This window comes from Paraburkholderia sp. RL17-368-BIF-A, assembly GCF_046054045.1.
Classification (GTDB): domain Bacteria; phylum Pseudomonadota; class Gammaproteobacteria; order Burkholderiales; family Burkholderiaceae; genus Paraburkholderia; species Paraburkholderia graminis.
On record NZ_JARESN010000003.1, the window covers coordinates 57,672 to 115,342 of the forward strand.

A 57,671-nucleotide genomic window follows, 5' to 3' on the forward strand; every position below is an offset into this window, starting at 1 on the left:
TCGGCCGTTTTTTCTACGTGATGTCGCGTGATTTGAATCGTCATGCAGCGTGTTTGAAGGGCGACGTGAAAGCAAACGGAGACGACGGCAACGGATTGACCGGCGGCGGGGTATATACCGCAGGGGCCACCGGAGCCGGCGCTTTCTGCGCTGCAGCGACGTTTTTCTTTTCCGCGCTCAGATGCGTGCGCATGCGTGCTTCCATCATTGCGCACAGTTCTTCGCTGGCGGCGCCGAACAACTGTTCCATGACGCGCTTGAGCACGCCGGACTGATACCACGCCTTGAAGCGGCGATGACAGGTTTGATACGACGGGTACTTGCGCGGCATGGCCGACCAGGTAGCGCCGCTGTACATCACCCACAGCACGCCGTTGAGCACCGACCGGGTGTTGGCCAGCGGGCGGCCGCGCAATTCGGAGCGCGGACGCAGTTCGGGCAGCAACGGCGCGATGCGCTGCCATTCTTCGTCGTTGATGTCGCGATAGGGATTCATGGTTTCTCCTTTGTCAGATACCCGACAAAGATAGCCAGTCACCCGAAGGCAAAACATCGGAGCAATCCGAATCTTGAAAATACGCCGTTAGGCCTAGGCCGCTAGGCGCAGGCGATGTGACCTATCGCAAAAGCACACCCGGCAGCTTGCGAACGCGCTCGCCGCGGCGCGGTGCTTCAAGTCAGCGACGTATCGACGATCCGCCGCGGCGCATCGAGATACTCCTTGCTCTGCATTTCGACGATGCGCGACACCGTGCGTGTGAATTCGTTGGCCATCGGGCCGTCCACGTAAAGCTGCTCGGGCGGCACTGCGGCCGACATCAGCAGCTTCACCTTGTGGTCGTAGAACACGTCGATGAGCCACGTGAAGCGGCGCGCTTCGGACGCCATGCGCGCCGACATCTGCGGGACCGCGGACAGAATCACCGCGTGAAAACGGCTCGCCAGTTCCAGGTAGTCGTTCTGCGAGCGCGGACCGCCGCACAACGTCGCGAAGTCGAACCAGACGACGCCGTCCGCCTTGCGCAGCGCCTTCAACTCGCGCTTTTCGATGTGCAGGATCGGGCTTTCGTCGGGCACCGCGGCGAGGCGCGCGAACGCGTCGCGCAACGACTTGTCGGCGGCCGCGCCGAGCGGCGTGTGATACACCTCGACCTGCGCCAGCGTGCGTTGCCGATAGTCGATGCCCGCGTCGACGTTGATCACGTCGAGCTTCTGCTTGATCAACTCAATCGCCGGCAGCATCCGGTCGCGATGCAGGCCGTCCGGGTACAGCGTGTCGGGATCGTAGTTGGACGTCATCACGAACTGCACGCCGTTCTCGAACAGCTTGTCGAGCAGGCGATAAAGAATCATCGCGTCGGCAATGTCGGACACATGAAACTCGTCGAAACAGATCAGCCGATAACGCTTCGAGACGCGCCGCGCGAGTTCATCGAGCGGGTCGGCCTGCCCTTTCAGTTCTTCGAGCTCGCGATGCACCTCGCGCATGAACTCGTGAAAATGCAGCCGCGTTTTGCGCTGCACCGGCACGATCATGTAGAAGCTGTCCATCAGAAAGCTCTTGCCGCGCCCTACGCCGCCCCACATGTACACGCCGCGCGGCTGCTCCGGATGATTGATCAGCTTCTTGAACGCATTCGAGCGGCGCGACTTGTACTCGACCCACTCTTCGTAGCACCGCTGCAGACGGTCCACCGCCGCGCGTTGCGCCGGATCGGATTGATAACCCCGCGTCTGCAGTTCTTTCTCGTAGTATTCGGTGACGTTCATTGTGTTGCTGCAAAAGTGTTGCTGCAAAAAGAAAGGCGGGAGGGATTGAACCCGCCCGCCTTGTGATGCCAGAAATGCCGAAGTTGCGTTCAGTCAGGCGTGCGCGTTTACATGTTCAGCGCGCGCTTGTCCACGGCGAGCGCCGCTTCACGCATGACTTCCGACAGCGACGGGTGCGGATGGCAAATGCGGCCGATGTCTTCCGATGCCGCCTTGAACTCCATCGCCACCACGGCTTCTGCGATCAGATCCGATGCGTTCGCCGAGATGATGTGCACGCCGAGCAGTTCGTCGGTCTTTGCGTCGGCGATCATCTTGACGAAGCCATCCGCCTTGTTGATGCCGAGCGCGCGGCCGTTCGCCATGAACGGGAACTGGCCGGTCTTGATCTCGCGGCCTTCCGCCTTCAGTTGCTGCTCGGTCTTGCCGACCCACGCGATTTCCGGCTCGGTGTAGATCACCCACGGGATGCAGTTGTAGTCGATATGCGGCTTCTGACCGTCGATGATCTCGGCCACCAGCACGCCTTCGTCCTCAGCCTTGTGCGCGAGCATCGGGCCACGCACCACGTCGCCGATCGCGTACACGTTCGGCACGGCCGTCGCGCAATGATCGTCCACGTCGATAAAGCCGCGCTCGTTCGCCTTCAGACCGATTGCTTCGAGACCGAGGTTGTCCGTATTCGGCACGCGGCCGATCGACACGATCAGGCGGTCCGCTTCGAGCTTCTGCGCGTTGCCGTCCTTGTCCGTGTAGTTGATCGTGACGCTGTTCTCAGTGGTCGTGACTTCGCCGACCTTCACGCCGACGTGAATGTCGAGGCCCTGCTTCTTGAACTGCTTGGCCGCTTCTTTCGCCAAAGCCTGGTCAGCCGCGCCGAGGAATTCCGGCAGCGCTTCGAGCACGGTCACTTCCGCGCCCAGACGACGCCACACCGAGCCGAGTTCCAGGCCGATCACGCCTGCGCCGATCACGGCGAGCTTCTTCGGAGCCGAGTCGAAAGCGAGCGCGCCTTCGTTGTCGGCGACGATCTTGTTGTCGACCGGAATGTTCGGCAGATGGCGCGCCTTCGAACCCGTCGCGATGATCACGTTCTTCGCCGTGACCACTTCGGCTTCGCCTTCGCCGCTCACTTCGATCTGCACGCCGGCGTCCGTCCTGCCGGTGAACTTGCCGTGGCCCTTGAGCCACGTGATCTTGTTCTTGCGGAACAGGAATTCGATGCCCTTCGTCATCTTGTCGACGATGCCGTCTTTGCGGGCCATCATCTTCGAGATGTCGACCTTCACGTTTTCCACGGAAATGCCGTGGTCCGCGAGGTGATGCGATGCGTTTTCAAATTCTTCCGACGACGCGAGCAGCGCCTTCGACGGAATGCAGCCCACGTTCAGGCAGGTGCCGCCGAGCTTCAGCGCGCCGGCCGGGTTCTTCCATTTTTCGATACATGCGACAGTCTTGCCGAGCTGCGCTGCGCGGATCGCGGCGATATAACCGCCAGGGCCGGCGCCGATCACGACGACGTCAAATTCTTTGGACATGACAATCCTTTTGATGACGGAACGGCGCGGCCACGCTTATTGGCCAAGCTTATTGGCCACACTTGGTGGCGCGGCTCGTTCCAGTACTGCGGAATGCGAAAGACGTATTGCTCATCTGGAGCCGGCTTGCGTGTTTTACAAGCCGGCTCCGGTCGGACCGTTGTTTACAGGTCGAGCAGCAGACGCGCCGGATCTTCGAGCGCGTCCTTCATGGCAACCAGCGACAGCACCGCTTCGCGGCCGTCGATGATCCGGTGGTCGTACGACAGCGCCAGATAGTTCATCGGGCGGATCACGATCTGGCCGTTCTCGACCACGGCGCGTTCCTTCGTGGCGTGCACGCCGAGAATCGCGGACTGCGGCGGGTTGATGATCGGCGTCGACAGCATCGAGCCGAACACGCCGCCGTTCGAGATGGAGAACGTACCGCCCGTCATTTCGTCGATGGACAGCTTGCCGTCTTTCGCCTTCTGACCGAACTCGGCGATCTTCTTCTCGATGTCGGCGAGGCTCAGCTGATCTGCATTGCGCAGGATCGGCACCACCAGACCGCGCGGCGAACCGACAGCGATACCGATGTCGAAGTAGCCGTGATAGACGATGTCGTTACCGTCGATGGACGCGTTCACCAGCGGGAACTTCTTCAGCGCGTGAACAGCCGCCTTCACGAAGAACGACATGAAGCCGAGCTTCACGCCATGTTCCTTCTCGAACTTGTCCTTGTACTTGTTGCGCAGATCCATCACCGGCGCCATGTTCACTTCGTTGAACGTGGTCAGGATCGCGTTGGTTTGCTGCGACTCGAGCAGACGCTCGGCGATACGCGCGCGCAGACGCGACATCGGCACGCGTTGTTCCGGGCGGTCCTTCAGCCATTGATCAGCCGATGCCGGCGCCTTCACGTCCGGCAGCGACGGCTTGGCGGCCTTCGGTGCGGCAGCCGGTGCCGGTGCAGCGGCCTTGGCGGCGGGTGCGCCTGCCGTCAGCACGTCGCCCTTGGTGATGCGGCCGTCGCGGCCCGTGCCGGCGACGTCGCCCGAAGACAGGCCCTTCTCCGCCATCAGCTTGCCGGCAGCCGGCGAAGCAGCGGTGTTCGCACCCGTTGCGGATGCGGCTTGCGCGGCCGGTGCGGCAGCAGGAGCCGGAGCCGGCGATGCTTCGGGAGCCGGCTTCACTTCGGCTTCGACGGCAGCGGCGCCAGCCTTGCCTTCGGTGTCGATCTTGGCGATGACCTGATCGGCCGTGACGGTGTCGCCGTCGTTCGCGATGACTTGCGCGAGCACGCCGGCCGAGGGTGCCGGCACTTCGAGCACGACCTTGTCGGTCTCGATTTCGATGAGAATTTCGTCTTGCGCCACAGCCTCGCCGGGCTTCTTCTTCCACTGCAGCATGGTGGCTTCCGAGACCGACTCGGACAGCTGGGGAACCTTGACTTCAACAATAGCCATTATGAATATCCTGAATACGTATCGGGTGACGGCGCGGTGAACGACGACCGCCTGCGAACCCTGCGTGCCGCGCTTCAACCTTGATGGGTTGCAGAACGCGGCACGGGAAAGCGCGCTGCGCTTTCCCGGTTCGTCTGTTCTCTTTATTTAGCGATCGACGCGCTCTTGAGGCGGCCGAAAGCGCCTTCGACCAGCGCCTTCTGCTGCTCGTAGTGCTTCGCGTAGTAGCCCACTGCCGGCGAAGCCGAAGCCGGACGGCCGCTGTATGCCAGCTTCTGTCCTTCCTTCATGCCTTCCTTCAGGTGATGCTCGATGTAGAACCACGGGCCCTGATTCTGCGGCTCGTCCTGGACCCACACCACTTCCGTCGCGTTGTCGTACTTCTTCATTTCCGTTTCGAACTGCTTGTGCGCGAACGGATAGAGCTGTTCGATACGGATGATCGCGACGTCGTTTGCCTTCGCTTCGCGGCGATGCGCGACGAGGTCGTAGTACACGCGGCCCGAGCACGCCAGCACGCGCTTGACCTTCTTCGCGTCGATGGTGTCGTCCACTTCGCCGATAACCGGCTGGAACGAACCCTTCGCGAGTTCCGACAGGTCCGACACCGCTTCCTTGTGACGCAGCAGCGATTTCGGCGTGGCGACGATCAGCGGCTTGCGGAACAGGCGGATCATCTGACGGCGCAGCAGGTGGAAAATCTGCGCCGGCGTGGTCGGCTGAACGACCTGCATGTTGTGGTCTGCGCACAGTTGCAGGAAACGCTCGATACGCGCCGACGAGTGCTCCGGACCCTGGCCTTCGTAGCCGTGCGGCAGCAGCATGGTGAGACCCGACACGCGGCCCCACTTCACTTCGCCCGACGAGATGAACTGGTCGATCACGACTTGCGCGCCGTTCACGAAGTCGCCGAACTGCGCTTCCCACGCGACGAACGTGTTCGGTTCAGCGGTCGAGTAACCGTATTCGAAGCCGAGCACCGCTTCTTCCGACAGCACCGAGTCGATCACCGTGAACTTCGCCTGACCTTCGGCGATGTTCTGCAGCGGCACGTACGTGCCGTCGTTCCAGCGCTCGCGGTTCTGGTCGTGCAGCACCGCGTGACGGTGCGTGAACGTGCCGCGGCCCGAATCCTGACCCGTCAGACGCACGGCATAACCCGATGCGACCAGCGACGCGAACGCGAGATGCTCGCCCATGCCCCAGTCGAGCTTCGCTTCGCCACGGCCCATCGCGCGACGGTCGTTGATGACGCGCTCGACCAGCGGGTGAACCTTGAAGTTTTCCGGAATCGTGGTGATGCGCTCGGCGAGGCGCTTCAGTTCCGCGAGCGGGACTGCCGTGTCGGCTGCGTCGGTCCACTTGCGGTTCAGGAACGGCACCCAGTCGACCGCGTACTTGCTCTTGTAGTTCGAGAGCACCGGATCGACCGTGTGATGGCCTTCGTCCATCGCCTTGCGGTACGCCTTGACGAATTCCTCGCCTTCTTCTGCCGTGATCACGCCTTGCTGCACCAGCTTTTCCGCGTACAGCGCGCGGGTGCCCGGATGCTTGGCGATGGTCTTGTACATCAGCGGCTGCGTGACAGCCGGCGTGTCCTGCTCGTTGTGACCCAGCTTGCGGAAACACACGATGTCGACCACGACATCCTTGTGGAACTGCATGCGGAAGTCGATAGCCAGTTGCGTGGCCAGAACGACCGCTTCCGGATCGTCGCCGTTCACGTGCAGCACCGGCGCCTCGATCATCTTGACGACGTCCGAGCAGTACAACGTGGAGCGCGAATCGCGCGGGTCCGACGTCGTGAAACCGATCTGGTTGTTGATGACGATGTGCAGCGTGCCGTGCGTGCCGTAACCGCGCGTTTGCGCGAGGTTCAGCGTTTCCATCACGACGCCCTGGCCGGCAAAAGCCGCGTCGCCGTGGATCTGCACCGGCAGCACTTGCAGGCCGCTGTCGTCGCCGCGACGGTCCATACGCGCCTTCGCCGAACCTTCGACCACCGGGTTGACGATTTCGAGGTGCGACGGGTTGAACGCGAGCGACAGGTGAACCGGGCCGCCTTCGGTCGAGACGTCCGACGAGAAACCCTTGTGGTACTTGACGTCGCCGGCCGGCAGGTCGTCGACGTGCTTGCCTTCGAATTCGGCGAACAGGTCAGCCGGCATCTTGCCGAGCGTATTGACCAGCACGTTCAGACGGCCACGGTGAGCCATGCCGATGACGATTTCCTGCACGCCGCGAGCACCGCCGTGACGCACGACTTCGTCCATCGACGCGATGAAGCTCTCGCCGCCTTCCAGCGAAAAGCGCTTCTGGCCGACGTATTTGGTGTGCAGGAAGCGCTCGAGGCCTTCAGCGGCCGTCAGGCGATTCAGGATGTGCTTCTTCTTCTCGTTCGAGAAGTTCGGCGTGGAGCGGATCGACTCCAGCTTTTCCTTCCACCAGCGCTTCTGTTCCGGATCGCTGATGTACATGTACTCGGCGCCGATCGTGCCGCAATACGTGTCGCGCAGTGCCTTGACGATCTCACGCAGCGACGCGCGCTCGAATCCGAAATACAGATTCGTGGCGCTGAACTCCTGGTCCATGTCGGCTTCGGTGAAGTCGTAGAACGCGGGTTCGAGTTCGGGGATTGCGGGACGTTCGCGGCGCTTCAGGGGATCGAGATTGGCCCATTGCGAGCCGAGGAAGCGATATGCGCCGATGAGGGACTGCACATAGACTTGCTTTCGCGCGGTAGCGAGGTCTTCGCCGCCGGGTGCGGTGCGCGGGATGAAGGCATTGGCCTTGGCCCGTTGCGCAAACGATTCGACGATCGGGCCGTGGGCCACGTCGTTGGCATTGCTGCCGTCCGATGCAGGAACATTCTGCAACGCGTCGAAATAGCTGCGCCAGTTCTCGGGCACTGACGCCGGATTGTCGAGATATGCTTCGTACATTTCTTCTACGTACGGAGCATTGCCGCCGAACAGATAAGAGTTCGACTGGAATTGCTTCATCATTTTTACGCTCACCTTTCTTCGAGTTTCTCGAGAAATAGCGGGTTACAGAACCTTCCGCGACACGGCCTGACCGTTTAGCGGATTGCGCGAATCAAGTCTTGCTTGGAAGGACCTAAAACTTGCACCCGGGGAGCATATCACAGAACCGATAGTCCAGATAGCAGACGGATTGCCGCCCGGGCCCGCAACGACGGGCCTTCGCGGCGATTTTCGCGGCACGCAACAGTCTTCTGCGATTAACGGAGACAAACGCGCATAAACGAAGTGCGAACCGGCGGTAAGTGCTGATAACGCTATCGGCGCGGCAAAAACAAAAAGCCACCCGAAGAAGGCTTCGGGTGGCTTTTGAACAGCAGCCAGAGCGAAGGCGCCGTAACCGGCGCGCGCTGCTCTTAGTCCACAGCGCCCTTACGGCTTGCGCTGCGGCGCTCGTGTTCCTTCAGGTAGCGCTTGCGCAGACGGATGGATTGCGGCGTGACCTCGACCAGTTCGTCGTCGTCGATAAACTCGACTGCGTATTCCAGCGACATCTGAATCGGCGGCACGAGGCGCACGGCTTCGTCCGTACCCGACGAACGCACGTTGGTGAGCTGCTTGCCCTTGATCGGGTTCACGACCAGGTCGTTGTCACGGCTATGAATGCCGATGATCATGCCTTCATACAGCGGCTCGCCCGGCGACACGAACATACGGCCGCGGTCCTGCAGCTTCCACAGCGCGTAAGCGACTGCGGCACCGTCGTCCTGCGAAATCAGCACGCCGTTGCGGCGCTCGCCGACCGCGCCTTCCTTGACCGGCTGATACGAGTCGAACGTGTGGCTCATCAGGCCCGTACCACGCGTGAGCGTCAGGAATTCCGACTGGAAGCCGATCAGGCCACGCGCCGAAATACGATACTCGAGACGCGTGCGGCCACGGCCGTCCGACGCCATGTCGAGCATTTCGCCCTTGCGGCGGCCCAACTCTTCCATCACGCCGCCCTGGTGCGCGTCTTCCATGTCGACGGTCAGGTTTTCGTACGGCTCGTGCTTCACGCCGTCGATTTCCTGCATCACCACGCGCGGACGCGACACGGCCAGCTCATAGCCTTCGCGACGCATGTTTTCCACGAGAATGGTCAGGTGCAGCTCGCCGCGGCCCGCCACTTCGAACGTGGTTTCGTCGCCGGTTTCTTTCACGCGCAGCGCGACGTTGTGGTTCAGTTCCTTCATCAGGCGGTCGCGAATCTGACGGCTCGTGACGAACTTTCCTTCACGGCCAGCCAGCGGCGACGAATTGACGAGGAAGTTCATGGTCAGCGTCGGTTCGTCGACGGTGATCATGGGCAGCGCTTCCGGCTGTTCCGGCGAGCAGATGGTCACGCCGATGCCGATTTCCTCGATACCGTTGATCAGCACGATGTCGCCCGCTTCCGCCGACTCGACCTGCACGCGCTCGAGACCCTTGAACGACAGCACCTGGTTGATCTTGCGGTTCAGAATCGCGCCGTCCGGACCCGAACGCACGGCGACGGCCATGCCCGGCTTGATGCGGCCACGCGTGATGCGGCCCACGCCGATACGGCCGACGTACGACGAGTAGTCGAGCGACGTGATCTGCAATTGCAGCGGGCCTTCCGGGTCGGCTGCGCGCACCGGCACGTGCTTGAGCACGGCTTCGAACAGCGGGCGCATGTCGCCTTCGCGCACGTCCGGCGTGAGGCCGGCATAGCCGTTCAGGCCCGACGCGTAGACGATCGGGAAATCGAGCTGCTCGTCGGTCGCGCCGAGCTTGTCGAACAGGTCGAACGTCTGGTTGATCACCCAGTCGATACGTGCGCCCGGACGGTCAACCTTGTTGATCACGACGATCGGCTTCAGGCCGAGCGCCAGCGCCTTCTTGGTCACGAAGCGCGTTTGCGGCATCGGGCCTTCGACGGCGTCGACGAGCAGCAGCACGGAGTCGACCATCGACAGCACGCGCTCCACTTCACCGCCGAAGTCGGCGTGTCCCGGCGTGTCGACGATGTTGATGTGCGTGCCTTCGTATTCGACGGCGCAGTTCTTGGAAAGAATCGTGATGCCACGTTCTTTTTCGATGTCGTTCGAGTCCATCACACGCTCGGCAACCTGCTGGTTGTCGCGGAACGTGGCGGTCTGACGGAGGAGCTGGTCGACGAGCGTGGTCTTGCCGTGGTCGACGTGGGCAATGATGGCGATGTTGCGTAGGGCGCGGGTCATAGGAACCTGGAGACAGTTGAGTGCGCCGCTTGCTCATGCCGCTTACCCCTGCCGCTTACCCTTCTATCAGAGCAATACGAGGACAAAATTACGACAAGCCCAAAGCGCACTTTTGGGAACCCAACATTATAGCACGCGATAGTGACGCTTTCTGGTATTCCCCGATAGCGGACGCCGCGGCGTGCCATTTGCAGCCCGCAACACTGACAGACCACCTCATTTGCGCCTACGCAAAAACGCGCCGATTCCTTCTTGAGTGCGGAAAATTCCTTGCCTAAGCTGTAATAACCCTTGCCGCGTCAATCATCCGGCTCCTATAATCGTGCATAGTCAACCATTGCATTCGCACGAGAATCATGACGGAGCCGTCCTCAACACCCGCGCCGGAGATCAGCGAGTATCAGCTTGGCGAAAGCGTCGGCTACCTGCTCGCGCGAGTGAAGTCGACCATGTCGAACATGGTCACCCAGCGCAGCATGGCCGAACTGGGCATCACTAGCCAGCAGGGCAGCATCCTGTTCATGGTGGCGAGCGGCAAATGCGTGCTGGCGGCCGAACTGGCCCGCGAATACGGCATCGACGCAAGCGCCGTCACGCGGCTGATCGACCGGCTGGAAAAGCGCGGCCTGCTGACGCGGGTGCGCAGCAGCGAAGACCGGCGCGCCGTGCGGCTCGCGCTGACGCCCGAAGGCCACGCAATCGCCGCGAAGATGCCGAAGATTTTCACCAGCGTGCTGGATAGTCTGCTCTCCGGTTTCACCCCGGAAGAAGTGGGCTTCTTAAAGAGCATGCTGCGGCGAGCCCTGATCAATTCCGGCGAATGCACGGCATTTGCTCGCGATGCGGCAAGCAGCTCCGGCAACAAGACTTAAAAATTACTTGCAGCGTCCATCATTACATTCCACTCAAAGAGTCGAGCGATGAAATCCCTTTCCCTGTCCGCGCCCGCGTTTCCGCGCCGGGCCGCTGTCGCCGCCGCGGTGGCAGCGCTCGCCCTCGCGGGGTGCGCGAACTACTTCGGTGTCAAAAGCGACAAGCAGATCTCGTCGCCGGAGCAGTACGAGTCCACGCAGAGTCTGACGGGCCAGGGCGGCCAGTGGCCGTCGCTCGAGTGGGCGAACCAGTTTGGCGATCCCCAGTTGCCGAAGCTGATTGACGAAGCGCTGGAAGGCAATCCGTCGATCGCGCAGGCGCAGGCGCGTCTCGCGAAGGCGTCGTCGTATATCGAAAGTTCGCGCTCGGCGCTCTATCCGAAGGTCAACGGCAGCTATTCGTGGACGCGCGAACTCTTCTCCGGCAACGCGCTCTACCCGCCTCCGTACGGCGGCACCTGGTATAGCGAAAACAACGTGCTGGCGAGCGCCTCGTGGGATCTCGACCTGTGGGGCAAGAACCGTCAGCGGCTCGGCCAGGCGGTGTCGCAGGAAAAGGCGGCTCAGGCGGACATGCAGCAGGCGCGCGTGACGCTCGCGGCCTCCGTGGCGAGCACCTATAACCAGCTTGCGCAGCTCTACGCGTTGCGCGACATCGCCGCGCGCGAGATCGAGAATCGCCAGGAAATCGGCCGGATCACGAACGGCCGCGTCGCCGCGGGCCTCGACACGAACGTCGAACGCCAGACCGCGACCGGCAATATCGCGACGAGCCAGTCGAACCTGACCGACCTCGACGGCCAGATCACCGTGGTGCGCTATCAGTTGGGCGCGCTGCTCGGCAAGGGGCCCGACCGCGGCCTGCAGATCGCCCAACCGGTGCTCGGCGCCGGCAATGCGGTCACCCTGCCCGACAATCTGCCGGCCGACCTGGTCGCGCGCCGCGCGGACATCGTCGCCGCACGCTGGCAGGTCGAGGCGGCGATGCACGACGTGAAGGAAGCGAAGGCCGAGTTTTTCCCCGATGTGAATCTCGCCGCCGCTTTCGGCTTCGACGCGTTCGGCTGGGGCCGCTTCCTGAAGGCCGGCAGCCGGCAGATACAGTTCGGCCCGGCGGTTCACCTGCCGATCTTCGACGCCGGCGCGCTGCGCTCGCAATTGAAGGGCCGTTACGCCGACTTTGACCTGGACGTCGCGAATTACAACCAGACGCTGATCAATGCTTTGTCGGATGTGGCCACGCAAGTCTCGTCGATCCGCTCGATCGACCAGCAATCGGGCGACGCACAGCGCGCGCTCGACGCATCCACGAAGGCGTATCAGCTCGCCGTGATCCGCTACAAGGCCGGGTTGTCGCCGCAATTGCAGGTGCTGACCGCGGACCAGAACCGCCTCGCCGCCGAACAGACCGTGACCACGTTGAAGATGCGCCGCCGCGATCTGCAGATCGGTCTCGTCAAGGCGCTCGGCGGCGGTTTCGACGCGACGCAAACCGGGCTCGTGGTGCCTGGCGACGGACCCCAGCAAGCAGCCGCGCCGGCCGCCGCGACAGGCGCCAGCGGCACCGCGGCCACCGCCACGACCACGGCTGCGGCAGCGAAGTAACAGCGCGGACCGCAACGGATCGACAGCAACAGACCACACACGAACATCCGAATAAACGACGACGTTAGAGAGAACCCGGAGCACATCAATGAGCACCCCCCAGCAGCCCGCGGCTAACAACCAGCCGGCACAGCCGAACAAGCCGGCGCAATCCGCGAACAACGGCAAACGCAAGCGCATGATGACGCTGCTCGTCATCGTGATCCTGATCGCCGCCATCGCCTACGGCCTGTACTACTTCCTCGTGGCGCGCTTTCACGAAGACACCGACGACGCCTACGTGAACGGCAACGTCGTGCAGATCACGCCGCAGGTCACCGGCACGGTCGTCGCGGTCAACGCCGACGACACCCAGACGGTCAAGGCCGGCGACCCGCTCGTCGTGCTCGATCCGGCCGACGCCCGCGTCGCGCTCGAACAGGCCGAAGCGAATCTCGCGCAGACGGTGCGCCAGGTGCGCGGCCTCTTCGCCGACGACAACCAGTACCAGGCTCAGGTCGCCCAGCGCCAGTCCGATCTGTCGCGTGCTCAGGACGACCTGAAGCGCCGCATGACCGTCGCGCAAACCGGCGCGGTGTCGCAGGAAGAAATTTCCCACGCACGCGACGCCGTGAAGAGCGCCCAGGCCGCCGTCGAGGCCGCCCAGCAACAACTCGCGTCGAACCGCGCGCTGACCGCCAATACGACGATCGCGAATCACCCGAACGTGCAGGCTTCTGCCGCGAAGGTCCGCGACGCGTATCTGAACAATGCGCGCAACACGCTGCCGGCACCGGTCACCGGCTATGTCGCGAAACGCTCGGTGCAGGTCGGACAGCGCGTCTCGCCGGGCACGCCGCTCATGGCGATCGTGCCGCTCGGCGCCGTCTGGGTCGACGCCAACTTCAAGGAAGTGCAGCTCAAGCACATGCGCATCGGCCAGCCGGTCGAACTGACCGCCGACGTGTACGGTTCGTCGGTCGTCTATCACGGCAAGGTGGTCGGCTTCTCGGCGGGCACGGGTTCGGCGTTTTCGCTGCTGCCCGCGCAGAACGCGACGGGCAACTGGATCAAGGTGGTGCAGCGCCTGCCGGTGCGTATCGCGCTCGATCCGCAGGAGCTTGAAAAGCATCCGCTGCGTATTGGCCTGTCGATGCAAGCCGACGTCAGCATCAAGGACGAGAACGGCGGCCAGCTCGGCAACGCGCAGAACACCGTCTATCAGACGAACGTGTTCGCGAAATACGGCGACGAAGCCGACGCCGAAATCGCCCGCATCATCGCGGAAAATGCAGGTCCGAACGCTGGCGCGCAGAAAGCCGTGCAGTCGGGAACCGGCAAGCCCGCGGCTGCGGCCGCAAAACTGATGTAAGCCGCGCGGCGACTCCTACAAGGCTTTTTGAATGGCTCAGGCTCAGGCGCAAGCCCCTCATCCGCCGCTCGAGGGGGCGCAACTGGTGATCGGCACCATCGCGGTGTCGCTCGCCGTTTTCATGAACGTGCTCGATACGTCGATCGCGAACGTCTCCATCCCGTCCATTTCCGGCGACCTCGGCGTGTCGGCCGATCAGGGCACGTGGGTGATCACGTCGTTCGCGGTCGCCAACGCGATCTCCGTGCCGCTGACCGGCTGGCTCACCGACCGCATCGGCCAGGTGCGGCTTTTCATGGCGTCGATCGTGCTGTTCGTGATCTCGTCATGGATGTGCGGCCTCGCGCCGACGCTGCCCTTCCTGCTCGCCTCGCGCGTGCTGCAAGGCGCGGTGGCCGGCCCGATGATTCCGCTGTCGCAAACGCTGCTGCTCGCGAGCTATCCGCGCGCGAAGGCGCCGATGGCGCTGTCGATGTGGGCAATGACCACGTTGATCGCGCCGGTCGCCGGCCCGATTCTCGGCGGCTGGATCTCGGACAACATTTCGTGGCCGTGGATTTTCTACGTCAACATTCCCGTCGGCGCCGTCGCCGCGGCCGCGACGTGGATGATCTTCCGCAACCGCGATTCCGTCGTGAAAAAGGCGCCGATCGACGGTGTCGGTCTCGGCCTGCTGATCTTGTGGGTCGGCTCGTTGCAGGTCATGCTCGACAAGGGCAAGGACCTCGACTGGTTTTCGTCGACCACCATCGTCGTGCTGGCGCTCGTCGCCGTGATCGCGCTCGCGTTTTTTATCGTGTGGGAATTGACGGCCGAGCATCCGGTGGTCGACCTCTCGCTCTTTAGCAAGCGCAATTTCACGGGCGGCACGGTCGCGCTGTCGATCGGCTACGGCCTTTACTTCGGCAATCTCGTGCTGCTGCCGCTGTGGCTGCAAACCGACATCGGCTACACGGCGACCGACGCCGGTCTCGTGATGGCGCCCGTCGGACTGTTTGCCGTGCTGCTGTCGCCGATCACGGGCAAGGTCTTGCCACGCACCGATCCGCGCTATATCGCGACGTTGTCGTTCCTCGTGTTCGCGCTGTGTTTCTGGATGCGCTCGCGCTACACGACCGGCGTCGATACGTACTCGCTCTTGCTGCCCACGCTGATTCAGGGCATCGGCATGGCCGGGTTCTTCATTCCGCTCGTGTCGATCACGCTGTCGGGCTTGCCGGGCAACCGGATTCCGGCGGCCTCGGGCTTGTCCAACTTCGTGCGGATCATGTGCGGCGGCATCGGCACGTCGATCTTTCAGACGGCGTGGGACCATCGCTCGATCATGCATCATGCGCAGTTGACCGAGCGCGCCAACGCCTACAACCCGGTCTTCGATCAGTCGATCCGGCAAATGGGCGCGGCCGGTTTCAGTCAACCGCAAGCGTATGGGCTCTTCAATTCGATGGCGACGCAACAGGCCGCGCAATTGGGCGTGAACGACCTGTTCTTCGTTTCGGCCGGCATCTTCGTCGCGCTGATTGCGCTGATCTGGATCACGAAGCCGGAAAGAGCCGGTGGCGATGCGGGCGCGGCTGCTGCGGCGGCGCATTGAGACGAGCAGACCAGACTCACAACCTGCTGCACCGGGCTGGCGCCACAGACGGATCAGGGCATGACGGGGGGATGGAAGGTCAGCGTCCCCGCAAGAATCCACAGCATGAAGATCACGAGCGGAAGATGCACGATGAACTGGGTAAACGTGAAGCCCACCACGTCGCGAGCCCGCAATCCCAGCACGCCTAGCAACGGCAGCATCCAGAAAGGGTTGATCAAATTCGGCAACGCCTCCGCCGCGTTGTAGACGGTTACCGCCCAGCCCAGATGAACCTGCAGTTCCCTGGCTGCCGCGATCACGTACGGTGCCTCAATGATCCATTTCCCGCCACCCGACGGCACGAAGAATCCAAGGACGGCAGAGTAGATGCCCATCAGCGCCGGAAACGACGCATGCGACGACACGGCAACGAAGAAATGCGAAAGATGATCGGCCAACGGTAGTCCCGACGGCGCGGAGGCTTTTGTCAGCATGTACGCAATGCCTCCGTAGAGAGGAAACTGGATCAACACGCCAGCCACGGACGGCACCGATTTCGCCACGGCGTTCAGGAAGCGGCGGGGGCGCCAGTTCAACAGCATCCCGGCCAACAGGAACACGAAGTTGTAGGTATTGAGATTCGAGATCGCCAGCACCGGATTTTTCGCGGTGAATTCGTGCCATGCCCAAACAGAGCCGAGTGCGACGATCAGGATTGTGATCAACGGGCTGTACTCGAGCCAGTCGCCGGGGCGTGAAGGCGCTGCTACTTCGAGTTCCGCCTCGTTCAGCGAGATGCCCAGATGCTGCGCAGTTTTGGCGCGTTCGGTGCCCGGCGCAGAGAGATACGCGATCAAAAGCGATACGACGGTCAGAGCGGCGACTATCAGCAACGACTGGGGAAGAAAAATCGTTTCGGAGAACGGAATGACACCGGTGATCGCCAGCAGCGCTTTCGGCAAACTGTCCGGATTCGCCTGCAATTGCGATGCCGACGAACTCAATCCCAGCGCCCAGGTCGCGCCCATGCCGAGATAGGCGGCGGCACCCGCCGCTCGATAGTCCATACGGAGCCCGGTGCGACGAGCGAGCGCACGAACCAGCAGGCCACTGAAGATCAGGCTGATCGCCCAGTTGAAAAGCGACGCCGAAATGCTGACCGGCGCGACGAATGCCACCGCAGACTTGCCGTTCGACGGCAAGCGGGCAAGCCATGCGATCAATTTGGCGGCAGGCGGAGATACCGCGACCACGTAGCCTGAAATGGCCACGATCGCCATCTGCATCGTAAAGGGAATCAGGCTCCAGAATCCGTCTCCGAAGGCAATGCCCACACGTTGTGCAGGCGCGCCCGTCGCCAGCGCGCCGACCGCGACGACGACAACCGCGATCGCCGCGAATATGTATGCGTCGGGAAACCACTTTTCCGACCAACGGGTCACTGCTGCGGCCATACGCTCGAGTCCGACTGCATCGTCGGCTGTCGAGGCTGCCAGGTCTTGCTGACGGTTCAATTCCTTCATCATGGTCTCCGACGCTTCGAGTGATTAAACATGCTGTTCATAAACCTGCACTGCCGCAGCCAGGTCTTCGAGTGCGGTCCCCACCGCTTTGAATACCGTGCGCTCGCTGCCGTCGAATCGCCCACCGACGTCGCCCCGGCACAGCGCGGCGAGCGTACCGTTCAGGTCCGCCGGCGAAATCACGTTGCGCGACAACGGCCCAATCAGGTCCCCGGACTTCTGCGGTGCCTCGTCCGTATCGACAAACACGCGTGCGTGGCGGAAACAATCGTCGTCAGCCTCGCGCATCTGCGGCGTGAAGCTTCCGATAAGATCGAGATGCGTTCCCGCTTTCAACCACGAGCCGCGTACGATCGACTCGGTGGCGAGCGTCGCGCAGCTCACGACATCCGCGCGCGCCACGCTGTCCGGCAGACTGGAGACAACGGCCGCATTGAAACCTTCGCCTCGCAGTTGCTGCACGAGTCGCGCGGCCGATTCCGGATAGATGTCCCAGACCTCGACATGCGTGATTGGCAGCTGGCTTCGATACGCTGACGGCACCAGGCTTGCCACGCGTCCGGCGCCCAACAGCACCATGTGCGAGGAGTCGTCGCGCGCCAGAAAGGTTGCAGCGAGTGCCGACGCGGCGGCGGTCCGGCGTGAGGTGATTTCATTGCCGTCCATCTGCGCGAGTGGCTCACCCGTGCTGGCGTCGTACAGCACGTAAGTCGAGTGCAAGCCGGGCATTCCGCGGCCCTGGTTACCGGGGAAAATGTTCACGGTCTTGATGCCGAGATATCGGTCCGCCTCCCACGCCGGCATGATCAATACGGTGCCGCTATTGCCGTCGCCGCTATTGATCGTGTGCGAGTGCCGGAGTGGAACCTCACACCCCTTGACGAACGCCTTCTTCAGCGACGGAATCAGCGTGGCGAAGTCCAGCGCTTCGCGTGTCGCTGGCGTGTCGAAAAATTTCATGCTCGATTGGGCTCCTCGTGGGTCATTCACGCTTCAATGGAAATATCAGTGGCCGGGATCGCCTGGCAGGCGAGGCACATATCGGCTTCATCCGGCCCATGCCCCGTCATATGCGACACCTTGCCCGCCAGGACCTTGACGGCACAGCTCTCGCATTGCCCGACCCGGCAGCCGCTCGGCATGCTGATGCCGAGGCTCTCGCCGAAGCTGAGCAGGCTTCCCCGTTCGGGTGCCCATTCAGCACTGATCTGCGACCGCCGGAATTCGACGGCGAAGCGCTGTGATGGATCGAGGGCCGGCTTTGACGGAGACCGAAAGGCCTCGCTGAAGATATCGAACGGCGGTACGCCGCGCTCGACGAGGCCTGCCGTGATGGCGTTCATCATCGGCTCCGGGCCGCATAAATAGAATCGCGCGCGGTGCTGTATCAATGCGTCGTCCACGACCTCCGCAGTGAGGTAGCCCTGCATCTCGAAGTCGCGTCCGAGTACTTCGTCGCGCGGCTGGTTATAGCAATTCACGACCTTGAGCGTTGGCAACGCACGCTGCAATTGCGCAATTCGTTTCCGGAACGCATGAGTCGAGCTATTGAGATTCGCGTAAAACAGCTGCGATTCAGGCGCTTGTGTGCCCAGTTCCCCGATCGTTTCCAGCCACGAAATGAAGGGCGTTATTCCAATCCCACCCGCGAATATGACGACCGGTCGCTTCGAAGCCGGCGGTACGACGAAGGTGCCGCTGGGGGCTTGAAGCAAGACCCTGTGTCCAACTGCCAACTCGCGATGAATATGCGAGGACATGACGCCCTCGAACTGCTCACCATCGGCACTTCGGCCTCGCTGATGGCGCACGGAGATCGAGTATGTCCGCCGATCGCTTTCAATCGCATGGCCAGTGAGCGAATAGGCACGCGTCGTTCCTCCTTCGCACAGCTCCGGAATATGGATCGTCACATGCTGTCCGGGCAGATAGTCGGGGAGCGGTCCACCGTCGGCTGCGCTGAACGTAACCGTGCGAACGCCTTCGGCTTCTCCATGTACGGCCGACACGACAAAGTCCCGGAATCCTTGCCATGCCCGTCGCGCGGGATCGACCGACGCGTCGAGCGTGACGTCGCATGGCACGGCACGAAGCGGCGACGAACCGCTCAGCGGATCGACGATGGCGCCGGACACGATGCTGTTGTAGTTACTGTTTGCGCTTCCCAGTGCCGCCGACGATTCCATGCCGATTTCGTCGCACGCCTGCCACCAGCCATACTCCGCGACTACGACATCCGGCGCGAGTTCGGGGACAACTCGCGCACGAAATCGCGCGGTGCCGTTGGTACTGGCGACGCGTATCCAGTCGCCGTCGACAATGCCCTTCACGGCCGCCAGATCGGCGCTCAGTTCCGCAACGGGATAAGGGGCACGGCGACGAAGGCTTGGCAGGCTACGATGCTGGCTGTGGCAGTAGTAGCCGTTCTTGAAGGAAGTGAGCGTATAGGGAAAGCGTCGACGCTCAGCTGCGCGTGCTACTTCTCCGCGGCTCGGCGGTACATAGTGAGGTACGGCCGGATAACCGTACCGATGCAGCTTCTCCGAATAGAACTCGACGCATCGCGTTTCGGTCGCAAAGCCTCGCGGGCCATTCGGCGTGGCGCAAGCGTATTGCTTTTCCTGCTGCTCGAGCGGCCGGTAAATGCCCTCGGGATGCGAACGCAGCGTCGCGACGTCGAGACCCAATGGTTCGAGAACATGGTTCCATCCTTTTTCGACGTCGCCACCGAAGAATTGATCCCCCATCCCGAGCCTGACCGCCAGATCCAGCACGATGTTGTAGTCTGCCCGGCTCTCCCCGCGGGGCGTCACCATCCGCTGCCGCAACTGGACCAATTCGACGGCCCGCTCATTGATCTCGAAGCCGAGACGCAGTCCTTCCCGTTCCCAGGGCGTATTGACCGGAAGGAGGATATCCGCATAGCGGGCGGATGGCGTTTCGAACAGGTCGCAATGGACATGAAAATCGAGTGCGCACAGCGCGTCCCGCGCCAATGCGCTGTCGGCTTGCGACATCACCATGTTGGTGCCGAACGCGACAAGCGCGCGCACCCGATAAGGCCTGGACTCGAGAATCGCACGATAAACATCGCGCGCGGTCACCCATCCCTGGGACGGCGGACCGAGCGGTCGCTCGTCAAGTCCGAGCGCCTTTGTTCGCTGCTGAGGACTCAGCATGGCGTAGTTACTGAGGGGATTTGCTGGCTGCTTCAGCAACTCGCGGTTTGAACCCTGCGTATCGAATGCACCTGTCAGTGCATACAGCGTAGCGATCGCCCGCTCCGTTTGCGTCGCGTTCGTATGTTGTCCCACGCCAGACCACGCATGATAGGCAATGCGCTGGCGTGGGCTGAGCATCGCCGCCACGATTTCGATCGCCGAGGCGTCGACACCGGTGATTCTGCTCACGTGTTCGGGCGTGTAATCAGACAGCGCACCGCGGTACAACTCGAAAGCGGGCGTACACGTGACTTCTATCACCCGGCCCGTCAGGTCGAATACGCGAATCTGATACGAGCCTGAAATCGAAAGATCGGACGGCGACGTGCGCGCCTCTTCTCCGACGAGTTCGAGTCGATTGAGCGCGCCATTCCAGACCGCATATCGATTGTTCGACGACTCCGGATCGATGTCGCGCTCACGCAGAAAATATCCGCTATCACGACGAACCAGGAACGCGCCATTCGTCCATTCGCGGACAAATGTATCGTCGATATTTCCCGTCGCGATCATTTGCCGGGCAATTCCCATAGCAAGCGCGCCGTCCGTGCCTGGCTGCACGCGCAGCCATACATCCGCATCGCGCGCAAGCGCCGTGGGTCTTGGGTCCACGACAATCAGCTTTGCACCGTTGCGCCGACCCGCTGCGATACTGTCCGCCTGGGCCAGCCACGTGTTGGCTGGATTCGTACCCCAAAGCACGATGACGTCGGAATTCCGGTAATCGGCCGTTGGCATGCCGCAGCCGAACGTAAACACGTGCGCGAAATCCTTGTGCCAGTTGCAGATCTCGGTCGCGTAGCAAATATTCGGACTCCCGAAAGACCACACGAATCGCTCCACCCAGTCGATGCTGTCGCTCATCGGCGTACCGCTCGGGGTGGTGACGCCGAACACCACCGATTCAGCGCCGTTTTCCCGCTTGACGTGCGCGAGCGTGGTCGCGATCTCGTCAAGCGCCTCGTCCCAGCTGATCCGTTTCCAGCGCGGATCGGCCGCCCCTTTTGGGGCAGTGCGGCGCATGGGATACAACACCCGGTCGGGGCTGTGTACGAGTTCCGGCGCGGCCTTGCCTTTCATGCACATCGCGTTGCCGGTCGGGTGCGTGTTGTCGGGACGAACCTTCAGCAACACGTCGCCGCGGACCGTATTGATCGTGCCGCATCTTGACCGGCATAACGTGCAGTACCCCTTCTTCTCCTGCGTCTCCATCATCGTTCCACTGTTTCCTTTCATGACGGGATGCTATGCAGCCGAAATTGCCCTGCCTAATTCATATTTCTTGCCTCGCGATATATAATTTTTCAATACCTCAGTTCGGTCGTCGGTTTGCGCCGTCGGTTTGCACGGCGCCAAAACCTAGCGGAGTACGTCAACGTGGCCACACACATTACGCTTCGCCAGATCGAATACTTCATCTCGGTGGCTGATACCGGGCAGATCTCCAGATCTGCCAATCTCTGCGCCGTTTCGCAGTCGTCGATGACGATCGCGCTGAAGAATCTCGAAGACACCGTGGGGGTGCCGCTGCTGCAGCGCCACGCAAGGGGCGTCCGCCTGACCCGAGCAGGCGAGCGATTTCTTCGGCATGTGCAGAACGCGAATGTGTCCGTCGGGCGCGCCGTGGTCGCGGCCCAGGAGGAACCTGAACAGATTTCGGGGCACGTTCGGGTGGGCGTCACGGAAACCGTCTCGGCTTACCTGATGCCGTCAATGCTTGCTACCGTCTCGCAGCGCTTCGAGCACCTGACTGTCGAGGTCATCGAAGACGCGCGCGAGGATATCGAGCAACGTCTCGTCGACAATCAGCTTGATATCGGTCTGATGCTTGTGTCCAATACGGCCAACGTGGACGAGCTGAAATACGAAACGATTCTGCGCTCCATGCGCCGGCTTTGGACCCATCCGGATCACCCGTTGCAAGATGCACAACAGGTCACGCTGCAGGACATTGCGCAGGAGGACTACCTTTTACTCGACATGGACGAGCATGTCCGAACTGTTCGCAAGTATTGGGGAAAATATGGCCTCGCACCGCACGTGCGTATCCAGAGCAAGTCGATAGAAGCCGTGCGAAGCATGGTCGCACTCGGGTTGGGCGTCACGATTCTTTCGGACCTCGTCTATCGTCCGTGGTCGCTCGAAGGGAGCCGGATTATGAGGCGTGACCTGAGCATTCCGATCCCGACCATGGACGTCGGCGCCGTCTGGCACCGAAAGAGCATCCTGCCGACGCCCGCGAAAGTGCTGCTAGATCTCTTCCGGTCCTGGAAGAAGACAATCCAATAGTTGATCGTTCCTGACGGACATAGCGGACGTTCGGTATGCGAGCGACCGGGAATTGATGCGAAGCCGACACACGAACGTCACACCTACGAGCCAGGTGAAGGCGAACGGCAGATTCTTGGGCCGACAGGCAAAAGGCGCTACTTGCCGAGCCGGCAAAACTAAACGCTTTCGCCAGAACGTCAATATCAGGCATCCTGCCCCGCAGCCCTGACATATCTCCCCGGCGTCTCGCCAAAAGCCTTGCGGAACATCGCGATGAAACTGCTTGGGCTGGCATAGCCCAAGACGTCTGCGACCGCCGAGACGCACTCGCCCTACGCGAGCAGATACACGGCACGCAGCAGCAACGCCTGCTGTCGCCACTCGGCCAACGATATGCCGAGCGATACGGAAAACAGGCGCCGAGCGGTTCTAGCCGACAGGCCGGCCATTGACGACAGTGCTTCCAGAGAGTGTTCCCGGCTCAAATCCTTCAGCACGATGCTGACCATCTTCAGCAGGCGCTTGTCGTCCGGTATGGGAAGGTGCAGTGGTTCATGCTCTGCCGCGCGCATTTCGTCTATCAGCACTGAGACGACCCGCGCCTCTTCAGGCGTCCGCTCGACGGGATGGTTCCACGGTGCGACGCGCTGTATCAGCGCTCCGAGCAAAGGTCCGACCGCCAGGACCTGCGGTAGCAGTCTTCCTGCTGGGACGACATGGCCCGCGAAGTCGGGACTGACGCTCGTAGGCGATGCCGCCCACGTAATGCCGCCAATGGGCGCAGGCGTCAATCTGGCCATGCTTGACGCTGCCGAACTCGCTGAAGCAATCGTCGCGGCGGCAAACTGGCGAGACGCGGTTTGCGCACAGGAGCAAGTCGTGCTTGATCGGGCGGCGCCTATCGTTGAAGAATGTTTGCGCGGTTTCCGCGAATGGTTTCACGCGTAGTGGCGCTCACACGCACTGCTTTCCGGGAGCACAAGCGGCATCAGGCGGCAGAGTTCGTGCGCACCGGGCACGCTCCTTCCCAGAGCAGGCTCCTCGAGACGGCTCCCCCCCGAATGTCTATCAGATCGAGAGGAATGGCGCGCGCTGGCGCTGGGTCCATCCAAGCCTCGCCTCTGCGAGACTCAATGACATACCGAGAGTCAGTTCCTCGGCATCACGCGTTCCGCAGGCAGGGAGCCGCGGATCGTAGCGACCTATGACCAACGTCTAGCGACGCCCATTCAGGCGATAGTCGAACGGGAAACTAACTACCTCAGACGACGTAACGGCCACATACCGGCCACGTTAGTCGGTCACTTTGGTCGGCCACCTTGTAGATGCTGCCAGTCGGCTTGAGCGCCCGCAAGCCGAGGTCCGTAAGCATAGGGGAAATCCAGGCGCTTATGGACCTCTGCAGACCACTGCAGAGGATCCTGATTTATTCCCACTCGATCGTCAACCTAATGGCCGGCCCCTTGTGGGGACGGGATTCCCACCGGCTCTGCTGACGTCGATACCGTCAGCAATACCGGAAATTGTGCCCGGCAGTTGACGGTTGTGGTCGGAACGCACCGGAGGATCAACGCCCGCTTTGTTTGAAAATCGCGCACACTCACCGTCTCTTCACGATTTGTAGGCGCGATACCGTCGCTGATACCGTCAGCCTCTTTCGAACGCGCTCCTCGATACCATCACACTACAGCAGACGAGGGGATGAGTCAGGAAAGATGGCTGGACAGACAACCGTCGCATACGCCACGCAAGCGAAGCGTGCAGACCCGGGTCGGGAAGCCGGGCTGTACGCATCAGGGATGAACCCAAAGGGCCGCGACTGGGCAGGAGGCGCAGGATGCAGCCCACAAGCGCGACGGCGGTACGCCGGGACGCACGAATTCAGAATTTTCGGGAAAGACGACGTCCGACGTATAGTGACCGTTGTCGGCTCGCTGTCGGGTTACTGTCGTGTTGCCCTTTTCTCTCGCTGCTCATACTCGCCACATCAACCAACCGATGGAGGCACGCATGAACACTACCGAACAGTCCCAGCACGCCCGCCTGTTGACTCCCAACGAACTGGCGCTCCTGATCAAGGTATTTCGGGAGATGCGTCAGTGGTCACAAGAGCAATTGGCCGCCATCTCAGGGCTCAATGTCCGCACGGTCCAGCGAGCCGACAAGGTGAGCCCGCCAATCTCGATACGCGCCGTGCGCTCGCCCGTGCCTTTGAATTTGAGGACATCGACGCCCTGAGTAAACCGTTCACGATTCCGACGGAAGATGAGCTCAAGGCAGCAAGGAAAAGTTCGATCGAGAGAACGTCACACTGACGGCGACCCCACTGACCACAGGAAAACAACTGGCCAAACTCGCCGAGTCCTGCACGATGGATTTGTCCGAGCCAGCTTTCGCTGCTGACACGCGAAGCGGATGAAGCGTTCGCAACGCTCGTCGATTATTTTCGTGACTATCGGGATTGTGCCGATGCCTACATGGAAATGCAGAAGTTCGAGGTGTACGACGAGATGCAATCCGGTATCGAGACGCCGCGAGCGCTCGGTGTCTCGTTGGGCTACTTAACCGCACATCCCAAACCACGCCACCGGAAGGAGCCGACATCCGGTTGCAACCATTCAGACTGCGAATACCGATTGAAGCGACGCGCGGAGGCGCCCTGCTCAGACTCACGGGCCAGAACGCACGAACTGCGGCGTCGAACGAAACAAACTCACAGTGCCGCTCTCACGAGCTTAACTGCAGCAAACACCGGCGCAGACCGGCGATGCAAGCAGACTTTCTTTGGACTGCCGGATGAATTGCCGCAAAGAATCGCAGCGGCGGAGCGTCAATCCCCTGTGGCATCGCTTGCGTTGCGGTCCGACAGTTCGCGACAATCGGAACGTAGCGTTCCCTCCTCCGGACCGACCTTCTATTCATTCGAACGACGTGTGGCGCCGCCGTGTGCTACGACGCGCGCAGCATGACGCGCGTCTGCATCCGAAAGCTCAATTGGCCGAAGTCGGAGCGAGGATCTCGTTTCAGGCGCGTTCCCAGATGCCAGCTTGACACAGTAATGAAACCATCAAGATATGAAGAGTTATCTTGATGGCGTGGGGAGAAGGACCTGCGGCGCTAATTCAATGGCCGTCAACCAATATCGGGCTGACGAATGGCTGCTGAGGGAAAGCATCACGGGCTCTTGTCGACCCGCAGCAGCCACTCAGGCTTCGCGACGCAGACGGCGGCTATGATGCTCAAATCGGACGTCGATGAACAGGCCGTGCTTCCGACTCAATTGGAAGTTGACTCGACGCGTCGGGTACCGGTTCTTTAACATGTCCGACCGCCGTATCGGCAATTTGTCGTCCTGCTGCAGCGCTGACATTTAGCAGACGGTTTGCAACCGGTCGGCACAACACCTCAGAACCTCGTCCGGTGGCGCTTTCCACCAGACATCTTTGGAGAAAATCTCCACTTCCGTCATGCCAACGTACCCGGCGCTTTCGACCAGGCTCCGCGTCTCTTTCAGATCGATCACGCCGTCACCCATCATTCCTCGATCAAGAAGCATGTCCGTGGTCGGCGTCAGCCAGTCGGACACGTGATATGCGGCAATGCGTGCCTCGCTCCCTGCCGCAGAAACTGACTCTACGAGTTGCGGGTCCCACCAGCAGTGGTAGACGTCGACCGCAATGCCAAGCGCCTCATTTTTCGGGTCGAGTTGCCGGCACAGGTCCAGCGCCTGTCCAATCGTGTTGATCACCGAACGCTTTGCTGCATACATCGGATGAAGAGGTTCGACCGCGAGTCGTACGCCGACCTTCTTCGCTTCGATCATCAAAGCGGCGATTCCATCAGAGACCATTTCACGGGCGGCCGACAGGTCGCGACTGCCCGCCGGTAGTCCTCCGACGACCATGACGAAGCATTCGGCCCCCAGTTCGGCCGCGTCATTGATCGCGCGAATGTTTGATTCGATGTTCGCTGCCCGTTCTTCTGCTGTCGGCGCGGGGAAATAAGTCGAGCGGCAATAACCCGTTACGTTGAGTTCAAGCGCGCGGATCTGTCGGGCGATCTGCGATACATCTGCAGCCTCCACCTCATGTCGCCAAGGGGCGATGCCACCAAAACCCGCTCTTGCAATGCGATCGACGGTGAAGTTCAACGGCTCCCGATGCCCCAGCGTTGCGGTGTTGATCGCGCAACGGTGCAGCTTTCCCTGCAAAGTATCCATTTTCTTTCTCGACCAGTTAGCCCGATCCCGCAAACCTGAATCGTGCGCGCTCGTTAAGCAGCGCAGCCGAGCGTCGCCATCAGCCCTTGCATCCGGGAAACGGCGAGGCCAGGGTCGCGCAGCAGTTCGGCCTGATCGGCCAGACGGAATACCTCTGCCAGGTAGACAGGAGGCCTCGTGCCGTGATGTCCGCCCAACATGAAGAAGTGAGGCTGGAATCCGTTCAGATAGGCGAGAAGAACGACTCCAGTCTTGTAGTACTGCGTAGGGGCGCGGAAGATGTGTCGCGACAACGGCACCGTCGGCGCGAGCAGTTGTTCGTAGCGCGACATGTCGCCTGCGGCCAGCGCGCCCAGTGCCTGCGACGCGGCGGGCGCGATAGCGTCGAAAATGCCGAGCAGCGCATGCGAGTAGCCGACGTCGTCGCCGGCGATGAGCCTGGGATAGTTGAAGTCGTCGCCGGTGTACATCTTCACGGATGCAGGCAGGCGACGACGCAATTCGATCTCCTTCGTGTCGTCCAGCAGTGAAATCTTGATGCCGTCCACCTTCGCTTCGTTTGCAGCAATGACTTCGAGACATACCTTTGCCGCGTTTTCGAAGTCGGCGTGCCCCCAGTAGCCGGCCAGTTCCGGATCGAACGCTTCGCCGAGCCAGTGAAGAATGACCGGTTTGTCGCAAGCCGACAGCACTTCCCGATACACATGGACGTAGTCGCTCGCGTCTTTGGCTACCCGCGCGAGCGCGCGGCTCGCCATCAGAATGATCTGCCCGCCAGCACGCTGAACGCTTTCGATCTGCGTCAGATAGGCTTTGATCACCTCGTCGCACGAACGCACGTCATTAACGGGCAAATGATCCGTTCCGCAACCGGATGCGATCAGCGCTCCTGGGATGTCGCGCGTTTCGTTCAGGGTACGAACGATCAGTTCTTTCGCCGACTCCCAGGACAGTCCCATGCCTCGTTGTGCGGTGTCCATTGCCTCTGCGATACCCAGACCCTGCTCAAGAAGGTAACGGCGATATTCGATGGTCCGCTCCCAGTCGATCGCGCAAGGCCGGCCGAGTTCGCCGCTACGCACAGGATCGGCCACGACGTGCGCCGCCGAGTATGCAATGCGGTTGAACTGAGCAGCCGGCTTGACGACTTGCAGCGGCGTGCCGGTCAGACGGTAGTCGACCAGCGTGCCGTCCAGCGTGGGAAGTTTGATTTGCATGACTTGACTCTCGAACTCAGTATTTAGAAACAAGGAGACCGCCGTCGACGCGGATTGCCTGGCCCACGCTGAACGGCAGACCGCCCGTTGCGAGCGTGCGTACCGCGACGGCGACCTCTTTCGCCGTACCCCACCGCTTGATGGCAGTCAGCCCGTTTTCCATGAGCGCGTCGTAGCGCGCTTTGGACGGCGCGGTCATTTCCGTTTCGATCAAGCCCGGCTGTACCTCGAACACGCCGATATCAAGCTCAGCCAGTCTCAGGGAGAACAACGTGGTCGCCATCGAAAGGCCCGCCTTCGACACGCAGTACTCGCCGCGTTGGGGCGAGGCTGCGACTGCGTTCGAGGAGGTAATCGTGATGATCGAGCGATTGACGGTGCCCCGAGGCGCTTTCGCGGCGCGGCGGCCGAACGCCTGCATCAGAAAGAAGGTGCCGCGGGTGTTGACGGTGAGGCAGCGGTCGTAGCTCTCGGGCGTTACATCGAGCAGATCTCCGCGCGACATGACTGAGACGCCCGCGTTATTGACCAGGCATGTGACGCTGCCCAACGAGTCCTCGACGGCCTGAAGCAGCGCGTCATGTTGCGCGATGTCCGCGAGGTTCGATGTAAGCGCCACGCATTCGACGCCTGTGCGCTGGATATCGGAGCGAGCGGCTTCGAGTTCCTCCGACGGCTCGACGTCGGTGATCGCGATGTTGAACCCGGCCTCTGCTAACTCGAGCGCAATGGCTCGACCGATTCCGCGACGGGCACCCGTGACGAGCGCGACCTGGCGTTGCTCCATGACTGTCTCCTGCCTGGCATTTCGTGACTGTCGTCCTGTCGATCCGTCGCCGATTGCGCGAAAAGTTTAAGTAACGATCCAGTTCGTTATTTAATACCCGAGACGAAGCAAAGTCAAAAAAGGGTTTTCCCTTAGCGAAGCGGAAAACCCTGCGAGATTGGGATTTTGGGGAAAGCGAAGGAAGGCGATGTCGCCGCGGTTAGCGCGGCCGCAGGAGGCTAAACACCGTGTCGATATTGAATTCAAGGCGTTTTTGAAGCGCCTCTTTAGAAACGAAATCGAAGCCAAAGATAACTTCGCCGGTGAACCGGTTCGTCAGGTAGTAGTACCCGATCGCGGCCAGGGTCAGGTGTAGCTGGCTCGCGTCGACGCCTGGCCGGAAGTCGCCGGACGCCACGCCCCGATCCAGGATCTGTTGGAGCATGTCGATAAAGCCCCGGTGCAGCTCGCTGAATCTCCTCGATTTCTTCACGTGCCGCGCCCGATGGAGGTTCTCGCTGTTGACCAGCGACATGAACTCCGGATGTTTCAGGTAGTACTCCCACGTGAAGGTCATCAGGGTGCGGATGGCCTCGGCGGGCGGGAGATGGTCAAGTGCAAGCTTCCTTTCCTCGGTCCGGATGTCGGTCCACATTTCTTCAAGAACGGTCTGGAATAGCTCCTCCTTCCCCTTGAAATATTCGTAGATCATCCGCTTGTTCACGCCCGCCTTCTCGGCGATCGACTCGATGCGAGCGCCGCCCAGGCCGACCTTTGCGAACTCAGCTTTCGCTGCAGCAATAATCTTTGCCTGCGTCTGGATCGGGTCACGCGTGCGCTTCGCGCGCTGCGGCAGCTTTGCGGCTACGGGCGCTTCGCTGCGTCCCTCGACTGTCGTCGTTGGCATCTTGCCTCTTCAAACTCAAAAATTAAACGGTAGCTGCAAACCGCCTGCGATGACATTGGCGATTCCCCGATCGCAACTCATCCAGGGGCTTAGTGTCCGCTATCGTAAACCCGATTATCGCTTTGCGGGCCTTGAAGGCCTCGAATGCCTGTGACATGATCCACTCCAAGTAACGAACCGGTTCGGTTTTATATGAACTCACCGAACCGGGTGCCAAGGATAAGGAGGCGATGTGAACAAGTGGATGAGCGCGGAAGCTGTGGCCGCTTCGATACCCGATGGGGCAACGATCGCGATTACGGGCTCGGGCGGCGGGCTGCTTGAACCCGACGCGATACTCGCGGCGCTCGAAGCGCGATTCCTTCGGACGGGCCACCCCGGCAATCTCACGGTCGTTCACGCATTGGGTGTGGGCGACGGCCAAGGCAGCGGCCTAGGGCGATTCGCGCACGTAGGCATGGTCAAGCGCGTTGTCGGTGGTCACTGGGTATGGTCGTCCGCCATGCAGGCACTGGCGGAGTCGGGTGAGATCGAGGGATACAGTTTCCCTGGCGGCGTGATCGCCACTCTTTTCCGCGAAATCGGGGCGGGCCGGCCCGGCGTTATCACCCGCGTGGGACTCAGGACGTTTGTCGATCCCCGACTCGGCGGCGGTAAGCTCAATGCGAACACCACTGAAGACCTCGTTGAACTGATCGAGATCGGCGGCGACGAGTACCTGCGCTTCAAGCCCATCAAGATCGACTTTGCCATCGTCATGGCGTCGTCCGCCGACGATCGCGGAAATCTCTCCACGCGCCGTGAACCCGCGGACCTCGACATTTACGCCGTCGCGCTGGCCGCGCACAACAGCGGCGGCAAGGTCATCGCGCAGGTGAAAGGCAAGTCCGACAGTCACGTACCCGCGCGCCTTGTGAGGGTGCCGGGTGTCATGGTCGATATCACCGTTGAAACGCCGGCCCAGCGACAGTGCGCAATTAGCGACTACGACGCCACGCTCAGCGGTGAATCGCTCGGCGTGACACCCGACGCAGAAATGCCCGACGGCATGCGGCTGATCGTAGCCGAGCGTGCGGCGCAGGAACTCGGCACGAATCAGTCAGCGAATTTCGGATTCGGCTTCCCCGGGGCGATCCCCGCAGTACTCGCGGCACAAGGGCGCGGCTCCGACTACTGGGGCTCGGTGGAACAGGGCATTCACAGGGGCACCATGCTCGATGGCGCGATGTTCGGCACCGCGCGCAATGCAGACGCCATCGTGCCAAGCGTTGATCAGTTCGACTTCTACAGCGGCGGCGGTATCGATATCACGTTCCTCGGTATGGGCGAGTTCGATGAGCAGGGAAACGTGAACGTTTCGAAACTGGGAAACACCGTGGTTGGCCCTGGCGGGTTCATGGACATCGCGCAGGGCGCCAAGAAAATTGTTTTCTGCGGCGCGTTCGAAGCAAAGGGCCTGCGCGTTGAAAGAAAGAGCGACGACTCGCTTGAGATCGTATCGCCGGGGTCGGTTCCAAAGGCGGTCAAGACGGTTCGCCACGTAACGTTCAGCGGCCTTCAGGCCCGTCTCGACGGCAAAGAGGTTTTCTACGTCACTGAACGGGCAGTGTTCAAGCTCGATCCGCTTGGTGTTCGCCTGATCGAGTTAGCCAAAGGCATCGATCTGCACAAGGACGTGCTGGCACGGATGGAGTTTGCCCCGTTGGTCGATGAGCATCTTTTTGACGCTGCGATCGCTCACTGAGCTTCGAACGACACACGCCCCTACCCGAATCCAGAGGTATTTCTCATGCAGCAAGTTTCCGACGTCATCTTCACCATCGAAGGCGCTGTTGCGACGATTACGCTCAATCGAACGGCCCGGCACAACGCGCTGACGACCGGCATGCTGGACGACATCGAGCGTTGCGTCACGATCGTCGAACGCAATGACGAAGTGCGCGCGCTGAAGTTCACTTCGAACAGTCAACGATTCTTCTGCAGCGGCGCCGACATCGACGAATGGGGCGACATCGACCCGCAAACGATGGGCACGCGATTCATTCGGAATGGGAACCGCGTCTTTCGCAGGATCGCCGAGCTCGATAAGCCTACGATAGCTGTGCTTGCCGGTAGCGCACTGGGCGGCGGACTCGAACTCGCATTGGCCTGCGACTTCCGCTATGCGAGCGTTGACGCGCGAATCGGGTTTCCGGAAGCGGCGGTCGGTGCGATTCCTGGCTGGATGGGCTGCGCCCGCCTCTCCGAGCTTGTCGGCGCCACGCGTACCCGTGAACTGATTTTGCTGGGCGAGCCCGTCGGGGCAGCTACAGCAGCGCAATGGGGCATCGTCAACGAAGCGCTTGCCGCCGATGAACTCGCCGCACGCGTGGACGCCATTTGCACGACGCTTCAAAAGCGCTCGAAGACGTCCCTGTCCGTTGGCAAAAGACTCATACGGATGATGGAGACCGGGCAACGCGAATACGCGCACGAACTTGCAGCGTCAGTCTGCAAGGCGTCATCAGACGCTGCGGAAGGTGTGGCTGCATTCCGTGAGAAGCGCCATGCAAACTTTAGCTGATCCCGCTTCGTCCAGCCGTGCCTTCTCGCCCGGCTGGATCGATGGCGACACCAGAATCGTGGCGATTGTCGCCGACCCGATCTCACAGGTGAAGTCGCCTCAGTTCTTCAATTCCTTTTTCGCGCGGCAAGGCATCCATGCAGTGCTGGTGCCAGCGCACGTCACGCCTGAGCGATTGCATCAGGCAGTTTCCGGCCTGGCGGCTTTGCAGAACCTCGCGGGCGTGGTTATTACCGTGCCTCACAAGGTCGCCGCCTATGCCTTGGCTGACGTGCAACCGACAGAACGTGCTGCGGCAATTGGCGCTGTGAACTGTCTCCGAAAACGGGAAGAAGGCGGTTGGCTCGGCGACAACTTCGACGGAGAAGGCTTTGTCATTGGCCTTGAACAGCAAGGTGTGTCTGTATCGGGTCGGCAGGTCCTTCTCGTCGGCGCGGCTGGCGGAGCGGGCCGCGCGCTCGCGAATGCACTATGCACCGCACAGGTTGCCGCGTTGAGGCTAGCCGATATTCGTGAGAAAGCCGCCGAGGCACTGGCCGTCGAGCTTCGGAGCCGGTATGGGCTAGTGCACATCGAAATCGCAGAAGCCACCGGCAATCGCGCAGACGACCTGGTCGTCAATGCATCGCCGGCCGGCATGAGTCCATCGGATTCGATACCGATCGACATATCGCATATCAACAGGAGTGCCGTCGTAGCAGACCTGATCATGAAGCCGGAGCAAACGCCTCTTCTGCAGAAGGCTTCTGCGATGGGTTTAAGGACACATGCCGGGCGGCACCTTCTTCTCAGTTCCGTTGAACAGATAGCGAAGTTTTTGGGTGTAGTGAGTTGAGGCCAACTGCTGCCGGCACAGGACGTTAGAGAACCGGCACATCGGCTCGATGATGCGCAATCAGGCGCGTTCGCAAAGGAGACAGGAGTAAACCATGGAACATTCGAAATACCGTTGGCGCATCTGCGCTCTGCTATTTTTCGCAACGACGATTAACTACCTCGACCGCCAGGTTCTCGGGCTGTTGAAGCCCGCGCTTGCCGTGCAGTTCAACTGGACCGAAACACAATACAGTTACATCGTCGTTGTGTTCACAGCCTGCTACGCAATCGGGATGCTGCTCTCCGGCAAACTCGTCGACAAGGTCGGTGTGAAGATCGGCTACGGCCTATGTGTCCTGCTGTGGAGCATCGCAGCTTGCGGGCATGCACTCGTGCGCAGCACGTTAGGCTTTGGTGTGATGCGCGCACTGCTTGGCATTTCCGAATCTGGAAGCTTCCCGTGTGCCGTCAAAAGCGTCTCCGAATGGTTCCCCCGCAAGGAGCAGGCGCTGGCCGTCGGTATTCTGACATCGGGAACAAGCATTGGCGCCGTTGCAGCGCCCGCGGTCGTCCCCTGGCTCGCCGCGACCTATGGCTGGGAGGCCGCTTTCTTCGTCACGGGCCTGACTGGCTTCGTTTGGCTCGGCTTCTGGTACGTCATGTATCAGGCCCCTCTGAAGCACAGGAAGGTCACGAAGGCGGAGCTGGAATACATCAGCGAGGACGCCGCTTCGGTGTCCACTGCTGAACCTGCGAAAGTACGCTGGGTGTCGCTGCTGAAGCTCCGTGCGACGTGGACCTTTTTCGCTGGCAAGCTGCTCACTGATCCGATCTGGTGGTTCATGCTGTTCTGGTTGCCGTCGTACTTTAATGCGCGCTTCCACCTTGACCTGAAGAATCTCGGCCTTCCACTGGTCATCGTCTATATCGCAACGTCGATCGGCAGCATTGGTGGCGGCTGGGTATCGTCGTCGCTCATCCGACGCGGCTGGCCGGTCACGAAAGCACGGCAGACCACCATGCTTGTACTCGCGTTCCTCGTCACGCCGATTGCGTTGTCTCCTTGGATCAACGACATGTGGGCGATGGTTGCACTCCTGAGCCTCGCTGCAGCGGCGCACCAGGGATGGTCGGCCAACCTGTTCACGACGGCCTCCGACATGTTTCCCAAAGCGGCGGTCGGTTCGGTTGTGGGTATTGGTGGATTGGCGGGCGCGCTTGGCGCAACGCTCTTTCCGCTGCTAGTGGGTGTTGTGCTCGATCACTTCAAGGCGCTTGGACACATCAACGCGGGCTACAACATCCTCTTCGTGATCTGTGGCTCGGCTTATCTGGTCGCGTGGGTTGTCATGCGGGTTATCCGTTCGTCGAACCAGACGGTCGATATCGCGCAACTGTCGCCGAAAGCAAGCACGTAGCAGAACAAGCGAGTTGCGCCCTCCAAGAGATCGAACGACGCCCGGTCCTGACGAGAATGGAGGCCGGCTTCCCCCAGTGGGATGGTTATGTATGGGTGCAGCTTCGGTTGAGTTCGGACATTACCGCTGGGCGATAAGCGGTGGTCAATTGCACGCGCGTTTCCCATTCTGGCTGTGAAGTGTTGCGCGGCTTTCGTTAATGCGCGGGTCGCTGATGGAAATTGTGTTTGGAGTTCTCCGTATGTGAGATTCGACGAGTCACGAGTAGGCACCCGGCCGTCGTCGACGGTTGTGAGTAGACCACTCGCTATCAAAACGATGAGACGAGAGCAGGAACGACGTCAAAAAGTCGCCGACGAGCCGTAAGTCAGCCGCGCCAAAAGATGGGCGCCTGTGGCTCCTGCGGGACGAGCTTCGTGACGTCGCGGCTGACGAACTGAACGCCCACATCGGCTCCGGCTTCAATTTCCTTGACCGGAGCATTGCCGCCTTCCGCTGCCACCGCGTCAAAGCCTGTCGCGCGCATGGGGAATGACCTTGGTTGCTTGATTTTTTCTTCTTCCCAAAGTCGGTTTGGAGTCGGCTAGGACCGAAGCTTTTTCAACGTCAACGGGGACATACCATAGACTTTCCTGAATGCGCGGCTGAAGTGTGAAAGATCAGAAAAGCCAAATCGAAGCGCTGCCTCCGTTACGTTGCGCGCGTGTCCTTCTTTCAGGGCACAGTAACTCGCTTCTAGCCGCCGCCTCCATAACCAGCTCATCGGCGTACTGCCCTGCTGCGCAAAAGCCCTTGTCAGCGTCCGGCTCGATACGCTTTGCGCGGCGGCAAGTTGCTCGACATCGAGCGACGCCACGTCGAGATGACGGTCAATGTACGCCTTCGTCCTTTCCACCAGCGCCTCGTGCGCCGAGACGTGCGCCGGCCGGCCAGCCTGAATCTCCAGCGTCGCGGCGAGCATATCGACGATAGCGCTCCCCACCAGCGACCCGCTACTGCCCTGATTGCCCGACAGGTCGCGCGCGGCGGATTCGCGAATCATCTGCGCGAGCAGATGGCCAACCGGCATGTCAGCGCCGATGCACGTCGCCGTCAGTGTATCGGCAAGAGGGAAGCGGAAATCGAGCACCTTGCGCGGCACCTCGACGATGCAAATCGTGCCCGCCGCGAGTTCGAATTCGAACGGTCGTGCCGCGTCGTACAACACCATGTCGCCTTCGCGTTGGACAACCGTGCGTCCGCTTTGCGCAAGTCGCCCTTCGCCCTTCATCATCAGACCAACCCAGAAGCTGTCGTTGGGTCCCGTCCGGATATGGGCACCGTCACGTTGCCAGCGATGCTGCGGCGCAATCAATTCGCTGATGATCAGTGTGCCCAGCGTGCGCACGCGAAGGCTACCGTCGAACTGATTACCGCTCAGCGGCACGCTCGCGGCGGGAATGCAGTGCCGGCACACGACCTCTTGCCAGTATGCGAACCGTTGAGACGGCTCTATGGACGCGGTCGAATACGTTGATTCCATGGCGTGAGCTTCCAGGAGAATCGTTTCAATCTATTGGCAAAGAAATCTTCTGGCAACCAGAATTTCCACTGCACGGCGCCATTGTTCGCCCGACGCCGACGCCTCTGGCGGCCGTGAGCCAAGGTGGCGGCCTATCCAGTCAAAGCAGTGTATTGCCGTTGAGCTACCATCACACACCTCTGTGGCTTGCGCTGCGGCGGCGCGAATCCGCTCAATCAGCGACAACGGGGCATCGTTCATCTCGACCCTTGAAAAACTACCGGCGTCGCAACAGGACTTCTCTCGATGCACCGTTCAACAGACTTCTCGCCGGCTACCGAAACGACGCTCGAATCGGTGCCCGGACTATCCGTCAGCACGCATACCCTCGCGACTTCGCATGTGACGTCATGGCGCAGCCATTCCAATGCGACAGTTGTCGTACTATGCCTAAGGGGTCGATTGCGAATCGACATCGACAGGCCGATGTTCGCGGCGGATCTCGCCCCCGGCGAGATGTACACGTTTCCGCCCAATCTCACTTATCGTCTCGGCGCAATGTCGGTCGATGCGGCGTTTCTCGTGGTCCGCTCCGGCGTGCCCTGGGACTTGCAGGAAGGCAGCGTCGCGCACGTCGATCGGGAGCCCTTTCTGCGCGACGCCCCCGCGATCGCGCCCGTCGCTTTCGACGATACGGTGGATGCGAACTTCGGTGCTTATACCGCCGGCTACACGCGCGTCGATGTGCTCGCCCGCACCGACCGACTGCGCTGCCTGATTCTGGGTCTCGGCGAAAAGCGCTGCGTGCCGTGGCATAGCCACAGCGAAATCGACGACACTTTTTTCTGCATCGAGGGACCGATGCGCGTCGAAACGCGCGATCCCGACGCGACGTATGTGCTGATGCCCGGCGACACATGCAGGGCAATCGCCGGGCAGCCGCATTTCGTATCGGGCACCTACGGCAACCCGTGTCTTTTCCTGGTTGTGCAGGGCACCGGTCAATACAATTACGTGCCGTTTGAAACCGCCCAGTTGGGACAGCCGGTTCAATAGAGCGCCGCTTCACAAGGCAAGCGGCGTCGCGCCACATGCGTCGGGGCGGTTTTACGCAGCGCGACTTTCGATCAACTCGGGCGCGCGCCGATGAAATGCAGTCGCCTGCTGGAACGCATGTCCGACACGGAACAGCGTCGCCTCGTCAAAGGGGCGGCCAATGATCTGCATCCCGACCGGCAGGCCTTCATCGTCAAAACCACATGGCACGTTCAGCGCGGGCAGCCCTGTCAGGCTCGCGATGCCGGTGAATTGCATGATCGCCGAGAGCATATCTTCCTCCACGCCATCTTCGATCACGACGCGGGTTTCGCCGACGCGGGTGGCCGTGAAGGGCAAGGTCGGACAGATAAACACGTCGACCTTGTGAAAGGCTTCGATAAACGCGGCCCGCAGCACCGCGCGATAGCGCTGTGCCTGAATGTAATGGGTCGCGAGCAGCAGTTCACCGACCTCGAGCAGCGTACGCACGTCGTCTCCATAATCCTGCGGCCGCTCGCGCAGATGCCGCTGATGCCAGGCACTCGGCTCCGCCGCTTCGATAGTCAATTGGGCGGAAATATTGTCTTCGATTCCGTCGATCGGCACGTCCACGACGGCCGCACCCAGTTCGCGCAAGGTATCGAGCGCCTGCTGCACAGCACCGTGAACAGCGGGTTGCAGGTGATGAAAAAAGTAGCTGGGGATCACACCGATGCGCAAGTGCCGGATGCCGTCTGCGAGCGTTTGCAGATAATCGCCACAAGGCTGCGCCGCGCTGCCGGCGTCGGCACGATCGAATCCGGCAATCACGCCGAACAGGGTCGCGCAATCTTCCACGGTACGCGTCATCGGGCCAGCGGTGTCCATGCTCCACGCGAGCGGCACAATGCCGCGATTGCTCACGCGTCCATAGGTTGGTCGTATGCCGACCGTACCGTTGACCGCCGACGGCAACCGGATCGATCCGCCAGTGTCGGTGCCAATCGCGCCGAAGCAGAAACGTGCGGCCACCGCGACCGCCGAACCGCCGCTCGAACCCGCCGGAAAGCGACTCGTGTCCCATGGATTTCGCACGAAACCATAGTGCGGATTGGCCGAGGTCCCGCCCCATGCAAATTCGTGCATGTTGGTTTTGCCAATCAGGATCGCGCCGGCCTGGCGCAACTTCGTGACGATGGCCGCATCCTCAGCGGGATGCCAGTCCGCGAGCACGCGGCTGCCTGCCGTGGTACGGGTATGCGCCACGGCGATGTTGTCCTTCAGCGCGACCGGAATCCCGTGCAGAGGGCCGAGATCGTGCCCCGCGTCGAGCAACGCACCGGACGCGGCTCCCACCTTGAGCGCCTGTTGTTCGAACACGGTAATGAACGACTTCAACAGCGGGTCGTGCGCGGCGATGCGCTCGAGCGACGCTTCCACTAGCTGCGAAGGCGTGACGTCGCGGCGACGCAATGCCTGCGCCGCCTCCGTGAACGTCCAGTCGAGAAAATCATGCTTCACGGCGTGTCTCCTTCCAATCCGGCGCCGTGCGAGAACACAGTAACGGGTAGCACGTTGTCGAAGCGCGCCTCGCTCATACGCTGTGCGAGCCGCAGCGCGTCCGCGCGCCAGGCGCTGAGCACGCTCTCGACCTGCGCCACACGCTCAGGGGGAAGCGGTAGCCCCGCCGCTTTCGCGAGGTCGGATACGCATTCGCTCGGACTGTCTTCAAGACTCATGGTTGCCTTCCGTTGACTGGAAGATTCCATGCTAGCGACGCATCGCCATCGCGCTTGACCCGGGCCGCCTATGTACCTGGCTGCCCGAGCCAGACGCCGCCTGATATTCGGGTGCGTCGTGCAGCGCACACGCGGGCCAGCGCATCCAACAGCTCGTGGCCGAGGCGGACCATGACGCTGGCGCTGCAAGCCAAGCGTCATCTATTTGTGCTTCTTACGATGCGCTCCTGCCAGTCCGACTGACGTGGTCGAACGCACCATCCATGTCCGCCAGCGCCCGATCACTTACAGGGAGTCACAATGCATTCGCAAGTCGAAAGTCCGCCAGTATCCATCGACGATCGCGCGTCGTCACACGCCGCCGGGCGCCCGCTGGGCGCACGCGATTACCGCACGCTGGCGCTCGCCGCGCTGGGCGGCACGCTGGAGTTCTACGACTTCGTGATCTTCGTGTTTTTCACCTCGGTCATTGGCAGTCTGTTTTTTCCGCCGGGCATTCCCGACTGGCTGCGGCAGTTTCAGACGTTCGGCATCTTCGCGGTCGGCTATTTCGTGCGACCGGTCGGCGGTATCGTCATGGCGCATTTCGGCGATCTGCTCGGGCGCAAAAAGATGTTCACCCTGAGCGTGCTGCTGATGTCGCTACCCACGTTGCTGATCGGCGTGCTGCCCACGTTCGCGCAGATTGGCTTCGCGGCGCCGCTGCTTCTGCTGCTGATGCGCGTCCTGCAAGGCGCGGCAGTCGGCGGTGAAGTGCCCGGCGCGTGGGTGTTCGTCTCCGAACACGTGCCCCGCCGTCACGTGGGACTCGCGTGCGGCACGCTGACGGGCGGCCTCACCGCGGGCATTCTGCTTGGCTCGCTGGTTGCGACTGCGACCAACGCCGCGTTCGATCGCACAGACATTCTGGCGTTCGCGTGGCGATTGCCGTTCATTGCGGGTGGCATATTTGGAATCGTGGCGATGTTCCTGCGGCGCTGGCTCGAAGAAACTCCGGTATTTCGCGAGTTGCAGGCACGCAAGGCGGTCGCCGCCAGCATGCCGCTCAGGACGGTGATGCGTTCGCACCTGCGTGGCGTGGCACTGTCGATGACGCTGACATGGACGCTGTCCGCGGTGATCATCGTGATCGTTCTAATGATGCCGGCGCTGATGCAAAAGAACTTCCACCTGCCCCCCGCTGACACGCTCGCCGGCAGCAGCGTCGCCACCATCGCGCTGACGATCGGCTGCGTCGTTGCAGGCTTGCTGTCCGACCGCATCGGACCCCGCCTCGTGCTGGCGCTCGGCTCTGCGCTACTGGCCGTCTGCTTCACCTGGTTCTACGGCCGCCTGCACGTCGGCGCGCCGTTGCAGGCGTGGCTCGGCCCCTATACGGTGACCGGCTTCGCGGTCGGCATGATCGGTGCGATTCCGCTGATGATGGCCCGCGCGTTTCCCGCCGCGATCCGTTTCACCGGCATCTCGTTCTCGTACAACATTGCCTATGCGATCTTTGGCGGCCTCACGCCGATTCTGATTTCGCTCGCGAGTGTGGCTACCGTGATGGCGCCCGTCATCTACGTCGTCGCGCTGTGCATCGTCGCGATCGTCGCGGCGGTTTGCCAGCGCGGGGCCACGCATCGGGACCGGTAGCTTTCAGGTGAGCAGGCGGCTTTTTCCGAACGCCCGCACCCGCGAAAACGGGCGTCGGCCGTTACCGTTCGCCGGTCTCTTAGCCGGCGTGCGCGCCCGCCGCGATGCGATGCGCGCCGGGAAGTTCGGCCCACGCGTGCGGCCCTTGCAGAATTTCATCTGGTGTCAGCAGGCAATCGTCGAGCGCCGCTTCGAGCTGAACGGGGTCGACATGCTGGCCGATGAAGACGATCTCCTGCCGGCAATCGCCCACCGTGTCGTCCCATCTCGACAGAATCGTGTCGCGCCGGTACGCATCGCGCGGCCACTCGGCACGCGGGATGAAGTTCCACCAGCGGCCCGTGAATGCCCAGTTGAAGGCGCCGCCGGTTTGCACGAGCATGCCGATCTCCTCGAACTGGCTTGCGATCCACATATAGCCTTTGCAACGGAGCAGCGTGCCGTTTCGCCACGGCCTCTCGAGCAAATCGGCGAGCCGGCCCGGGTGGAACGGCGCGCGGCTGCGATAGACGCTCGAACGCACGCCGTAGGTATCGGAGTCGGATATCGCGTTGCTATCGTCGAGCTTTTGCGCCCAGCCGGGCGACCTGGCGAGCGCAGCGAGATCGAACTTGCCGGTGTTGATGATGTTGGCGAGAGCAACGACGCCGTGCTCCATCGTTACCACCTCCGCGCGCGGATTGAGTTGTTGCAGCAGCGCGCGCAGTCGTCCGAGTTGCGCGGGCGTGGCGAGATCAGCCTTGCTGATCACGAGCACGTCGGCAAATTCGATTTGCTCGACAAGCAGACTCGCGAGACTGCGGCTGCCGTCATTCTCTTCCGTCGCCGCGCGCTCTACCCGCTGCTGCGACGCGAATAACGACGCGAAGTTCGCGCCATCCACGACCGTGACCATCGTGTCGAGCCGCGCCTCTTCGGACAAGCTGAAGCCTTTGTCGTTAAGAAATGCAAACGTCTCGGCCACCGGCAACGGCTCGGATATCCCGGTCGACTCGATCAGCAGATAGTCGAAGCGGCGTTGCCGCGCCAGTTCGCTGACCGTTTGCAGAAGATCGGCGCGCAACGTGCAGCAGATGCAGCCGTTGCTCATCTCGATCAGTTCTTCGTTCGCGCGATTCAACGTGACGCCGCGTTGAGCCGCGTCGCCATCGAGATTGATCTCGCTCATATCGTTGACGATGACTGCCACGCGCAGCCCCTCGCGATTGCGCAACACGTAATTGAGCAACGTCGTTTTGCCCGCGCCTAGAAATCCCGACAGCACGGTCACCGGCAGTCGTCCGGAAATTTCCATGGTTCCTGTCTCCACAAACGTCAGAAGGCCCGCAAGCGGACCGTCTGACTGACTGGCGCGCCACGCGTTCTACACGTGTGCGTTTTCCCGCTGTGCGAGACCGGCGGCGTCTTTCCGGGCCGCTGGCAGCTCCACCTTGTCGAGATAGCCTTCGAACAGATCGACGACGACGAAGCCATCGTCCGCGGCTTCGCCCCATAGCTCGCGGGCGTTGAATCTCACGTGGTAGGTCGGCTCATGCAACGCTTCCTTGCCATGGCCGATCGAATCTGGAAACGGCCATTTTTCTTTCGTGCGATGCAGAACCACGCCGTGCCGGCCGCGCACATAACCGGGCATGCGGATATGGCCCGGGACGAATTCGTCGCGAACCCGCACGGTATCGCCAACTTCGAACGGCTGGCGGCCCGCACGTGTCTGCCGTCCTTGAGAAAAGTACGGCCGTGCCAGTTCGAAACGCGTGCCGAGCATTTCGTCGAGTTCCTTCTGCGTGATGACGCCGTACTCGACCAGCAGCGTCGCGGTGCCGATCACGATTCGATCGTAGTACGGCGAGCCGAAATAATGACGCGCGTTCATCCGCTCGATCGCGTGACGCAGTTCGTCGACACTGAAAACCTTCATCCCGTCGGCCGCGAGAAAAAGCAGGCTATAGGCGAGATGTTCCCAATCTTCGTGAAACACCGGTTTGTAGCTCAGGCTGTTATTCGTATGCGCAACGCGGCCGAAGCCCTGCATGCCGCCAAGATCATGAATGCCGTCCATATCCGACTCCTCGGTCTGCAAAAGTAAGGGTTAGGCGCGCGGCGCGACCGGACGAGCGACGCCGATCAGCACGTCTTTCGTGACCAGCCCGGCCAGTTCCTCTTCGCTCATGTGCCCGGTTCCTTCAGGCCGCACCGGCAGCACCAGATAGCGCGTCTCGGCGGTGGTGTCCCATACCTGAACGATCACGTCGTCCGGCAAATCCTCGCCGAGCTCGCGCAGAACCGTACGCCCTTCGCGCACCAGACGCGCGCGATATTCGAAGCTCTTGTACCACTCGGGCGGCAAGCCAAGCACCGGCCAGTTGGTGCACGAACACAGGCTGCACACGATGAGTTCTGCAGTGTCGGCGTGTTTTCCAGCGCGACGATGTATTCGCCCTGCGGCCCGGTATAGCCGAATTGCGCGCACGCAGCGGTGCCGTCTTCAAGTAGCAGCTTTCGATACGCGGGGTCAACCCATGCCCGTGCCACCACTCGCGCGCCGTTGGACGGATCCCAGTCGTGTTCCATCAGCTTCGTAAAGCTTTCGATGTAACCGTCAGGGATCAATTTTTTGTCGAGCAGTACTTTGTGCAGCGCACGGGCCCGCTCATCCGGCGTCGCCTGCTGGTTCGACGTGTGTTGATTCATCGCTCACTCCTGAAGGCCGTCGCCAAGTGAAGGCCGTATTCGTGGGAAAGCTCGTGGCGAACCCGAGCCATTCGTTTGCGTCCGAATCTAGAATCTATCCGAACTAGAAAACGTCGACTTGCCTGATTGCGTCACCTTGCTTGAACCCGCTCGCCACAAGCGACGCTTGCATGTGGCAGCCAATATCACGACGCCGCGGCGGGCTGACAAATCCGGGAAAACCCGACGCCATGCGCGACAGGCTGCTCGCCCGGCTGGCACGGATAGCCAGGAGGAACGGCTCGCACGGTCAAGCGACAGCGTCGAATGTCGATACCATGTGCGTCTCCTTCCTGGTGCGACTCGCCATGCTGCCAGCCGACTGCCATTCGTACGACGACGCCAAGCAGAGCTTCAACTGGCGCATTCCCGCGTGCTACAACATCGCCCGCGATGTGTGCGACAAGTGGGCCGATGGATCGAATCGTCTCGCGCTGGTCGTGGAGAATGCGGACCGCACTCAAACACGTTTTACGTTCGACGATCTGAAGCGCCTCTCCATCCGATTCGGCAATGCGCTGCAGGCACAAGGCGTGCAGCGCGGCGACCGGGTTGCCATCTTCGTGCGTCAGTCGGTCGAGGCGGCGATCGCGCATCTGGCGGCTTACCGGATAGGTTGCATTGCGGTGCCGCTGTTCGCGCTGTTCGGCACCGAGGCGCTCGGATACCGTCTCGCCAATTCGGGCGCGTCCGCAATCGTCGTCGATCAGCAAGGCGCCGCGAAGCTTGCCGGTATTCGCGACGGCTTGCCGGCGCTGCGGCTCGTGTTTTCCATCGACGGCGCGAACCCCACGTTCTGGACGGCCATCGACAACGCGTCGGACGCGGAGCCGCAGATCACTACTTCTGCGGACGATCCCGCCATCATCATTTATACGTCCGGCACCACCGGCAAACCGAAGGGCGCGTTGCACGCACACCGCGTACTGCTGGGACATTTGCCGGGTGTCGAGATGTCCCAGCAATGCTTTCCGCAGTCCGCAACGCTGATGTGGACACCAGCGGACTGGGCATGGATCGGCGGGCTGTTCGACGTATTGCTGCCCGCCTGGCACCACGGGGTGCCCGTGCTCGCCTGTCGCTTCGACAAATTCGACGGTGATGCCGCCTTCGACCTGCTCGAGCGTCATCGGGTCAGCCACACGTTTTTGCCTCCGACAGCCATCAAGATGATGCGCGGCGCGGTCTCCCACCGGCCACGCCAGCTGACGCTGCAATCGGTGGCGAGCGGCGGCGAGCCACTTGGCAAGGAATTGCTCGCGTGGGGTCGCGCGACCCTCGGCGTCACGATCAATGAGTTTTACGGACAAACGGAATGCAACATGGTGCTGTCCTCGTGCGCGCGATGGTTCGAGCCGTGCGCTGGCGCCATCGGTCAAGCAGTGCCCGGCCACGACGTCGCGGTGATCGGCGAACAAGGTCAGCGGCTGCCGCGCGGCGAAAGCGGCTCGATTGCCATAGCCGGACCGGACCCGGTCATGTTCCTCGGCTACTGGCCGGACGACGAGAGCACCAGACTAAAATTCCGCAATGGCTTTCTCGTGACCGGCGATCTCGGGTGGCAGGACGAGGCGGGATTTTTTCATTTCGTCGGCCGCGATGACGACGTCATTACCAGCGGGGGTTACCGCATCGGTCCGGGCTCGATCGAAGATACGCTGCTAAATCATCCTGCTGTGCGATACGTCGCCGTGGTTGGCGCGCCGGACCCGCAACGCACTGAAATTGTGTGTGCGTTTATCGTGCTAAAACCACCATATCGGGGCGACGATGCACTGATGGCCGAATTGCAGAGACACGTGAGGACGAAGCTCGCCGGGCACGAGTATCCGCGCAAAGTTTATTTCGTGGACGAACTTCCCATGACCTCCACTGGAAAGGTCGTCCGCAAAGCGCTCCGCGAGAAACTGAACAGAGAGCCAGGAAGCTGCTGATCGGAGCACCTGGTGGCGCGTAGAGCCCCTCAAGCGTTCGAATTCGGCGTCCCGACTCCGTCCTCGTCGGTACTACTAGCTCATCAAGCGAATCGCAGTTGACACCGGCACTTGCGCAATCAACAGTTACTCTGCGTACCACCTGTCGAATACCGTGAGGCTCGCCAACGCTTCAAACGTATGACGCACTGGAACGGAGCGCTGACACGCATGCCTTTGTCAATTGCAGCAGGAAAGTGAATGGCGGCGCTGCAGACGCTGACGGCTGCATACAGCTCCAACGTCTACTGGCGATCCAAGGTCAGCATGATCTGCAGTCGGCTGAGTTTTGGCAACGTCACAGGGGAGCGCTCCAGATTGATGGAGCGATGACTGTGAAAAAAAAGTGAAAAACATATATTCCAGTTTTCCAATTGCGGGCGGCTCATCGGTCGAGCCGATCCGATAAGGCTCGACCTGTCGACATTTATCGCTCGCATAATCTTGAGTGGTATTAGCGACGGGCATGGGCGAATCTGTCTGAAGGCAAAATATCGCGCCTCGAATTCCAACGACAGCAATGGTGGTGTTGCATCCGCAGCGAAGGGCGCAAGGAACTTCAGGGGTGTACTTTTGCCGAAATGATTTTTTGCAAGAAGACAGTACATCTCTAAACAACCCATATAAGACGCGGAAGGTCCTTTGTGCTCTGCTAGCTGGCCACAATCGTGGCGGGTACGTTGCTACGAATCGACTGTGCGGTTTCACATAGCGCACGATATGTAGCATGGGTTATCCGCCCCGTAGTGTCATCGCGAGCCATCGCTTAAACTCATGAATCGTGCAACAAGCGCCACTTGAAACGGTTCGTCGCGCAAGCAGCAAACCGGGCAGCGGGCCCTTGAGCTTGGGGTTAAGCACATGCGCTTGCTGGAAGGCGATGGCCAACTGATCAAGGTCCTCGACACCAACGAAGTGCTGCGACTCGAACCGTCTCTCTCGGAAGCGAAGGGAAAGATAACAGGGGCAATCTATTGCCCGACAGACGAGACCGGCGACCCCGGAAAATTCACCAACAGCCTCGCCGAAAAGGTGATCGCACGTGGTGGCGAGATCATGACTTCCACGACGGTTTTGGCCATCGATCAGGATGGTCACCGGTATGCCGTTCTTTTTACAGTGGCAGGTTCAGTTTGCGTCCAGGGAATTCAACCGGCTTCAAGTTTGCGCATTTCCGAGCCAACCCCATTTGGCCATTTCTTCCGCAATGTATTCGGAAAACTCATCCGGCGTGCTTGCTACCACTTCTATCCCGTTCATCGCCAGCGCTGCTTTGATTTTCGGAGCATTCAGAGCTTTGACGATCGCACGGTTGAGGGTCATGACAACGGGCATCGGTGTATTGCGCGGCGCCACTAGTCCCAGCCAGTTATCGAGTGCATAAGCTTTGTTGGTGGCCTCAGCCACGGTCGGCACCTCAGGCAACGCGGCGCATCGTTGAGACGTGGTCACAGCCAGAGCCCGCAACTTCCCGGCGCGCACCAGAGGCAGCATGGAAGCCGCATTATTGAAACTGAGATCGAGAGCACCGCTTTCCAGGTCCTCGTAGAGCTTCCTGGTGTCGGCGTAAGGACGATGAACCATCTTGACGCCCGTGGTCTTCTGAAACAGCAGCGCCGCGAGGTAAGGCGCACTGCCGACGCCTGAACTACCGTAGCTCAGTTCTCGTTGCGAAGCCAGGTGGATCAACTCTTTGACGTCCGTTGCCCCGAGTGACAAACGTGTTCCCAGAACCAGCGGCGATCGGGTTGCGAGGCAGATAGGCGAGAAATCCCGAACCGGGTCATAACCGAGATCTGGCCGGATGTTCGGATTGATTGCATGCGTGCCGAACGTCGCCACCAAAATCGTATCTCCGTCTGGTCGACTTGAAATTGTCTCCTTCACAGCCTTTATGCCAAGATCGCCCGGCTTTAGTTCGATTGCGACTGGCCTCCCAAGCGCCGCAGCGAGCTCTGGCTCGATCGCGCGCAGCAGATCGTCCGAGGCGCTATGACGAGAAAATCCGATTAGCACCCGCAAAGGCGCCGCGGTCGTATTGCCTGATTCCGTGGTTGTCGCGTCGGGCATTGAAGGCGTAGAAGATCGGGAAATACTGGGCCAGAACCCGGACATTATCATCGCCGGAAGCATTTTCGTGACGATGTGACGACGAGTGTGTCTGCTCACGGAATTCTCTTCAAGAAGCCAAAAAAACAGCGCAGTTACGCTTAAACAACCCATCCGGCCCGGGTTGCTTCATTCCAGCAGCGGAGTCGCCCGGCTATCGCTCGTCTTTGATAAAAAAACGGAGCGACGCGGTCAGCAGTGTGGACACGAGCAACATGGCTGCCATCCCGAGCATGCCCATTGCGAAAGAGCCAGTGATGTCCTTGAGCCAGCCCACCAGGAACGGACCTGCGAAGCCACCAAAGGTGCCGACGGAGTTGATGAACGCAAAGCCGCCAGCCGCCGCCGCGCCCGAGAGGAACCGCGTCGGGATACTCCAGAACACGGCGCGCGCTGTCGTCACGCCTATGACGGCGAGCGTGATGCCGATCATCGCGGGCCAGAAACCGCTGAACACCGCGGCGACGATCATGCCTCCCGCGCCGAAAAGACAGGTCAGCAGCAGGTTCAGAATCTTTTTGCCACTTCTGTCGACCGCCCTCGCCCACGTCAGCATGGCAACTGTCGCGAAGATGTACGGAACCGTTGAAACCAGGCTGATGGCCGAGATGCTCAGGCCGTGCGCCTTGAGAATCGTCGGCAACCAGATGCCGATGCCATAGGAACCAAGGACGAAGCCAAACTGTATGCCCGTCAAAATCAGCACACGCTTGTCTTTGAGCGCACCCCGAAGGTCCTTCTTCTCTTTCTCGCGATGCTCCGACGCAAGCGCCCTGATCAGCGCCTGACGTTCCGCATCCGAGAGCCAGCTTGCTTGCGACGGGGTATCGCGCAGCATCACGAGAACGATGATCCCGATGATCGACGCGGGCAGGCCTTGCAAAATAAACATCCACTTCCAGCCCGCGAGGCCGAGCAACCCGTGCATGCTGAGCAGAAGGCCAGAGAGCGGACCGCTGAGAATGGACGACACCGGCACACCCACCATAAACCACGCAAGCATGCGGGTGCGGTATCTGGCCGGAAACCAGCTCGCGAGATAAAACGTCACGCCGGGAAAAAAACCCGCCTCAGCAACGCCGAGCACGAAACGCGCGAAGTAGAAGCTCTTTGGTCCGATCGCGAGAGACGTCGCAGCCGCCGCTATGCCCCACGTGATCATGATTCGTGCAAGCCAGCGGCGCGCCCCATAGCGATACAGCATCAAGTTGCTCGGCACTTCGAGCAGGCAATAGCCCGCGAAGAGAATGCCCGCCCCCCAGCCGAATTGCGTCGCGCTCAGGCCGAGGTCCGCATTCATGCTGAGGGCCGCGAAGCCAACACTCGTGCGATCGATGTAATTGAAGATGAACGCGAGCGTCAGAAGCGGAAGCAACCGCCACGCGGTCTTTGATACGGCTTGACGCTCCAGTTCTTCGTCGGAAGTCGACGCGAACGGAACGGCTTGTGCATGCGATGCGGATGTCATGGCTTGTCTCCCGCCAGATTCAATATCAGTCTGTGCGATTGCAGTTCAGAACTTGTGGCGAATGCCGACGCGAACGGCGACCTGATTGTTTGTCGACGATGGTGTCATGCCGGTGATGGTCGCGACTGCAGGCTGGTTGAGCGAGTCGGTGCCGCTCGCGTGCTCATAGACGGCCACGGTGTAGACATCCGTGCGCTTCGACAGAACGTAGTCGGCACCGAGGCTCGACAACTCGTACTTCGCGCCGTTGCGTCCGGCGGCTCCGCTGCCCTTCGTATAGTCGAACGCGGCCCCAAGCACGAAAGCGGGCGTCACCTGCCACTTCGCACTTGCTTCGATGTTATGGAAATAGGCGGTGCCGGTATATCCGAGGGGATTGGGACCCGACGACGACCCCAGATCCTGGAAGCGCGTATTCGAATACGCAACGCCCAGCGTTGCGGGCCCGATTGCGTAGGCCGCCGACATCGCCGCAATCTGCAGGTTCTTCGCCGAGGCGTAGCCGGCATAGATTGGATTGCTCTGGGGCGAGGTCGCCGAGCCAGCGCCGCTAAGATTGTTGGCAGTCGCCGGTCCGGCATTCGGATTCGTGCCATAGAACGACGTGTTCGGGTTGTGAGCATTCAGGTAGCCCACGCCGACGGAAAGTGGTCCATTCGCGTACCCGGCGCCGACCGACCACACGCGATTCGTGCCGAAGGACCCGGCCACGCCACCGAGGCTGTAGAGGCCCGCGACGGTCAAGCCGGCTATCGTCGGCGACGTGTACTTGATGGAATTATTGACGCGGCGGGTGTTCGAAGCGTTGTCCAGGTCGCTCGGATGCTCCACCATATAGCCGCCCCATTGCGGCGCGGCGAGCAGCGGCGCATAAAAGTCGACGACCTCATCATACTGGCGGCCCAATGTAACTTTGCCGTATCGCGTGGTGGAAACGCCGACCCAAGCTTGACGTCCGAACTCGGCCCCGCCTTGGCCGAGCGTGCCGTTGTTTGCGCTAAAACCGCTTTCGAGCAGGAAGATCGCCTTCATTCCGCCGCCGAGATCTTCGGCGCCTTTCAGGCCCCAGCGGCTTCCCTGAAGCCCGCCAGTGCCGCCGTCCATCACCGACCATTGCTTGCCACCGCGAAGGCCGGTTGCAGTCCGGGCGGATTGCGCGTTATTCAGATAATTGACGCCGATATCGATGATGCCGTACAGCGTAACGTTGCTTTGTGCCTGCGCGGTCAGGCACGGGATCAGCAAGGCTGCCGGCATGATTTTCCTGAACATCGTTTGTCTCCTCTTCCTGTTGTAGATTCGTTTTGCTGAACATCAATAGCGCCAGGTCGCCGACATCTGCCGCGTCGCGGACTTTTCGAGCAGGCTGTCTAGCACGTAAGGCAGAATGCCTCCGTTGCTGAAATAGGTCGCTTCTATCTGCGTGTCGATGCGCGCGAGCAGCTTCACTTCACGCTTGCTTCCGTCGGCACGCGTGACAACGAGCGTCGCTTCCTGAAGGGGCTTTACGCCTTCGTCGAGCCCTTTGATGTCGAAGGTTTCGGTGCCGTCGAGTCCGAGTGTCTGAGCACTGTCATCGCCAATGAATTGCAACGGCAGCACGCCAAGTCCCGCGAGATTGCTGCGATGAATGCGCTCGAAGCTTCGCGCGACGACGGCCTTTACACCAAGCAGGCGCGTGCCCTTCGCAGCCCAGTCGCGGCTTGATCCGGTGCCGTACTCCTCGCCGGCAAAAATGATCGAAGGCGTGCCCGCTGTGATGTAACGGCGCGATGCATCGAATATCGTGGTGCGCTCGCCGCTTGGACGATGCACCGTGTACGGGCCTTCGTCAGCGGAGCCGTCGGCTTTTGCGGACAGCATGAGATTCTTCAGGCGAACGTTGGCAAAAGTGCCGCGCACCATCACTTCGAAATGGCCGCGTCGGGCGCCATAAGTGTTGAAGTCTTTTTGAGGAACGCCGCGCTCCGTGAGCCATTCACCAGCGGGCGAATTTTTCGCGATCGAGCCGGCGGGACTGATGTGATCGGTCGTGATGGAGTTTCCGAGGATCGCAAGCGCCCGTGCGCCCACAATACCGTCGCCGCCTGACTGGGGCGCGCCAAAGAAATCGGGTTCAGCCGCATACGTCGATTCGGGCCAGTCGTAGACAGCGCCTTCGCTGGTTTTTATGGCGTTCCAAAGATCGTGACCGGCGGTGAAGTCCGAATAGAGCTGCGTATAGTGCGCGGAGTTCGCGGCGTAGACGCTGAGCTCCTTGATCTCGTCGTTCGTCGGCCAGATATCAGCGAGCATCACCGGACGACCATTGCGGTCCAGGCCGAGCGGTTCGGTCGTTACATCGACACGGATTGAGCCCACGATTGCGAGCGCCACCACGAGCGGCGGGCTCGCGAGAAAGTTGGCCCGCAGATTGCCGTGAATCCGTGCTTCGAAGTTGCGGTTACCCGAGAGGACCGCGCTGCAAACCAGATCCCGGGACACGACAGTTTCCTCGAGCGCGGGATCCAGCGGCCCGATGTTTCCAACGCACGCACCGCACCCATAGGCAGCGATGCCGAATCCAAGCGCCTCGAGGGGTTCCGTGAGGCCCGCCTCCTTGAGATAAGCGGTCACGACGCGCGAGCCGGGCGTGAACAGTGTCTTGACCCACGGCTTGGCTTTGAGGCCACGGGCGAGTGCCTTCTTCGCAACGAGACCGGCGGCGACCAGTAATTCCGGATTCGACGTGTTCGTGCACGACGTAATGGCGGCGACCAGCACGTCGCCGTGACCGATTTCATACTGCTCCTGCGGACCGGGTGCGCCCGCCGGTTTCGAGGTGACCGTGTAGCGTTCGTCTAGCTGGGCGACACTCTTGCCATAGCCGCCGCTCTTGACGTCCTGAACCATGACTTCGTCGAAACGGCGGCCCAGCGCCGAAAGATCGACGCGATCCTGGGGGCGCTTCGGTCCTGACACGCTCGGCCTGATTGCCCGCAAGTCAATCCTGATGATGCTCGAATAGTCGATATCGCCCGTCCTCGGCGCACCGAACAAGCCTTGTATGGTGAAGTAATCGCGGATGAGCGCGACTTGCTCGTCGCTTCGGCCCGTGTTCCGGTAGTAGGCAAGCGTGTTGTCGTCAACCGGGAAAAAACCGCTCGTGGCCCCGTACTCGGGAGCCATGTTGGCAATCGTCGCGCGGTCGGTGGCGCTGAGCGACGCCGCGCCCTCGCCGAAGAACTCGACGAGCTTGCCGACAACTTTCGCCGCGCGCAGCGTCTCGGTGACCTGAAGCACCGCGTCCGTCGCGCTCACGCCCGCTGCGAGTGAACCGGTCAGCTCGACACCGACCACATCGGGCATCAGCATGTAGACGGGCTGGCCGAGCATGCCCGCCTCCGCCTCGATGCCGCCGACACCCCAGCCCAGTACACCAATGCCGTTGATCATGGTCGTATGCGAGTCGGTGCCGACCAGAGTGTCCGGAAACACGAGGCCATCTTTCGCAATGACCCCCTGTGCGAGATATTCGAGATTGATCTGATGGCAGATGCCGATGCCCGGCGGCACGACTTTGAACGTCTCGAAGGCCTGCATGCCCCACTTCATCAGTTCGTAGCGTTCGCGGTTGCGACCGAACTCAACTTCCATATTCCGGCGCAGCGCGTTTGGCACATTCGAAAACTCGGTCTGCACGGAATGGTCGACGACCATATGCACGGGCACGAGCGGCTCGACCGCCTTCGGATCGGCATTGCGCTTTAGCGCCTGGCTTCGCATCGCGGCAAGGTCGGTGAGGAGCGGTATGCCAGTGAAGTCCTGGAGCAGGACGCGGCCGACCACGAATGGAATCTCCTTCTCACGCGGCGCGTTCGGCGACCACGACGCAAGATCGCGAACGTGCGATTCCAGCACCTTCGCGCCGTCGCAATTGCGCAGCACGGATTCGAGCAGAATCCGAATCACCACGGGCAAGCGTCCCAGATTCGGGAACCCCGATGCAGCCAGCGCTTCGAGGGAAAAATAGCTGGGCGACGAAGCGTCCGCAGTGTTTAGGTGACGAATGCAATCGGAGAAGCGGGAAGTGTTTTCTGCCGTCATGGTGTTCTCTTGCGGTATGTGGAGCAGTCGTGTGCGGGAAATGCTTGCGACTCAGAACCTGAAGAGCTCGCGAGGCGTTTCGCCAAGCACGGTTGCGCGCTCTGCTACATCGGGAATCCAGTCAGCGATGGCGCCGACTTGCGCGCGGTAACTCTGGGAGGCTTCGTGTTGCGTGAAGGGCCAGTCGCTCGCCCACATGAGCCGCCCGGCGCCGAACGCCTGGCAGAGTCGGGGTGCGGCTGCGCGCGCAATCTCGGGACTGGTCCGGTAGGCGCCGGACAGCTTCACCCAAACTTGCCGGCTCGGCGCAAAACCCAGCAGCCGCTCGAAGCCTTCGTCCTCCATGCCGGGTTGACGCTCGGGCATGCCGAAGTGATCGACGACTACCTTTGCTCCCGCCTCAACCAGCGGAGCGAGAGACTCGTGCAGGCGAGCGCAACGGTCGTTGATTTCAATGTGCCAATTGCGACGGACGCACTCGGCAACGGCTTCCGCCCACGCGCCGGACGCGAACGAAGGGACTGGCAGGTTGCCCGTCAGGTTCACGCGCACCCCGACGACACCCGCGGCCTCGAACTCGTCGAACAGGCGCAGGTCGGACGCGGGATCGATCGCGACAACGCCGCGCAGACGTTCCGGATGAGCACGCAAGCCCTCCAGAAGATAGGCGTTGTCGTTCCCGAGAATGCTGACGGCGACGAGAACGCCCTTTGCAATTCGGTTGGCATCCAGTTCCGCGATGTAGGCATCAATTGAGGCGTCGTAGTCCGGCGTAAAACGTCGCGACGGCACAAAGGGCAGACCGCGGTGAAACACATGCGCGTGGGTATCGACAATGAAAACGCTAGTCGCTGACATCGGGTTGTCCCTGTTACCTGCTTGATTATTTGCTGCCGAAAACGCAATTAGATTACGTTTCGCTGCATGTCTTTGTCAAACCAAAAACGCAATACTTTTTTCGAGGACGAAAAAAAAGCCGCCCGAAGGCGGCTGGGTACGGTTGGACGCCGAAACTATCGTTTACCCGCTACTCCCGGCTGGCGCAACGCCGGGCAGTGTCGGGCCGGTTGGCGCGGAATCGCTGGGATCGCTGCGGGCGAACACTTCCAGCACGGCCTTTTTGGTGCGCGCCGCTTCAATATGCCGCCGCATCAAGCTCGCCGCCTCGAGAAAATCACCGCGCTCGATAGCGTCCAGGATGTCGATATGCTCCTTCGCGAGCGCGCGCCGGGGCAACTGCTGGCGGGCCTGCCGGTATTCGGCGAGACGCCGCATCTGGTCGAGCCGGCGCAGTGTCTGCAGCGCAAAGCGGTTGCCCGACCACGCCGCGATCGTTTCGTGAAGGCGCGCGTTGGATTCGTACCGCTCGATGGGCGTCATTGCTTCGTGGCCGCCATCAAGAATCGCTTGCTGCTCCCGGCGCAATTCGCGCAGTTCCTCCAGAACGGGCCGAAATTTTGGACTGAGGATGCCGGCGGGCTCAATCGCGGCCCGAAGCGAATACATGTCGTCGTAGGCGTCAAGTGAATCGATCATCGGCAGGAAACGCCAGCCGTAACCCGCCTCCTTCTCAACCCAGCCCTCGCTGTGGGCGCGAACCAGTACCTTGCGCACGTCGCTTCGAGACGCCTCAAGCAGCCGCGTCAGGTCCGCTTCCGTCACCGACTCAGGCACCGCCCCGCGAAACCGCGCGTCGGCCAGTCGCAAATAAAGCGGGTCATCGGTGGAATTCAATTGCTCCAGCAGGTCCGCCGGCAGATTGTCGAATGGGGCCTCGACCGAGTAACCGCGATTCTTGTCGTAGCGCATTACACCGGCCTGGACCAGGCGGTCGAGCGCGACCCGGACCGGAGATCGGGATGTGCCGATCAGCCTGGCCAGCGTCCATTCCGGCAAGTGCGTTCCAGTTGCAAGCCGCTCGCGACGGACGTAACCGACAATTTCGCGAAGGGCTTTCTGTTGGCTGTGAGTCAGGTCTGAAGTCATGTTGAGTAAGCAGAACAAGCTCGCCGAATATACCTCTACGGAGTTCGACCGAGTAGCTTTTTAAGCTTGCACGACAACACACTTGCACTTACTATGCTTTTGTTGTTAAACAAACGCAATAAATTGAGCTGCCGCCCTAACTGCATTTAGGAGATATCACCGTGAGTCAATCGAAGGTTCGGGCCGTCTACATGCGAGGAGGCACCAGCAAGGGCGTGTTTTTCAGGGAAGACTGGCTGCCGGCGGACAAAGCGCTCCGGGACCGGCTTCTTTTACGCGTGATCGGCAGTCCCGACCCGTACGGTCAGCAGATCGACGGCATGGGCGGCGCCACTTCCAGCACCAGCAAGGTCGTTATCGTGGGACCGTCGTCGCAAAGCGACTGCGATGTCGATTATCGTTTTGGACAGGTCGCGATCGACCGGCCGGTGGTGGACTGGTCCGGCAACTGCGGGAACCTCACGTCCGCGGTGGGCCCGTTTGCCATTGCGCAGGGCCTCGTCGATGCGCCTCGTGACGGCATTGCGACGGTGCGAATCTGGCAAGCCAATATCAATGCCAGGATTGTGGCGCACGTGCCCATGCGCGATGGAGCGGTCGTGGAAGAAGGCGACTTCGAACTGGACGGTGTGACGTTTCCGGCCGCTGAAGTCAAGATCGAATTTCTCGACCCGAGCGGCGAAGGCGACGACGACGGCGGCATGTTCCCTACCGGCAACGCCTCGGACCTGCTCGACGTTCCCGGCGTCGGTCCGGTCGAACTGACGATGATAAACGCGGGTAATCCGGCAATCTTCGTCGATGCCGCGACCCTCGGGCTCAACGGCAACGAGCTCCAGGCGGACGTGAACGGCAACGCCGAACTGCTGAAAAAAGCCGAGGCCATCCGCTCGAGCGCTGCTGTTCGCATGGGACTTGCGCGCTCGGCGGAGGAAGCCACCACATTGCGTCCTCACACGCCCAAGCTCGCGTTCGTTGCAAAGCCGCTCGGTTATGTATCTTCGAGCGGCAAGGCGATCGATACCTCATCGATCGACATCAATGCGCGGATTTTCTCGATGGGCAAGCTGCACCACGCCATGACCGGTACGGGCGCCGTTGCGATCGCGGTAGCCGCGGCTATCCCGGGGACGCTGGTGAACCGTCTTGTATCGACTGCCGCCGGTTCAGTGCGTTTCGGACATCCTTCGGGCAGCCTGCAGGTCGGTGCCGAGGCGCAGCAAACAGATGGCGTCTGGACTGTCACAAAAGCCGTGATGAGCCGCAGCGCCCGACGACTGATGGAAGGCAGCGTGCTCGTTCCGTCCTCGGTGTTCAAGCAATGAGTTCTGCGCAAACCGTATTGCGCGGCGCCTTCGCCGACGGGTGTGCTGCGGGCCGCGATCAACTTTGGAAATCCTGTTCTTGTACCCGGGCATCGAACGGCGAACCGCAAGGCATTTCCGTGGGCCTTGCCACCGAACTCGCCCGGCAACTGTCACTTCCTCTCTAATGCGTCAAATATGACGCTGCTGAAAAAGCGGTGACGGGCGTCGCGACCGGAGAGGCCGACGTCGGTTTTTTCGCCATCGACCCTGTGCGAGGGAAAAACATCGTCGGCCTCGCCGCGATTGCTGTGCTGAGGTTCCATTGGCCCGCTGGTGGGCGCAAGTTCATAACCGCGCGGATGACCGCGGCAAGGCCTGCAATATCTACGTCCACGATTCCAGGTAAGCCTTCTCACAAGCGGCGGCACCAATCACCAATCAGGACGATATGGCGTCGACGCTTACGGGTAACCCGCGAGGTCTTTCAGATGTTTTCTTTGGACTGCAAGCAAACGCAAGAGAGCTCGCCCCACATACCAATGTCGCCGTAACTCCGGCTCTATGTCCGTCATCCGGCGAACACTCGGGATCCCAACGGCCGCAAGTTGCCGCGTGAACGAAACTAAAGTAATGACCTGCATTGCGTAACGTCAAACTATCCCGCGAGCTTCCCGCCATCGATAGACAGCGAGTGGCCGGTAAGAAACGCGCAGCCGGGTGATGCCAGGAAGACGATCGCGGCTGCAACCTCTTCGGGCCTGCCGAGGCGGCGTGCCGGGACATAGGCCTTCATGTAGTCCATGCGGTCTTTGGACCCGTTAGTCACGCGGTCGAGAAACTCCGTAGCGACGGGGCCTGGCGCTACCGCGTTGACCCGTACGCCAGTAGAGGCGACTTCGAGCGCCGCTGATTTAGTGAGCCCCTCTACCGCGTGCTTGCTCGCCGCGTAGATCGCGCCATTGGCCGTGCCGACTTTCCCGAGCACCGAAGATACGTTCACGATACTGCCGGCGCCCTGAGCCAGCATAACGCGCAACTCATGCTTCATGCTCAGCAGCGTGCCGAGCACGTTGGTCTCGAAGGTCGCCGCATAGGTTTCCGCGGTTTGCGATGTGAGCGGGCCGAAGGTGCCCTCCGTGCCGGCGTTGTTGACGGCAACGTCAAGGCGGCCAAAGCGTGCCACGGCCTGGTCGACCAGCAGCTTTACTTCATCGTCGTGGCGTACATCGGCGCGAACGTACTCGACCTCGGCGCCGAGGGCCCGGAGCTCGTGAACCAGATTGCGGCCAAGTTCGTCACGTCGGCCAGAGACGACAAGGCGAGCGCCCTTTTCGGCAAACGCGAAGGCGGTGGCGCGGCCGATACCGGTCAAAGCGCCGGTGATCAAAACTACGGGAGCAGACATGGAGGCCTTCTTCAGTTGAAACATAGAGCTGACACCCGCGATCCGAAACGCCGGCACCAGTGTGAGTTAAGCGACTCACCATACCATATCGCCAGCTCAGTCATGTGTCAAGTTGAGTGACTTACTATGTCGTTGGGCTTACAATTGTGCTTCTGCAAAAACGAGCATCCGAGAGCACATGAGGGATTGCAGTTATCACGAGAGGATCAAAGAGGAAAAACGCACGGCCGTTATCCACGCGGCGATGGAATTGTTCCTGGCGCAGGGATATGAGCGCACGTCGTTGCAGCAAATCGGGAAACGTGCGGATGTATCTACCGCCACGCTCTTCAAGCGATTTTCGACCAAGGCTGCTCTGTTTGAAGCCATGGTCGAGGAGTTCTGGGCCGTTCCGCCGCCGTGCCCAGATA

General features: G+C 61.2%; 43 protein-coding genes and 5 pseudogenes (1 of these 48 only partly in view). 18 read left to right on the top strand and 30 right to left on the bottom strand.

Annotated elements, in window-relative coordinates:
- Window positions 1-40 precede the first annotated feature (40 nt).
- From P0D87_RS06245 to typA, 6 genes are all read right to left on the bottom strand, one after another.
- A complete protein-coding gene (locus P0D87_RS06245) occupies window positions 41-496 on the bottom strand; it encodes a transposase (RefSeq protein ID WP_006053264.1) in 456 nt (151 codons plus the stop codon).
- A 176-nt stretch (window positions 497-672) separates the two neighbouring features.
- Window positions 673-1,770, bottom strand: a complete 1,098-nt coding sequence (gene zapE, locus P0D87_RS06250) for a cell division protein ZapE (RefSeq protein WP_006053265.1) — start codon at window positions 1,768-1,770, stop codon at window positions 673-675.
- A gap of 107 nt (window positions 1,771-1,877) precedes the next feature.
- Window positions 1,878-3,308: a dihydrolipoyl dehydrogenase gene (gene lpdA / locus P0D87_RS06255; protein ID WP_053858230.1), complete on the bottom strand. Its 1,431-nt coding sequence runs from the start codon at window positions 3,306-3,308 to the stop codon at window positions 1,878-1,880.
- A gap of 164 nt (window positions 3,309-3,472) precedes the next feature.
- A complete protein-coding gene (gene odhB, locus P0D87_RS06260; RefSeq protein WP_029971603.1) occupies window positions 3,473-4,756 on the bottom strand; it encodes a 2-oxoglutarate dehydrogenase complex dihydrolipoyllysine-residue succinyltransferase in 1,284 nt (427 codons plus the stop codon).
- Between the two features lie 143 nt (window positions 4,757-4,899).
- Entirely contained in the window at window positions 4,900-7,761 is a 2,862-nt protein-coding gene (locus tag P0D87_RS06265; RefSeq protein WP_006050940.1) for a 2-oxoglutarate dehydrogenase E1 component, read from the bottom strand.
- Window positions 7,762-8,153: 392 nt separating this feature from the next.
- On the bottom strand, window positions 8,154-9,980 hold the full coding sequence (gene typA, locus P0D87_RS06270; protein ID WP_053858231.1) for a translational GTPase TypA: 1,827 nt from the start codon (window positions 9,978-9,980) through the stop codon (window positions 8,154-8,156).
- Window positions 9,981-10,336: 356 nt separating this feature from the next.
- On the opposite strand from typA, the gene P0D87_RS06275 reads away from it, so the two are divergent.
- The 4 genes from P0D87_RS06275 (at window position 10,337) to P0D87_RS06290 (ending at window position 15,402) form a co-directional block, all read left to right on the top strand.
- Window positions 10,337-10,852 carry a MarR family winged helix-turn-helix transcriptional regulator gene (locus tag P0D87_RS06275; protein ID WP_006050942.1) on the top strand — a complete coding sequence of 172 codons (516 nt, stop codon included), beginning with the start codon at window positions 10,337-10,339 and terminating at the stop codon, window positions 10,850-10,852.
- A 48-nt stretch (window positions 10,853-10,900) separates the two neighbouring features.
- The gene (locus P0D87_RS06280) at window positions 10,901-12,457 is read left to right on the top strand and encodes an efflux transporter outer membrane subunit (protein WP_053858232.1); all 1,557 of its coding nucleotides are present in this window, start codon (window positions 10,901-10,903) and stop codon (window positions 12,455-12,457) included.
- Between the two features lie 88 nt (window positions 12,458-12,545).
- Window positions 12,546-13,808, top strand: a complete 1,263-nt coding sequence (locus P0D87_RS06285) for an EmrA/EmrK family multidrug efflux transporter periplasmic adaptor subunit (protein ID WP_006050944.1) — start codon at window positions 12,546-12,548, stop codon at window positions 13,806-13,808.
- 31 nt (window positions 13,809-13,839) lie between these two features.
- Entirely contained in the window at window positions 13,840-15,402 is a 1,563-nt protein-coding gene (locus tag P0D87_RS06290; RefSeq protein ID WP_006050945.1) for a DHA2 family efflux MFS transporter permease subunit, read from the top strand.
- Window positions 15,403-15,455: 53 nt separating this feature from the next.
- Here the strand turns inward: P0D87_RS06290 and P0D87_RS06295 are convergent, their stop codons facing one another.
- From P0D87_RS06295 to P0D87_RS06305, 3 genes are read right to left on the bottom strand one after another with little or no spacing between them, the layout of a single operon-like run.
- Window positions 15,456-16,907 carry a short-chain fatty acid transporter gene (locus P0D87_RS06295; protein ID WP_408636764.1) on the bottom strand — a complete coding sequence of 484 codons (1,452 nt, stop codon included), beginning with the start codon at window positions 16,905-16,907 and terminating at the stop codon, window positions 15,456-15,458.
- A 24-nt stretch (window positions 16,908-16,931) separates the two neighbouring features.
- Complete coding sequence (gene lhpI / locus P0D87_RS06300) at window positions 16,932-17,867, bottom strand: bifunctional Delta(1)-pyrroline-2-carboxylate/Delta(1)-piperideine-2-carboxylate reductase (RefSeq protein WP_053858233.1); 936 nt, start codon at window positions 17,865-17,867, stop codon at window positions 16,932-16,934.
- 26 nt (window positions 17,868-17,893) lie between these two features.
- The gene (locus P0D87_RS06305; RefSeq protein WP_053859045.1) at window positions 17,894-21,340 is read right to left on the bottom strand and encodes a molybdopterin-dependent oxidoreductase; all 3,447 of its coding nucleotides are present in this window, start codon (window positions 21,338-21,340) and stop codon (window positions 17,894-17,896) included.
- Between the two features lie 165 nt (window positions 21,341-21,505).
- Here P0D87_RS06305 and P0D87_RS06310 point away from each other — a divergent pair, with 165 nt between their 5' ends.
- Window positions 21,506-22,417: a LysR family transcriptional regulator gene (locus P0D87_RS06310; protein WP_029971596.1), complete on the top strand. Its 912-nt coding sequence runs from the start codon at window positions 21,506-21,508 to the stop codon at window positions 22,415-22,417.
- A 185-nt stretch (window positions 22,418-22,602) separates the two neighbouring features.
- On the opposite strand, the pseudogene P0D87_RS06315 reads toward P0D87_RS06310, so the two are convergent.
- Window positions 22,603-22,713: pseudogene (locus P0D87_RS06315) on the bottom strand (helix-turn-helix domain-containing protein); the annotation flags it as partial.
- Window positions 22,714-22,731: 18 nt separating this feature from the next.
- Window positions 22,732-23,067, bottom strand: coding sequence for a helix-turn-helix domain-containing protein (locus tag P0D87_RS06320; protein ID WP_053858234.1), 336 nt, complete (start codon window positions 23,065-23,067; stop codon window positions 22,732-22,734).
- Window positions 23,068-23,173: 106 nt separating this feature from the next.
- Between P0D87_RS06320 and P0D87_RS06325 the strand changes: the two genes are divergently transcribed.
- Window positions 23,174-23,347: a hypothetical protein gene (locus tag P0D87_RS06325; RefSeq protein ID WP_374709758.1), complete on the top strand. Its 174-nt coding sequence runs from the start codon at window positions 23,174-23,176 to the stop codon at window positions 23,345-23,347.
- Window positions 23,348-23,509: 162 nt separating this feature from the next.
- Here the strand turns inward: P0D87_RS06325 and P0D87_RS06330 are convergent.
- A pseudogene (locus tag P0D87_RS06330) lies at window positions 23,510-23,771 on the bottom strand (Arm DNA-binding domain-containing protein); the annotation flags it as partial.
- Between the two features lie 638 nt (window positions 23,772-24,409).
- Between P0D87_RS06330 and P0D87_RS06335 the strand changes: the two are divergent.
- Window positions 24,410-24,637, top strand: coding sequence for a helix-turn-helix domain-containing protein (locus P0D87_RS06335; protein ID WP_006050951.1), 228 nt, complete (start codon window positions 24,410-24,412; stop codon window positions 24,635-24,637).
- A 1,132-nt stretch (window positions 24,638-25,769) separates the two neighbouring features.
- Here the strand turns inward: P0D87_RS06335 and P0D87_RS06340 are convergent.
- The 4 genes from P0D87_RS06340 to P0D87_RS06355 form a co-directional block, all read right to left on the bottom strand.
- A complete protein-coding gene (locus P0D87_RS06340) occupies window positions 25,770-26,618 on the bottom strand; it encodes a sugar phosphate isomerase/epimerase family protein (protein WP_053858235.1) in 849 nt (282 codons plus the stop codon).
- Window positions 26,619-26,671: 53 nt separating this feature from the next.
- Window positions 26,672-27,835 (bottom strand): dihydrodipicolinate synthase family protein, encoded by a 1,164-nt coding sequence (locus tag P0D87_RS06345; protein WP_006050953.1) that lies wholly within the window; start codon window positions 27,833-27,835, stop codon window positions 26,672-26,674.
- A gap of 16 nt (window positions 27,836-27,851) precedes the next feature.
- Complete coding sequence (locus tag P0D87_RS06350) at window positions 27,852-28,622, bottom strand: 3-ketoacyl-ACP reductase (protein ID WP_053858236.1); 771 nt, start codon at window positions 28,620-28,622, stop codon at window positions 27,852-27,854.
- 199 nt (window positions 28,623-28,821) lie between these two features.
- On the bottom strand, window positions 28,822-29,508 hold the full coding sequence (locus tag P0D87_RS06355) for a TetR/AcrR family transcriptional regulator (RefSeq protein WP_006050955.1): 687 nt from the start codon (window positions 29,506-29,508) through the stop codon (window positions 28,822-28,824).
- Between the two features lie 232 nt (window positions 29,509-29,740).
- Here P0D87_RS06355 and P0D87_RS06360 point away from each other — a divergent pair, with 232 nt between their 5' ends.
- The 4 genes from P0D87_RS06360 (at window position 29,741) to P0D87_RS06375 (ending at window position 34,305) form a co-directional block, all read left to right on the top strand.
- A complete protein-coding gene (locus P0D87_RS06360; protein ID WP_082366987.1) occupies window positions 29,741-31,252 on the top strand; it encodes an acyl CoA:acetate/3-ketoacid CoA transferase in 1,512 nt (503 codons plus the stop codon).
- A 45-nt stretch (window positions 31,253-31,297) separates the two neighbouring features.
- Window positions 31,298-32,071: an enoyl-CoA hydratase/isomerase family protein gene (locus tag P0D87_RS06365; RefSeq protein ID WP_029969394.1), complete on the top strand. Its 774-nt coding sequence runs from the start codon at window positions 31,298-31,300 to the stop codon at window positions 32,069-32,071.
- Window positions 32,055-32,906, top strand: coding sequence for a shikimate dehydrogenase family protein (locus tag P0D87_RS06370; protein ID WP_029969392.1), 852 nt, complete (start codon window positions 32,055-32,057; stop codon window positions 32,904-32,906). Before P0D87_RS06365 ends, P0D87_RS06370 begins: the two co-directional genes overlap by 17 nt.
- A 94-nt stretch (window positions 32,907-33,000) precedes the next feature.
- On the top strand, window positions 33,001-34,305 hold the full coding sequence (locus P0D87_RS06375; protein ID WP_006050960.1) for an MFS transporter: 1,305 nt from the start codon (window positions 33,001-33,003) through the stop codon (window positions 34,303-34,305).
- Window positions 34,306-34,714: 409 nt separating this feature from the next.
- On the opposite strand, the pseudogene P0D87_RS06380 reads toward P0D87_RS06375, so the two are convergent.
- Together P0D87_RS06380 and P0D87_RS06385 are read right to left on the bottom strand one after the other, a co-directional pair.
- Window positions 34,715-34,831 (bottom strand): annotated as a pseudogene (locus P0D87_RS06380) (electron transfer flavoprotein subunit alpha/FixB family protein); the annotation flags it as partial.
- A 57-nt stretch (window positions 34,832-34,888) separates the two neighbouring features.
- Window positions 34,889-35,827: an AraC-like ligand-binding domain-containing protein gene (locus P0D87_RS06385; RefSeq protein WP_053858237.1), complete on the bottom strand. Its 939-nt coding sequence runs from the start codon at window positions 35,825-35,827 to the stop codon at window positions 34,889-34,891.
- 285 nt (window positions 35,828-36,112) lie between these two features.
- On the opposite strand from P0D87_RS06385, the gene P0D87_RS06390 reads away from it, so the two are divergent.
- On the top strand, window positions 36,113-36,862 hold the full coding sequence (locus P0D87_RS06390; protein WP_006050963.1) for a cupin domain-containing protein: 750 nt from the start codon (window positions 36,113-36,115) through the stop codon (window positions 36,860-36,862).
- 51 nt (window positions 36,863-36,913) lie between these two features.
- On the opposite strand, the gene P0D87_RS06395 is transcribed toward P0D87_RS06390, so the two are convergent.
- Together P0D87_RS06395 and P0D87_RS06400 are read right to left on the bottom strand one after the other, a co-directional pair.
- Window positions 36,914-38,344, bottom strand: a complete 1,431-nt coding sequence (locus P0D87_RS06395; protein WP_053858238.1) for an Asp-tRNA(Asn)/Glu-tRNA(Gln) amidotransferase GatCAB subunit A — start codon at window positions 38,342-38,344, stop codon at window positions 36,914-36,916.
- A complete protein-coding gene (locus P0D87_RS06400; protein ID WP_006050965.1) occupies window positions 38,341-38,562 on the bottom strand; it encodes a hypothetical protein in 222 nt (73 codons plus the stop codon). The genes P0D87_RS06395 and P0D87_RS06400 overlap by 4 nt, the downstream gene beginning before the upstream one ends.
- Window positions 38,563-38,862: 300 nt before the next feature.
- Between P0D87_RS06400 and P0D87_RS06405 the strand changes: the two genes are divergently transcribed.
- Complete coding sequence (locus P0D87_RS06405) at window positions 38,863-40,197, top strand: MFS transporter (RefSeq protein WP_053858239.1); 1,335 nt, start codon at window positions 38,863-38,865, stop codon at window positions 40,195-40,197.
- 79 nt (window positions 40,198-40,276) lie between these two features.
- Here P0D87_RS06405 and P0D87_RS06410 read toward each other — a convergent pair whose 3' ends face one another.
- The 3 genes and pseudogenes from P0D87_RS06410 to nthA form a co-directional block, all read right to left on the bottom strand.
- Complete coding sequence (locus tag P0D87_RS06410) at window positions 40,277-41,491, bottom strand: GTP-binding protein (protein WP_171799854.1); 1,215 nt, start codon at window positions 41,489-41,491, stop codon at window positions 40,277-40,279.
- Window positions 41,492-41,560: 69 nt separating this feature from the next.
- Complete coding sequence (nthB, locus tag P0D87_RS06415) at window positions 41,561-42,256, bottom strand: nitrile hydratase subunit beta (protein WP_051153993.1); 696 nt, start codon at window positions 42,254-42,256, stop codon at window positions 41,561-41,563.
- 30 nt (window positions 42,257-42,286) lie between these two features.
- Window positions 42,287-42,834, bottom strand: a pseudogene (gene nthA, locus P0D87_RS06420) (nitrile hydratase subunit alpha).
- Between nthA and P0D87_RS06425 the strand changes: the two are divergent.
- The 3 genes and pseudogenes from P0D87_RS06425 to P0D87_RS06435 all read left to right on the top strand — a co-directional run.
- Entirely contained in the window at window positions 42,760-42,918 is a 159-nt protein-coding gene (locus tag P0D87_RS06425; RefSeq protein WP_408636779.1) for a hypothetical protein, read from the top strand. The pseudogene nthA and the gene P0D87_RS06425 sit on opposite strands and share 75 nt — an antisense overlap.
- A gap of 317 nt (window positions 42,919-43,235) precedes the next feature.
- Window positions 43,236-44,861 (top strand): acyl-CoA synthetase, encoded by a 1,626-nt coding sequence (locus P0D87_RS06430; RefSeq protein ID WP_053859048.1) that lies wholly within the window; start codon window positions 43,236-43,238, stop codon window positions 44,859-44,861.
- Window positions 44,862-45,761: 900 nt separating this feature from the next.
- Window positions 45,762-45,998, top strand: a pseudogene (locus P0D87_RS06435) (FAD-dependent oxidoreductase); the annotation flags it as partial.
- Between the two features lie 60 nt (window positions 45,999-46,058).
- On the opposite strand, the gene P0D87_RS06440 reads toward P0D87_RS06435, so the two are convergent.
- The 6 genes from P0D87_RS06440 to P0D87_RS06465 form a co-directional block, all read right to left on the bottom strand.
- Window positions 46,059-47,069, bottom strand: coding sequence for a tripartite tricarboxylate transporter substrate-binding protein (locus tag P0D87_RS06440; protein ID WP_321175724.1), 1,011 nt, complete (start codon window positions 47,067-47,069; stop codon window positions 46,059-46,061).
- Between the two features lie 94 nt (window positions 47,070-47,163).
- Window positions 47,164-48,477, bottom strand: coding sequence for an MFS transporter (locus P0D87_RS06445; protein ID WP_006050974.1), 1,314 nt, complete (start codon window positions 48,475-48,477; stop codon window positions 47,164-47,166).
- Window positions 48,478-48,522: 45 nt separating this feature from the next.
- Entirely contained in the window at window positions 48,523-49,749 is a 1,227-nt protein-coding gene (locus P0D87_RS06450) for a porin (RefSeq protein ID WP_053858241.1), read from the bottom strand.
- A 42-nt stretch (window positions 49,750-49,791) separates the two neighbouring features.
- Window positions 49,792-52,563 carry an aconitate hydratase AcnA gene (acnA, locus tag P0D87_RS06455; protein ID WP_053858242.1) on the bottom strand — a complete coding sequence of 924 codons (2,772 nt, stop codon included), beginning with the start codon at window positions 52,561-52,563 and terminating at the stop codon, window positions 49,792-49,794.
- A gap of 51 nt (window positions 52,564-52,614) precedes the next feature.
- Window positions 52,615-53,421, bottom strand: a complete 807-nt coding sequence (locus P0D87_RS06460) for an amidohydrolase family protein (protein ID WP_006050977.1) — start codon at window positions 53,419-53,421, stop codon at window positions 52,615-52,617.
- 162 nt (window positions 53,422-53,583) lie between these two features.
- Window positions 53,584-54,549, bottom strand: coding sequence for a GntR family transcriptional regulator (locus tag P0D87_RS06465; RefSeq protein WP_029969367.1), 966 nt, complete (start codon window positions 54,547-54,549; stop codon window positions 53,584-53,586).
- A 161-nt stretch (window positions 54,550-54,710) separates the two neighbouring features.
- Between P0D87_RS06465 and prpF the strand changes: the two genes are divergently transcribed.
- A complete protein-coding gene (gene prpF / locus P0D87_RS06470) occupies window positions 54,711-55,874 on the top strand; it encodes a 2-methylaconitate cis-trans isomerase PrpF (RefSeq protein WP_006050979.1) in 1,164 nt (387 codons plus the stop codon).
- Between the two features lie 637 nt (window positions 55,875-56,511).
- Here prpF and P0D87_RS06475 read toward each other — a convergent pair.
- Window positions 56,512-57,261, bottom strand: coding sequence for an SDR family NAD(P)-dependent oxidoreductase (locus P0D87_RS06475; protein ID WP_029969366.1), 750 nt, complete (start codon window positions 57,259-57,261; stop codon window positions 56,512-56,514).
- A gap of 178 nt (window positions 57,262-57,439) precedes the next feature.
- Between P0D87_RS06475 and P0D87_RS06480 the strand changes: the two genes are divergently transcribed.
- Window positions 57,440-57,671 carry the start of a TetR/AcrR family transcriptional regulator gene (locus P0D87_RS06480; protein WP_006050981.1) on the top strand. It continues 383 nt past the right edge of the window, so the window shows 232 of its 615 coding nt (coding positions 1-232); the start codon lies at window positions 57,440-57,442; the stop codon falls past the right edge of the window.

Excerpts from the sequence above, each read along its gene's own strand:
- P0D87_RS06245 (WP_006053264.1), bottom strand. The coding sequence starts at position 496 with ATGAATCCCTATCGCGACATCAACGACGAAGAATGGCAGCGCATCGCG.
- zapE (WP_006053265.1), bottom strand. The coding sequence starts at position 1,770 with ATGAACGTCACCGAATACTACGAGAAAGAACTGCAGACGCGGGGTTAT.
- lpdA (WP_053858230.1), bottom strand. The coding sequence starts at position 3,308 with ATGTCCAAAGAATTTGACGTCGTCGTGATCGGCGCCGGCCCTGGCGGT.
- odhB (WP_029971603.1), bottom strand. The coding sequence starts at position 4,756 with ATGGCTATTGTTGAAGTCAAGGTTCCCCAGCTGTCCGAGTCGGTCTCG.
- P0D87_RS06265 (WP_006050940.1), bottom strand. The coding sequence starts at position 7,761 with ATGATGAAGCAATTCCAGTCGAACTCTTATCTGTTCGGCGGCAATGCT.
- typA (WP_053858231.1), bottom strand. The coding sequence starts at position 9,980 with ATGACCCGCGCCCTACGCAACATCGCCATCATTGCCCACGTCGACCAC.
- P0D87_RS06275 (WP_006050942.1), top strand. The coding sequence starts at position 10,337 with ATGACGGAGCCGTCCTCAACACCCGCGCCGGAGATCAGCGAGTATCAG.
- P0D87_RS06280 (WP_053858232.1), top strand. The coding sequence starts at position 10,901 with ATGAAATCCCTTTCCCTGTCCGCGCCCGCGTTTCCGCGCCGGGCCGCT.
- P0D87_RS06285 (WP_006050944.1), top strand. The coding sequence starts at position 12,546 with ATGAGCACCCCCCAGCAGCCCGCGGCTAACAACCAGCCGGCACAGCCG.
- P0D87_RS06290 (WP_006050945.1), top strand. The coding sequence starts at position 13,840 with ATGGCTCAGGCTCAGGCGCAAGCCCCTCATCCGCCGCTCGAGGGGGCG.
- P0D87_RS06295 (WP_408636764.1), bottom strand. The coding sequence starts at position 16,907 with ATGAAGGAATTGAACCGTCAGCAAGACCTGGCAGCCTCGACAGCCGAC.
- lhpI (WP_053858233.1), bottom strand. The coding sequence starts at position 17,867 with ATGAAATTTTTCGACACGCCAGCGACACGCGAAGCGCTGGACTTCGCC.
- P0D87_RS06305 (WP_053859045.1), bottom strand. The coding sequence starts at position 21,340 with ATGGAGACGCAGGAGAAGAAGGGGTACTGCACGTTATGCCGGTCAAGA.
- P0D87_RS06325 (WP_374709758.1), top strand. The coding sequence starts at position 23,174 with ATGGGCGCAGGCGTCAATCTGGCCATGCTTGACGCTGCCGAACTCGCT.
- P0D87_RS06335 (WP_006050951.1), top strand. The coding sequence starts at position 24,410 with ATGAACACTACCGAACAGTCCCAGCACGCCCGCCTGTTGACTCCCAAC.
- P0D87_RS06340 (WP_053858235.1), bottom strand. The coding sequence starts at position 26,618 with ATGGATACTTTGCAGGGAAAGCTGCACCGTTGCGCGATCAACACCGCA.
- P0D87_RS06345 (WP_006050953.1), bottom strand. The coding sequence starts at position 27,835 with ATGCAAATCAAACTTCCCACGCTGGACGGCACGCTGGTCGACTACCGT.
- P0D87_RS06350 (WP_053858236.1), bottom strand. The coding sequence starts at position 28,622 with ATGGAGCAACGCCAGGTCGCGCTCGTCACGGGTGCCCGTCGCGGAATC.
- P0D87_RS06355 (WP_006050955.1), bottom strand. The coding sequence starts at position 29,508 with ATGCCAACGACGACAGTCGAGGGACGCAGCGAAGCGCCCGTAGCCGCA.
- P0D87_RS06365 (WP_029969394.1), top strand. The coding sequence starts at position 31,298 with ATGCAGCAAGTTTCCGACGTCATCTTCACCATCGAAGGCGCTGTTGCG.
- P0D87_RS06370 (WP_029969392.1), top strand. The coding sequence starts at position 32,055 with ATGCAAACTTTAGCTGATCCCGCTTCGTCCAGCCGTGCCTTCTCGCCC.
- P0D87_RS06375 (WP_006050960.1), top strand. The coding sequence starts at position 33,001 with ATGGAACATTCGAAATACCGTTGGCGCATCTGCGCTCTGCTATTTTTC.
- P0D87_RS06385 (WP_053858237.1), bottom strand. The coding sequence starts at position 35,827 with ATGGAATCAACGTATTCGACCGCGTCCATAGAGCCGTCTCAACGGTTC.
- P0D87_RS06390 (WP_006050963.1), top strand. The coding sequence starts at position 36,113 with ATGCACCGTTCAACAGACTTCTCGCCGGCTACCGAAACGACGCTCGAA.
- P0D87_RS06400 (WP_006050965.1), bottom strand. The coding sequence starts at position 38,562 with ATGAGTCTTGAAGACAGTCCGAGCGAATGCGTATCCGACCTCGCGAAA.
- P0D87_RS06405 (WP_053858239.1), top strand. The coding sequence starts at position 38,863 with ATGCATTCGCAAGTCGAAAGTCCGCCAGTATCCATCGACGATCGCGCG.
- P0D87_RS06410 (WP_171799854.1), bottom strand. The coding sequence starts at position 41,491 with ATGGAAATTTCCGGACGACTGCCGGTGACCGTGCTGTCGGGATTTCTA.
- nthB (WP_051153993.1), bottom strand. The coding sequence starts at position 42,256 with ATGGACGGCATTCATGATCTTGGCGGCATGCAGGGCTTCGGCCGCGTT.
- P0D87_RS06430 (WP_053859048.1), top strand. The coding sequence starts at position 43,236 with ATGCTGCCAGCCGACTGCCATTCGTACGACGACGCCAAGCAGAGCTTC.
- P0D87_RS06445 (WP_006050974.1), bottom strand. The coding sequence starts at position 48,477 with ATGACATCCGCATCGCATGCACAAGCCGTTCCGTTCGCGTCGACTTCC.
- P0D87_RS06450 (WP_053858241.1), bottom strand. The coding sequence starts at position 49,749 with ATGTTCAGGAAAATCATGCCGGCAGCCTTGCTGATCCCGTGCCTGACC.
- acnA (WP_053858242.1), bottom strand. The coding sequence starts at position 52,563 with ATGACGGCAGAAAACACTTCCCGCTTCTCCGATTGCATTCGTCACCTA.
- P0D87_RS06460 (WP_006050977.1), bottom strand. The coding sequence starts at position 53,421 with ATGTCAGCGACTAGCGTTTTCATTGTCGATACCCACGCGCATGTGTTT.
- P0D87_RS06465 (WP_029969367.1), bottom strand. The coding sequence starts at position 54,549 with ATGACTTCAGACCTGACTCACAGCCAACAGAAAGCCCTTCGCGAAATT.
- P0D87_RS06475 (WP_029969366.1), bottom strand. The coding sequence starts at position 57,261 with ATGTCTGCTCCCGTAGTTTTGATCACCGGCGCTTTGACCGGTATCGGC.